The following is a 57671-nucleotide window of genomic DNA, read 5'->3' on the forward strand; positions in this document are numbered from 1 at the left end:
GGGAACGGGATCCGGGCGGGCGCGAACGCCTTCTCGGCGAGCCGCAGCATCACGATCGAATCCTTGCCGCCGGAGAACAGCAGCACCGGCCGCTCAAACTCCGCGAGCACCTCACGCATGACGAACAGGCTCTCGGCCTCAAGCGCGTCCAGATGGGAGACCCGATAGGGAGGCCGGCTCATCGGACCGCCGCCCCCGCGATGCGGTGCTCCCGCAGCCGCTCGTAGAAGGGGCGGTGGTAGGCGATGAGCGCGTCCACCCGCTCGGCGTCGGCCGGGTCGATCGGGTGCTCGTTGGCGGCGGCGGTGAAGCCGCTGCTGCGGGACACGTCACGGTGCCACGCCTCGGTCCGGGCCCACTCGGGGCGGGCGCCCTGGTCCCAGGTCAGCGCGTCGGGCAGGAACGGCAGGCCGGTCAGCTCGCAGTAGCGGGCGACGACGGCGGGCGGGTCGGCGACGAGGTCGTCACCGTCGATCACGACGGTGGGGGCGCCGGCCGCCCGGACGACGTTGAAGATCTCGTACACCCGCTCGAAGCCGATCTCGTCGCGTTCGACGGTGCGGTTCATGGCGTAGTGCGAGCCGACGACGGCGGCGGGGTCGCGGATCATGAACGTGTTGGTGAGGTCGGTGTGCAGCCGCGGGTCGGCGAGCAGGGCGCCGTAGCGGTAGTCGGCGGTCTCCTTGACGAACAGCCGCCGCTCACTCGCGCGGGCCCGGTCCAGCAGGAGCTCGAAGAGCTCCTCGATGGACGTGGCGGTGGCTTCGCCCAGGTCGAACCGGCCGGTGGCGGCGAGGTTGGAGAAGGGTTCGTGCACGACGTCGAGGTCGCCGCGCTCGATGATCATGCGGAGGAAGGCGGTGGAGCGCGAGCGTGGTACCGCCCACATGACGATGACGGGAGGGATGCTCACTGCGACCACTCCGTCGGCTCCCGGTCCCAGCGGTGCCGGCGCAGCTCGTCCAGCAGGGCCGGGTCGAGCGGCGGGGCGTCGCTGGTGGCGATGTTGGCGCGCACGTGCGGGAGCGTGCGCATCCCCGGGATGACCGTGCTGACCTGGGGGTTGGCGAGGATGAAGCGCAGCGCCAGCTCGGGCAGGCTGACCCCGTCGGGCAGGACGGCCGTGAGGGCCTCGGCCCGCGAGACGCTGGCTTCGAGGTTTGCCGGCACGAAGTAGCTGTTGCGCCAGTCACCCTCGGGCCAGGTGCTCTCGCGGGTCAGGGTCCCGGTGAGGGTGCCCTCGTCGAAGGGGACCCGGGCGATGACGGCGATGTCCAGCTCGGCGCAGACGCCGAAGAGCTTGTCCTCGGGGGCCTGGTCGAGGACGTTGTAGATGACCTGCACGGCGTCGATGAGACCGGTCTGGAGGGTGTCGAGGACGTTCCACGGCTCCCAGCGGTTGATGCTGATCCCGATCCCGTCGACGAGGCCCTGGTCGCGCAGGTCGGCCACGACCCGCTGCCATTCCGGCTCGCGGGCCCAGGTGTCCTCCCAGACGTGGAACTGCAGCAGGTCGATGCGCTCGACGCCGAGGTTATCCAGGCTGCGGTCGACGTATTCGCGGATGTGCTCCTCGGGGAAGACGTCAGCGATCGCCGAGTCGCGGGTGGAGGGCCACCGGCGGTCCTTCGGCGGGATCTTCGTGGCCAGCTTCAGCCCGCCCGCCGCCGGAGCCTCACCGACGCTGGTGCGCAGGCCGCCGAGCAGCCGCTCGCTGTGGCCGCGGCCGTAGATCCAGGCGGTGTCGAAGAAGTTGCAGCCGAGCCGGACGGCCTCCAGCAGGGCCTCCTTGCCGGTGGTGTCGTCGGCGCCGGTCCAGCCGCCTTCGCCGCCGCCGATGCCCCACATGCCGTAGCCGATTTCGCTGACCGGCCAGCCGAGCCGGCCGAAGGTGCGGTACCGCATCGATCGTCCTCCTTGTCTTCTCGGCCGCTCACACGGCGGCGGTGAGTGGTTCGCGCCACCGGTTGCCGCCGGTGCCGAACCGGGTCTGCTGCAGGGCGCCGGACGCGGTGACGTCCACGGCGGTGGGGCGGGCTGTGCCGCGGTGCAACGTGAGTGTGACGGTGGCCGAGGCCCGCTCGAGCAGCGCGTCGAGCGCGGCCCGGGCGGACACGGCGGCCGGGTCGGCATACCAGGCCTCGTAGACGGCGGCGCCAAGAGTGCCGCTGAGTTGCTCGTAGAGCGCGCGCGACGGCTGGTCGAGGCTGGTCTGCAGCACGCGCTGCCAGGCGGCGCCCAGCACCTCCAACGCCGGCGCCTCGTAGACGCCGCGGCAGACGGTGCCGATGATGCGCCGCTCGACCACGTCGCGCAGCCACACACCGTGGTGGGCGCCGAGCTCGCCGGCACGCAGCAGGATGGCGATCGGGTCCGGTCCACTGCCGTCGATGTCGGTGATGCGGCCCTCGGCGACCGTCACGGTGACGGTGCGCGGGTCGTCGGGGGCGTCGGCGGGCCAGCGACTCCAGCGGGGCCGCAGCGTGCGCGCGTCGACGGGCACCCGGAGGTCCTCGAGGGCCGCGGACTCGTGCGAGGCCCCGGCGAGCGAGGCGTCGGTCGACCAGTCGGCGCCGCTGCCCTCATCCAGCGGCAGGCCGGCCGCCTGCACCGCGTCGAGCATCGCCTCGCGGCCCGGGAATCGGCGCAGCGCGGACGGGTCGATCCATGGCGCGTACACATCCAGGCCCGGTGCGAACCGGGCGGTGTAACGGGCGAATCGGCGCTGGTCGTTGCCGCCGCCGACGCAGCCGTGGGCGAGCACGCTGTGCCCCTCGGCGACCAGCCGCGGCGCGAGTTGCTCGACGAGCACGAGCCGGGCTGCGCCGGTGGTGTTCCAGTAGCCGCCGTCGTGGCGGGCCTGGTAGCGCACGAGGTCGAGGGCGAGCGCGGCCATCGGGGCGCGCAGGTCGACGAGCGTGGCCGGCGCCCCCTGGGCCCGCCAGGCGGCGACGACGGCCTCCAACTCGGCGCGCGGCGCCTGCCCGATGTCGGCGATCAGGTGGTGCGCGTCGACGCCCCGCTCGGCCAGCCAGATGCCCAGGGCGGTGCTGGACAGTCCGCCTCCCTGCAGCACGCCGACCGAGCGTTCAGCGAGTGACCCAACATACATGATCGATATGATAAAGGCTGATCATGAAAAATTGGCAAGGCCCTTCGTGAACTGTCGGAAATCCCGTCGGAGCGACGGGTTGTGACGGAGATCCGCGACCCGACAGAAAACCGATCAGCACTTGTTCGGGCCCAACGACGCGGGGTAACGTCATTCGCCGTCCTCTCTCGCCAACGGCCCGATGTTAACACTCATCGACGTCGCAGCCCAGTCATTGTTAACGGACCGAGAAGCACCAGCTGATTGACCTCTATGAATGATCTACGGATACTTCATACCTCTCCGTTCATCATTCGGTCATAGACCCAGGTCACAAGCCACATTCTGTCCCGCCGCCGGCACGACCCTACCGGCGGCGATCCAGCGCGCCCGGAGCCGTGTCATGACGAGCAACCCCACGACCGACCACCACCATCGAGCCGGACACGACGCCGTGCCGCACGGCATCGGCGAGGCCCGGGAGTTTCCTCGCACCTGCTCGGTGCTCGACCTCTTCGAGGTCGTCGCGCGCGGCACGCCCGACCGCCCCGCCGTGAGCCACGGCCCGGCCGGCCTGACCTTCGCCGAGCTCGACGCCGCCGCCACGACGGTCGCCGCCGCCCTGCGCGAGCACGGCGTCGGCCCGGGCGACCTCGTGCCCCTCCTGATCGGCAACAGCCTGCACTTCCCCGTCGCCGTCCTCGGCGCGATGAAGGCCGGCGCCGTCTACGTGCCGGTCGACCCGGACTGGCCGGCAACCCGCATCCAGGGCGCGCTGCGTCAGCTCGCCCCCGCCGTCATCCTCGCCGTCCGTGCGACCGGGGCCGCCGTGCCCGCGTCGGACGGGCCCAAAACGGTCGTGCTGGCCGTCGACGACCTCCCGCCGGCACCGGCCGCCGCCCCCGCGGACGGCGCGCGGCCGGGGCCCGAGGACCTCATCTACGGCTACTTCACCTCCGGCTCGACCGGGACCCCGAAGTGCACCCTCAACCGCCACCGCGGCCTGGTCAACCGGCTCACCGCGATGTCGGGGCACTTCGGCGACGGCGCCGGGCAGATCGTGCTGCAGAACAGCCGCCCGACCTTCGACTCGTCGATGTGGCAGGTGCTGTGGCCGCTCACCACCGGCGGGCGTGTCGTCATCCCCGACCGTCGCGGCATCCTCGACCTCGAGGAGACCTGTCGGATCATCGGCCGGCACGGCATCACCATCACCGACTTCGTGCCATCGGTGCTCAGCGCGCTGGTCGCCCTGCTGGAGCTGCGCCCGGACCTGGTCGCCGACCTGTCCGGCCTACGTCGCATGCTGATCGGCGGCGAGGCCGCCAACCGCCACGTCCTGCAGCGGCTGCACACACTGCTGCCCGGACTGCGGGTGACCAACACCTACGGCCCCACCGAGTGCTCGATCGGCTCGGTCTTCCACGACATCGACCTCGACGCCGACCCGGTCGCGGTTTCCGGACAGGACGGCAGCATTCCGCTGGGCGGGCCCATCCCGAACACCGCGGCGCTCGTCCTCGACGACGACCTGCGCCCCCTGCCGCCGGGCAAGATCGGTGAGATCTTCATCGGCGGCGAGTGCGTCGGCGCCGGATACCTGCACGACGCCGAGCGCACCGCCCAGGCGTTCGTGGACAACCCGTTCACCGCCGTGCCCGGGCCCACGCTGTACCGCACCGGCGACCTCGGCCACGTCGGACCGGACGGCCTGCTGCGCTTCGACGGCCGCCGCGACGACCAGGTCAAGGTCGGCGGCGTGCGCATCGAGCTCGCCGAGATCGAGCGCGCGCTGCTGGAGGTGGCCGGGGTGCGCGACGCCGCCGTAGTGGCCAGCGGCGAGGGCGCGGGCCGTTCCCTGGTCGCGTTCCTCACCGCCGGGTCGCCGGGCGAGCCGGAGACCGACGCCGTCGTGGCGCACCTGCGCCGGCAGCTGCCCGCCGAGGTGGTGCCGCGCCGCCTGGTCCGTCTCGCGGAGCTGCCCCTGACACCCAACGGCAAGCTCGACCGGCGCCGGCTGGAACAGCTCGCCGCCGAGCGGATCGCCGAGGCCGCCGAGCCTACCGCCGTCGTCGCGCCGGCCTCCGGCACCGAGGAACTCGTCGCCGGGGTGTGGCGTGAGGTGCTGCAGGTGGAGACCGTCTCGGTCGACGTCGCCTTCACTGAGTACGGCGGCACCTCGCTACTGGCCCACCGCATCGGCACGCTGCTGGGCAGCCGTGCCGGCCGGCCGGTCGACGTCGGCGCGCTGCTTCGCGCCGACACCGTGCGCGAGCAGGCCGCGCTGCTGCTCGGCGGTGGCCGGCCCGCCCGCGCGGACGGTGGCATCACCCAGCTGGAGGCCGACCGGCGGGTGGCAGAGCTCGGCGCCGTGCGGGCCCGGCCCGCCCCTCAGCGCTCGCACCGGGTTCTCGTCACGGGCAGCACCGGGTTCATCGGCGCGCATCTGCTGGCTGAGTTGCTGTCCCGGCCGACGGTGCACATCATCTGCCTCGTGCGCGCCGCCGACGTACCGGCCGCACGGGAGCGCCTGCGAGCCGCGCTACGGCACTACCGGCTCGCCGAGGCACTCACCCGCCTCGACTACGCGCTGGGATACGGCCAGCTGCGCATCATCGCCGGCGACCTCGCGGCGCCGGAGCTCGGGCTGCCCCACGGCGCCTTCACCCGCCTCGCACACGAGGTCGACGCCGTGCTGCACGCCGGCGCGCGGGTGAACTTCCTGTCCGACTACGCCGGCCTGCGCGCCGACAACGTCCTCGGCACGCGGGAGCTGCTGCGCCTGGCCCTGACCGGCGACGGCTGCCGGCTGCACGTGCTGTCCAGCTTCAGCGCGTTCGGCGCCGACGAGCTCGCCGGACACGGCGGGGCACCGATCGGCGAGGACCGCCTGCCCGACCCGGCCCGGCCGCCCGCCGACGGCTACAGCCGCTCCAAGCACGTCGTCGAGCACGTGCTGGAGGACTCCCGCCGCTACGGGCTGGACTCCGTCGTCTACCGGCTCGGCGAGATCTGGCCGCACAGCCGCACCGGGGTGCCCAACGCCGCCTCCATCGCGCACGGCCTGATCGCCGCGTGCGCGCGCACCGGCATCGTCTTCCCGACCACCGCCGCCACGGATCACCTGCCCGTCGACCTCGTGGCCGGATACGTCGCCACCGCGGTCACCGGCCGGCGCCCGACCGGCGACCGGGTGCACCTGCTGCGCCCGACCTCGCTGCGCTTCGCCGAGGTCTTCGACGCTCTGGTGGACCGTGGCATCGCCGAGCCCGGCGGCTTCCCGCGGTTCTGGGCCCGGCTGCACGAGCTCGTCGAGCGCGACGGCGCCGACGAGCTGCTGGTCCGGGCGGCGATGCTGCTGCCCGCCCCGCACGACGACGGCCCGGCCGCGCCGGCTGCCCTGGAGGCGATGTTCACCGACAGTTCGCGTCACTTCGCCGTCGCCGAGTTCACCAGCCACGCACCGAGCATGGCGGCGCTGGTCACCCGCACCGCGCTGGACGACCTGACCCCGTTCCTGGACGGCCTGGCGCCCTCCGACGTCGGCGCCGGCCTGGGCGCGCGGCGATGAGCGAGGGCCTCAGGAGGACCGCCGACGCCGGCCACGCGCCGGTGCGAGGATGCGGGGATGCCGCTGAACCTCGCGCTCTTCCTCGTGTTCCTCGTCGCGATCCTGCTCATCTGCGTGACGCCGGGCCCCGACATGCTGTATCTCGTGGCGACCTCACTGAGCCAGGGCCCGCTGGCCGGGGTCGTGGCGTCGGCCGGCATGGCGATCGGGATGCTGGTGCACACCCTCGCGGTGACGCTGGGACTCGCCGCCGTGCTGGCCGCCTCGCCGGTGGCCTACGAGGTGATCAAGTACGGCGGCGCGGCATACCTGGTGTACATGGGCGTCCAGGCCTGGCGTACCCGATCGGAGCTGGGGCGGACACCGGCGGTGCAGGACCGGGTCGCCACCTGGCGCGTGCTGTGGCGGGCCATGGTCACCAACATCCTCAACCCGAAGATCATCCTGTTCTACCTGGCGTTCCTGCCGCAGTTCGTCGACGCCGGCCGCGGCCATCCGACGCTGCAGCTGCTCATCCTCGGGCTGACCTTCGTCGTCGTGGGCCTGCTGGTCGACTCGCTCATCGGGATCAGCGCCGGCCGGCTCGGCCGATGGCTGCAGCGGCGCCGGAGGGCCGACACGATCCTCAACCGCATCGCCGGCACGGTCTTCATCGCGCTCGCGGTCCGGCTGGTGGTCTGAGTGCGCGGCACCGCAATTCATCGACAACGGGAGCACAACCATGACCGAGACAGCAGAGCACCGCCCCGACGAGCCCGTCTTCACGGTGGTGGTCAACCACGAGGAGCAGCACTCGGTGTGGCCCGCCGGTCGCGAGGTGCCCGCCGGGTGGCGCGAGATCGGCGTGCACGGCACCCGGGCCGAGTGCCTCGCCCACATCGCCCAGGTGTGGACCGACCTGCGGCCGCTGAGCGTGCGCCGATGACCCGCCCCGCGGGCATGACCCTCGAGGAGAAGCGGCGGGCGCTGCTCGAGCTACGGCTGCGGCAACGCCGCGAGGAGCAGGAGCGGGTCACGCCGGTGCCGCGGGACGGGGCCCTGCCCGGGTCGTACCAGCAGGAGGGGCTGTGGTACCTGCACCAGCTCGACCCTGCCTCGGCCGTGTACCACATCCCGCTCGCGCTGCGGCTGCGTGGCCCGCTCGACATCGCGGCCCTGCGCGACGCCCTGCGCCGGCTGGTGGCCCGCCACGAGAGCCTGCGGACCCGGTTCGACGCGGACGGTCAGCAGCTCGCCGACCCGCCACCGCCCGACTGGCCGCTGCCGGTGACCCCGGTGGCCGAGAGCGGCCTCGATGACTGGATCCGCGCCGCCACGGACCGGCCGTTCGACCTGGCCAAGGCGCCGCTGCTGCGCACCGAGCTGGCCGGGGTCGGCCCCGACGACCACGTGCTGCTGCTGGTGCTGCACCACGTCATCGCCGACGGCTGGTCGCTGGGCATCCTGTGCACCGAACTGTCCGCGCTGCTGTCCGCGCCGACCGGCACGGACCCGCTGCCGCCGCTGAGCATCCAGCCGGCCGACCACGCCGCCTGGCAGCGCCGCCGGTTGTCCGGCGCCGCCCTCGACGAGCAGCTGAACTTCTGGCGCCGCACCCTGGACGGCATCGGGACGCTGGAGTTCCCGGCCGACCGGCCTCGGCCCGCCCAGCCGACCGGCGCCGGGGCTCTGCTCGCCCGGCCGCTGCCCGACGGGCTCGCCCAGCGGCTGCGGGCCCTGGCCGCCGCCGAGCGCGTGTCGTTCCTGGCCGTACTGCTGGCCGGGTTCCTCACGGTGCTGCACCGCTACACCGGCCAGGACGACCTCGCCGTCGGGTCGATCTTCTCGGGCCGCACCCGCTCGGAGATCGAGCCCCTGGTGGGTTTCTTCGTCAACACGCTCGTGCTGCGCACCAGCCTCGCCGGCGACCCGGCCTTCCGCGAGCTCGTGCGCCGCTGCCACGACACCGTCCTCGGCGCGTCCGCACACCAGGAGGTGCCATTCGGCCTCGTCGTCGACGCGCTGCGCCCCGATCGGGTGCCCGGCCGCAACCCGCTGTTCCAGATCAGCTTCACGCTGCAGGCCAAGGCGGTCACCGAGGCCGCGCTCACGCTGCCCGGCGTGCGCGTCCGCGCGCTGCCGCGAGGCGCGACCAGCGCCCGCTTCGACCTCGCCGTCGCCGCCGAGGAACGCCCGGACGACGGGCTCGACGTGACCGTGGAGTACTCCACCGAGCTGTTCGACGCCGGCCGCGTCGAGCGGCTGGTCGGGCACCTGGCGACGGTGCTCGCCCAGGTGGCCGACGACCCCGACGTGCCCATCAGCGCCGTCGAGGTGCTCACCGCGGCCGAACGCACCCAGGTCGTCCGCGCGTGGAATCCGGCACCGGTACCGCGCCCCGGCGCGACCCTGCTGCACACCGTCTTCGCCGAGCGCGCCGCCGAGGCGCCCGCCCGGACGGCCATGCGCTTCGCCGGCGCCGACCTCACCTACGGCGAACTCGACCAGCGGGCCAACCGGCTCGCGCACCAGCTCATCACCGCCGGGGTGAAGCCCCGCAGCCACGTCGGCGTGCTGCTGGAGCGCGGCTTCGATCTCCCGGTCGCGCAGCTCGCGGTGCTCAAGAGCGGCGGCGCCTGGGTGCCACTGGACCCGCAGTACCCGCGTGACCGCCTCGCGTACCAGCTCGCCGACGCCGGGGTCGCACTGGTGCTCACCACCGCCGACCTCGCCGACCGGCTCCAGGACGGCATCGCCACCGTCCTGCTGGACGCCCGCGACGGCGACGAGCAGCCCGCCACCGCGCCCTACGTGGACGTCGACCCCGAGGACACCGCCTACGTCATCTACACCTCGGGGTCGACCGGGCGGCCCAAGGGCGTGCTGGTGCCGCACCGGGCCGCCGTGCACTTCTGCCGCAACCTCGTCGAGCTGTTCGACCTCGGGCCCGGCGACCGCGTGCTGCAGCTGGCCAACCCGACCTTCGACGTGAGCGTGTCGGACTTCTTCGCCACCTTCAGCGCCGGCGCCACCGTCGTCGGCGCGCCCCGCACCACCCTGTTCGACCCCGACGCGCTGCAGGCCCTGATGCGCGACGAGCGGATCACCTACGGCGACATCCCGCCTGCGGTGCTGCGGCTGCTCGACCCCGAACCGCTCAGCGACCTGCGTGTGCTGTTCATCGGCATGGAACCGTTCGGCGCCGAGCTGGTCAACCGCTGGGCCCGGCCCGGCCGGCAGTTCCACAACGGCTACGGCCCGACCGAGGTCACCATCACCTGCACCGACTACCGCTGCCCGGACGAGCCGCTCACCGCCGCCCCGCCGATCGGCCGGGCGATGGCCAACCACCGCGCCTACGTGCTCGACCCGGGGCTGCGCCCGGTGCCGGTCGGCGTGCCCGGCGAGCTGTTCATGGCCGGTGCCGGCCTCGCGCACGGCTACCTCGGCCGGCCCGATCTGACCGCGGACAAGTTCCTCCCCGACCCGTTCGCCACCGAGTTCGGTCTCGGCCCGGGCGAGCGCATGTACGCCACCGGCGACCTGGTCCGCTGGCGTGCCGACGGCCAGCTCGAGTTCCTCGGCCGGACCGACCGGCAGGTCAAGCTCCGCGGGCTGCGCGTCGAACTCGGCGAGGTCGAGCACACCGTGAACAGCTTCCCCGGCGTCCGGCAGAGCGCGGTGACGCTGCGGCAGGGCGGCACCGCCCAGGCCCACCTCGCCGCCTACGTCGTGCCGGAGCCGGACCGGGTCGTCGACCTGGCCGCGTTGCGTGAGCATCTCACCGAGCGGCTGCCGCTGCACATGGTCCCCGCCGCCCTGCACCACCTCGACGCGCTCCCGCTGACCCCGTCGGGCAAGGTCGACGAGGCCCGGCTGCCCGCACCCGCGGAGCCGGACGAGCAGCAGCCGCACCAGGCGCCGCGGACCGCCACTGAGCGCCACCTCGCCGGGCTGTGGGCCGGGCTGCTCGGCGCCGGCGAGGACCAGATCGGTGCCGACGACACGTTCTTCGGCCTCGGCGGCAACTCGATGCAGTCGATCCAGCTCATCGCCCGCATCCGCGACGCGTTCGGGGTCGGCCTCGAGCCGCGCCAGATCTTCAGCGCCGCACGCCTCGACCAGCTCGCCGCCCTCGTCGACACCCTGGCCGCACCCGGCCCTTCGGCCGAGACCGTGCAGGCGGACGAGGACGAGGAGATCGCCGCGCTGGAGGCCCTGCTCGCCCGCAAGCGGGCCGCGCGCGACGCCCAGCGAGCCAGCCCCGGCGCGGACCGCATCCCCGCCGCCCCGCGCGGCGCCCCGCTGCCCTGCTCGCACCAGCAGGAGGGGCTGTGGCTGCTGCACCAGCTCGACCCGGCCGCCACGACCTACCACCTGCCGCTCGCCCTGCGCATCCGCGGCGCGCTCGACCCGCAGGCGCTCGGCCGCGCGTTCGCCGCCCTGGTCGCCCGCCACGAGAGCCTGCGCACCCGGTTCGAGGAGCACAACGGCGTCCCGGTGCAGGTCATCGACCCGCCGCCGGCCACGTGGCCGCTACCGGTGCAGGACGTCACCGACGCCGCCCGGTGGCTGCACGACGGCACCCACGCCCCGTTCGACCTGCGCACCGGGCCGCTGTTGCGCACCAGCCTCGCCCGCGTCGGCCCGGACGAGCACCGGCTGCTCATCGTCGTGCACCACATCATCGCCGACGGCTGGTCCATCGCCCTGCTCACCGACGAGCTGTCCCGGCTGTACGCCGGGCAGACGCTCGCCCCACTGGACCTGCAGCCCGCCGACCACGCCGCCTGGCAGCGCGGCGGCGGCCCCGGCGCGGACCGCGACGAGCGGCTCGCGGAGCACCTGGCCTACTGGCGGCGCGCCCTCGACGGCCTGCCCGAGCTGGAGTTCCCGGCCGATCGGCCCCGCCCGGCCCGCCCGGCCGGCGCCGGAGCCCAGCTGAGCCGGCGGCTGCCGCACGGCCTCGGCGACGCCGTGCGCGGTGTCGCCCGGCGCGAGCAGGCGACCTTCCTGGCCGTCGCGCTGGCCGGCTTCGGCGTGGTGCTGCGGCGCTACACCGGCCAGGACGACCTCGCCATCGGCTCGGTCTTCTCCGGGCGCACCCGCTTCGAGCTGGAGCCGCTCGTCGGGTACTTCGCCAACGTCGTGGTGCTGCGGACGGACACCGCCGGCCGCCCCACCTTCGCCGAACTGGTCCGCCGTTGCCACGACACCGTGCTCGACGCGACCGCCCACCAGGACGTGCCGTTCGGCCTCGTCGTCGACCTGCTGCGGCCGGACCGGGTGCCCGGCCGCAACCCGCTGTTCCAGGTCAGCTTCAGCCTGCAGACCGCCGAGGTCGCCGCCGCCGAGATCCGCCTCGGCGATGCCGTGGTCGAGCCGGTCGCCGCCGGCACCGACGGGGCCCGCTTCGACCTGACCATCGCGCTGACCGACGGCCCCGCGGGCGAGCTCGACCTGGCGATCGAGTACTCCACCGAGCTCTTCGACGCCGACCGGATCGAGCGGCTCACCGAGCACCTCACCACCGTGCTGCGCGCGGCGACCGCAGCGCCGGACACCCCGATCGACGCGCTGCCGCTGCTCGGCCCCGACGAGCTGCGCACCGTCGTGCGGGACTGGAACCCGGCCCCGGTCGCCCGGCCCGGCGGTCTGCTGCACGACCTGGCCGCCGGGCACGCGACCGCCCGGCCCGGGCAGGTCGCCATGCGCCACGGCGGCGACGAACTGACCTACGGCCGGCTGGAGGAGCGTGCGAACCGGCTCGCCCAGGTCTTGGCGCAGGACCACGGCATCGGCACCGGCCACCGCGTCGGCGTGCTGCTCGACCGCGGCCTCGACCAGCCGGTGGCCCAGGCGGCGGTGCTCAAGACCGGAGCGGCGTGGCTGCCGATCGACCCGCGCAACCCGGCGCAGCGCATCGCCTTCCAGCTCGCCGACGGCGCCGCGCCGGTCGTGCTCACCACCACCGGCCTGGCCGGGCTGCTGCCGCCGCAGATGCCGCGGCTGTGCCTGGACGACCCGGCCACGGCGGCGCGGCTGGCGGCGGCTGCGGTCACCGCGCCGGCCGCCGACGTGCGCCCGGACGACCTGGCCTACATCATGTACACCTCCGGCTCCACCGGGACGCCGAAGGGCGTGATGATCCCGCACCGGGCGGCCGTGCAGTTCGCCCAGAGCACGGCCGTGCGCTACGCGATCACCGACCGGGACCGCCTCGCGCAGGTCGCCAACACGGCGTTCGACGTGTCGATCTTCGACTTCTACGCGGCGTTCGCCGCCGGAGCCACCGTGGTCGGCGTTCCCCGTGACAGCCTGACCGACCCGGACGCCCTCGGCGCCGTGCTGCGCGACGAACGGGTCACCGTGACCTACGTGCCGCCCGCGCTGCTGGGCCTCATGGACCCGCGGGTGCCGCGGGACCTTCGGCTGGTCATGGTCGCCGGCGAGACCTGCCCGGCGGAGCTGCCCGAGCGCTGGGCGGCACCGCACCGCGAGTTCCGCAACGGCTACGGCCCGACCGAGACCACCGTCATCAGCACCGACCACCCCTGCCCGCCCGGGCGGTACGAGCTGCGGCCGCCGATCGGCCGGCCGATGGACAACCAGCTGGTGTACGTGCTCGACGCCGGCCTGCGCCCGGTCCCCATCGGCGTGGCCGGCCAGCTGTACATCGGCGGCGCCGGCCTGGCCCTCGGCTACGCCGGCCGGCCCGACCTCACCGCGGACAGGTTCGTGCCCGACCCGTTCGTCGCCGAGCCGGGCGCCCGCATGTACGCCACCGGCGACCTCGTCCGCTGGCGCGCCGACGGCAACCTCGACTTCCTCGGCCGAGCCGACCGGCAGGTACAGATCCGCGGCATGCGGATCGAGCCGGGCGAGATCGAGCACGCCCTCGCCGACCGGCCCGACATCCGGCAGGCGGTCGTGGTGGTCAAGGACGCGGACACCGCTCACGCGCGGCTGGTCGCCTACGCCGTGCCGGAGTCCGGGGAGGCGCCCGACCCGGCGGCGTTGCGCGACGCGCTCGCCGAGCAGCTGCCGCCGCACATGGTCCCGCGGCAGCTGGTGCTCCTGCCGGAGCTGCCGCGCGACGGCAACGGCAAGATCGACCTGCGGCGGCTGCCCGACCCGGGCGACGCCACCGGCGCCGGGCACGTCCCGGCCAGCGGGGCCACCCAGCTGCGCCTCGCCGAGATCTGGGCCGCGCTGCTCGCCGTGCCCGCCGAGCGGATCGGCGCGAACGACACGTTCTTCGACCTCGGCGGCAACTCGCTGCAGACCGCGCAGCTGATCAGCCGCATCCGGCAGGCGACCGGAGCGGCACTGCACCCACGGGAGCTGTTCGCCAACCACACCCTGCAGCGGCTCGCGGTCCTCGTCGACGGCGGCCCCACCGGCGACGCGAGGCACGACCCCGGCTCGCCGCTCGTGCCGCTGCGGCCCGGCGGCGAACGACCGCCGCTGTTCCTCGTGCACGCCGTCGGCGGCACCGTCGGGCCGTACCTGCCCCTCGCCGGGCTGTTGGCCGCCGACCGGCCCTGCTACGGGCTGCAGGGCAGCGCGGGCGACGCGGGGGTGCCCGGCCTCGCCGCGGCCTACGCCGAGGCGATCCGCACCGTGCAGCCGCATGGGCCGTACCACCTCGCCGGCTGGTCCTTCGGCGGGACCGTCGCCGTGGAGATCGGCCGGCAGCTGCTCGCGGCCGGCGAGCCCGTGGCGTTCGTCGCGCTGCTCGACACCGGCCTGCCCACCGGCGCCCCCGCGGCCGAACCGCCCGGCGAGGCGGAGCTGCGCGGCTGGTTCGCCGAGGACGTGGCCGGCGCCGGCCTGGGCACCGCGATGCCGCCCGACGAGCTGGAGGCCCGCTTCGCGGCGTTCGCGGCCAACACCCGGGCGTTCCTGGCGCACCGGCCGGAGCCCTACGACGGACGCCTGGTCCACGTCAGCGCCGCCGAACGCGACGACGACGCCGAACGCTGGCGCGCCGTGGCCCCCGCGGCGTTCGAGCATCACACGGTCGGCGGCGACCACTACACGGTGCTGCGCCCGCCGCAGGCGAGCGCCGTGGCCCGCATCCTCGACACCCTGCTCACCGAGCGCTAAGGAGTCAGCATGGCCGAGCCCGCGCCGGTCCCCGCGGCCGGATCGCTCTGGCGCGACGCGGACTTCGTGAAGTTCTGGTCCGCGGAGACGCTGTCGCTGCTGGGCGCGCAGATATCGCTCGTCGCGATCCCGCTGCTGGCGGTCACCACCCTGTCCGCCACGCCGTTCGAGATGGGCGTCGTCACCGCCGCCCAGACGGCCCCGTTCCTGCTGTTCACACTGCTGGCCGGGGTCTGGGTCGACCGGGTCCGGCGGCTGCCGCTGCTGCGCGCCGCGAACTTCGGCCGGGCAGTGGTCTACGGCGTCATCCCGCTGGCGATCGTGCTCGACCTCATGAACATCGGGCTGCTCGGCGTGCTGGTCTTCGTGGGCGCGACGCTGACCGTCGTGTTCGACCTCGCGTACCAGTCCTACCTCCCCTCGCTCGTCGGCAACCACCACCTCATCGACGCCAACGGCCGGCTCGAGGGCAGCCGCTCCTTCGCCCAGGCGGCCGGGCCCGGGCTCGGCGGCCTGCTGGTCGGGGTGCTCACCGCGCCGATCGCGATCGTCGTCGACGCGGCCACGTACCTGATCTCGGCCACGACGCTGCTGACCGTACGGCGCAAGGAGCCCACGCCCGAGCCGGAGCCCGGCCCGCAGACGTCGCTGCTCACCCAGATCGGCCGCGGGGTGCGGCTGGCGGTGTCGAACACCTACCTGCGGGCGCTGGGCGCCGAGGCCGCCACCTACAACCTGTTCAACCAGATGCTGTGGGCGGTGCTCATCCTGTTCCTGTCCCGCAGCCTGCACCTGTCCGCCCTCACCATCGGCATCGCGCTCAGCGCCGAGGGGGTCGGCGCGCTGCTGGGCAGCACCGTCGCGGCCCGGCTCAGCCGCCGCCACGGCCTGGGCCGCACGCTGATCGCCTCCATCGTCGTGGCCAACCTCGCGCCGCTGCTGATCCCGGCCGCGGGCGGCAGCCCCGTGACGGCGGCCGTCATCGTGGGCCTGGCCCTGTTCGTCAACGGGGCCGGGCTGTCCATCTACGCCATCCAGGCGATCAGCGTCCGGCAGGCCGCCGTCACCTCCGACGTGCTGGGCCGCACCAACGCCGGATACCGCTTCGCGGTCACCGGCGCCGCGGCGATCGGCGCCCTCGCGGGCGGCGCGCTGGGCGGCTGGATCGGCCTGCGCCCGACGATGCTCATCGGCGGGCTCGGCACGCTCGCCGCGATCTGGTTCGTCGTGCGCTCCCCCATCCCGCAGTTGCGCGACCTCACCGAGCTGGAACCCGAGTCCGCGACCGCCGAAGCGCGGGCGGCCACAGCAGCAGGAGATCAGCGTTGACCGACACCGTGGACCTCAACGACATCAGGCGCGCGTTGCTCGACATCAAGACCCGGCGGAGCCTGGCGGAGCAGACCGAACGGGAACGCATCGCCCCGGTGCCCCGGGACCAGCGGCTGGCCGTCTCCGCGCAGCAGCGGTTCCTGTGGTTCCTGCATCAGCTCGCGCCCGGCACGCCGATGTACAACGAGCCGTCCGCCTGGCGGCTGCGCGGCGAACTCGACATCCCCGCGCTGCGTGAGGCGTTGCGCGCCGCGGTGGCCCGCCACGAGAGCCAGCGCAGCCGCTTCGGCGACGAGCACGGCGTTCCGTACCAGGTGATCGATCCCCCGCCCGACGCGTGGCCGCTGCCGGTGCAGGAGGGCTCCGAGTCGTCCGTCGGCGACTGGATCGACGCGGGCGTGCGGGCCCCGTTCGATCTGCGGCACGGGCCGTTGTTCCGCTCCTCGCTGCTGCGCATCGCCCCGGACGAGCATGTGCTGCTCCTCGTGTGGCACCACATCGTCGCCGACGGCTGGTCGGTGAAGGTGCTCATCGACGAGATCACAGCCCGCTACACGGCGATCCGGACCGGAGCCGACGTGGCGTTGCCGGAGCTCGCCGTGCAGCCGGCCGACCACGCGGCGTGGCAGCGCCGATGGCTGGCCGGTGGCGAGGCGGACCGGCAGTTCGGCTATTGGCGCGACACGCTCGCCGGGCTGGAGCCGCTGGACGTTCCGACGGACCGGCCGCACCCGGTCCAGCCGACCGGGGCCGGCGCGGTCTTCCAGGCCCGGCTGCCGCGTGAGCTCGGCGACGGCCTTCGCGAGCTGGCCCGGGCCGAGGGCGTCTCCCTCCTCGCCGTGCTGACGGCCGGGTACCAGGTGACGCTGGGCCGATACACCGGGCAGCGGGACATCGCGCTGGGCGCGGTGATGTCGGGGCGGACCCGGCCTGAGGTCGAGCCGATGGTCGGCATGTTCGCCAACACCGTGGTGGTGCGCGGAAACCTCACCGACGACCCCACGTTCCGCCGGCTGGCCCGCCGATGCCACGAGACCCTGCTCGACGCCATCGCCAATCAGGACTTGCCCTTCGGCACCCTGGTCGAGCAGCTCAAGCCCGAGCGCCTGCCGGGTCGTAATCCGCTCTTCCAGCACGTGTTCACGCTGCTGCCCACGCCGATGGTGGCGCAGCCACGGTTCGCGGGGCTGCTGGCGGAGCCGATGACCCGCTGGCCCGGCACGAGCCGGTTCGAGCTTTCGGTACAGATCACCGACTCGCCGCAGGGTCACCTGGACGTGTGGATCGAGTACTCGACCGAGGTCTTCGACGCCGACCGGATCGAGCGGCTGGTGGAGCACTTCACCACCCTGCTCACCGGGGCCCTGGCCGCGCCGGACAGCCCCGTCGACGCGCTGGACGTGCTGTCCGGCGCGGAGCGCGCACGCGTCCTGACCGGCTGGAACCCACCGCCCGCAAGCGCTGACGCCCGCCTGCTGCACGACCTCGTCACGGCGCGCGTCGCCGAAGCGCCCGACCGGGTCGCGATGCGCTTCGACGGCCGCGACCTGAGCTATGACGAGCTGAACCGGCGCTCGAACCGGCTGGCGCACCTGCTCACCGACGACTTCAAGGTCCGCGGCCGCGTGGTGGCGGTGCTGCTGGAGCGCGGATTCGGCCTGCCGGTCGCGGAGCTCGGCGTGCTGAAGGCCGGCGGAGCCTGGCTGGCGCTGGACCCGCAGTATCCCGCCGAGCGGCTGGCGTACCAGCTCAGCGACGCGGCTGCCGCCGTGGTGGTGACCACCTCGGACCTGGCCGATCGGCTGCCCGCCGGCACACCCCGGGTGCTGCTGGACGCCGATGCCCTGGACGGCAGGCCGGACACACCTCCGGCGGTCGACGTCGAGCCGGAGGACACCGCCTATGTGATCTACACATCCGGCTCCACCGGCCGGCCCAAGGGCGTGATGGTGCCGCACCGCGCCATCGTCAACTTCTGCACCGCCTTCGGCGAGCTGTTCGCGGTCACGCCGGCCGACCGTATCCTGCAGTTCTCCAACCCGGCCTTCGACGTGAGCGTCTCGGACATCTTCTCGACGCTGAGCGCCGGGGCGACCATCGTCGGCGCCCCCCGCACCGAACTGCTCGACCCGGACGCGTTGCAGCGCCTGCTCGCCGCGGAGCGGGTGAGCATCGTGGACATTCCGCCGCCGGTACTGGGCATGCTCGATCCGGAGCCGCTGAGCGCCCTGCGCGTGCTGTTCATCGGCATGGAACCGTTCGGCGCGGAGCTGGTGAACCGCTGGGCCCGGCCCGGACGGGAGTTCCACAACGGCTACGGCCCCACCGAGGTCACGGTGACCTGCGTGGACTACCGCTGCCCTCCCGAGCCGCTGGACGGCCCGCCGCCGATCGGCCGGGCGCTTTCCAACCAGCGCGCCTACGTGCTGGACAAGCGGCTCCGGCCGGTGCCGATCGGGGTGGCCGGCGAGCTGCACATGGCGGGCGCCGGGCTGGCCCACGGCTACCTCGGCCGGCCCGACCTGACCGCGGACAAGTTCCTGCCCGACCCGTACGCACCCGGGCCCGGCGAGCGGATGTACGCCACGGGCGACCTCGCACGCTGGCGCGCCGACGGCCAGCTCGAGTTCCTCGGCCGCGTCGACCGGCAGGTCAAGCTGCGCGGGCTGCGCGTCGAGCTGGGCGAGATCGAGCACGTGCTGGCCGGGCACCCGGACGTACGCCAGACCACGGTCGTGGTCAAGGAGCCCGGCACACCGCAGGCGCGGCTGATCGGATACCTGGTGCCGGAACCGGGCCACGAGATCGACCTCGCCGCCGTGCGCGGCCACGCCGCCGAACGGCTTCCGCTGCACATGATTCCGGCCGCGCTGGTCATGCTCGGCGCGCTGCCGCTCACCCCGACCGGCAAGCTCGACCACGCCCGCCTGCCCGACCCCGAGCCGCAGCCGGGCACCGAGTACGTCGCGCCGGACACCGACAAGCAACGACGCCTCGCCGAGATCTGGCAGTCCCTGCTCGGCCTGGACGCCGCACGAGTCGGCACGCAGGACAGCTTCTTCGCCCTGGGCGGCAACTCGCTGCAGGTCACCCAGCTCATCTCCCGCATCCGCGACACGTTCCAGGTGACCCTCGAGCCGCGCCAGCTCTTCACCCACCCGCTGCTCGGCCAGCTCGCCGGCCAGATCGAGCTCGCCCAGCGCCAGCTGCTCGGCGACGACGAGGTCGCACAGCTCGAGGCGGAGATCGCCGGCCTGTCCGAGGAGGAGCTGGACCGGCTGCTGGACGGGGCGAACTGATGGACACGGCCATCGAGCTCACCGGCGAGCAGGAGAAGTTCCGCGCCGAGGTCTGCGAGCTGCTCTGCGAGGATTCGGTACGCGTCGCCGTCGCCCGGTCGCGGCGGATGCCGTACGGGCAGGAGACCGGCCTGCTCGACGTCCACCGGCGACTCGGTGAGCGTGGCTGGCTGGCGGTGAACTGGCCGCCCGAGTACGGCGGCCTCGGTGCCACCCTCGTCGAGAAGGCCATCCTCACCGAGGAGCTGATCCTGCACGGGGTGCCGGACACGGTGCACACCCTCGGCATCGACATCGTCGGCCTGGCGCTGCACCTGTTCGGCACCGAGGAGCAGCGGCGCCGCCTCCTGCCCGGGCTCGCCCGCGGCGAGACCACCGCGAGTGTGCTGTTCAGCGAGCCGGCGATCGGTTCGGATCTCGCCTCCCTCACCACCCGGGCCGAACCCGACGGCGACGGATGGCGGCTCTACGGCCGCAAGCGCTACAGCATGAAGACGCACCAGTCGGACTTCGCCCTGTGCGCCGCCCGCACGTCGAGCGGGCCCGTCGCCTTCCACGGGATCACCCTCTTCATCGTGCCGCTGCGCAGCGTCGGCGTGAGCATCGATCCACTGTGGAACCTCTCCGACGAACGATTCGACGACGTCACCCTCAGCGGCATCCGGGTGAACCGGGCCGACGTGCTCGGCGAGGTCGACGACGGCTGGCAGGTGATCAACCGGATCCTGCCGCTGGAGCGGACCGGGATCGACTCCGCGGCGAAGGCGGCCCGCCTGCTCGACGCGCTGCTGCGGCACGCGGCCACGACCGGCCGGCTGGCGGAGCCGGCGTACGCGCAGCGGCTGCTCGATCTGGACGCGCGGGTGCGCGCGGCCCGCCTGCTCGCCTGGCGCTGCGTGCTGAACCTCCGCGACGGCCGGCCGGACGAGGTCCACTCCGCCACCGCGAAGTGGTACAGCTCCGAGGTCGCCAAGGAGCTGTCCGGCCTGGCGCTGGAGGTCACCGGGTTGGACGGCGTGCTCGACGCGCGCGACGCCGCGGCGGTGGCCGACGGTGTCTTCGACGCGGCGTACCGGGAGGCACCCGGGCTGACGCTCGCCGCGGGAACCTCGGAGATCATGCTGTACTTCGTCGGCACGTCGGGACTGGGGCTGCCCTCGTGACCGCGTTCACGAAATTCCTCGACACGGAGCTCGCACCGCTCGTACGCCGGATGGCGGACCGGCCACGGCACCCGGACGGCGCCGACGACGAGACCGGCAACCGGCAGATCCGCGCCATGGTGTGGCAGGGGCTGGCCGAGATCGGGCTGCCCACCCGGCAGCAGGATCTGGTCGAGCTGGCCGAGCTGCTGGGCTCGGTCCTGTACCAGGGCCCGTTGCTCGACACCGTCAGCGCCGGCGACCTGCTGGCGCGGGCCGGGCTGGACGGGCTGATCCGCAAGGGGGAAGCCGTCGCGCTGGCGATCCGCGCGCACGGCGCCGCGAGCCCGGCTGAGCTCGCCCCGGTCGTCACGGAGCACGGCCTGCTCAGCACCCGGCGCTACTTCGTGGGATTCGCCGCCGAGGTCGAGCACCTCGTCGTGGTCGGCGACCGGCTCGCGCTCGTGCCCCGCGACCACCCGACGGTCACCCTGCGCCGCTACGAGGAGACGGGCCGCGGCGAGCTCTTCGACGTCCGGTTCACCGGCACCCCCGTCACCGCCTGGATCGGTGACGGCGAACAGTGGCGCCCGGCGCTGGCCACCGCCCGGATCCGGCAGGCCGCATACCTGGTCGGCCTCAGCCAGGGCGCGCTGGACCTCGCCGTCCGCTACGCGACCGCTCGCCGCCAGTTCGGCCAGCCGATCGGGCGGTTCCAGGCCCTGGCGTTCCGGCTGGCCGAGCTGGGCATCCGCATCGACGCCGCCCGGCTGCTGACCCGGGACGCGGCGCGGGAGGCCGAGCGGGGGCTCGACGCCCGCCTGGTCGCCGCGCAAAGTCTCGCGACCGCCGCCGAGCTGGCCCGCACCGTCACCACCGCGGCGATGCAGATCCACGGTGCGGCGGGCATGACGTCCGGCAACGACGCCCAGGTGTTCTACCGCCGGGCGGCGATCGAGGCGCTGTGGCTGGGCTCGCCGACCCAGCTGCGTGCCGAGGCCGCCCCACTGCTGCTCGAGCGCGTCTCAGACCGATAGCGTCACGAGGGTCGTCACGGCGAGGACGACGGCGGCGATGACGAGGCTGATCCGCATGCCGGCGGAGAAGCCGGCCTGGCTGGCCACCAACGCGCCGAAGACCGCCACCGCGATCGCGCCGCCGACCTGCCGGATGGTGTTGAGCACCCCGGCCGCGGTGCCGGCCCGCTCCGCCTCGACGGTGCCGAGCAACAGCCCGGTCAGCGCGGGGACGGCCAGCGCGCCGGCGAAGCCGACGGGCACGGCCACCAGCGCCACCAGCGCGGGCGGGGTGTCGGCGTCGACGAACAGCAGCAGGATCAGGCCGGTGACGGTGCCCGCCTGGCCGATCACCATCGGCAGCCGCGGGCCGAAGCGCTGGATCACCTTGGCCGCGACGAACAGGTTGGAGATCGCCACCAGCGCGGTCGCCGGGACGAACATCAGCCCGGCGGCGAACGCGCTCTGGTGCAGCACCTTCTGGAAGTACAGGCTGAGCAGGAAGATCGTGCCGTACCAGGCCACGTTGACGGCGAAGCCGGCGGCGATCGACATCGACACCGGGCGCAGCCGGAACAGCCCGAGCGGCATCGTCGGATGCTCCTGCCGGGACTCCACGATGAGGAAGGCGATCACCGCGACCGCGGCGAGCACGAACGCGCCGATCACCTCGGGCTCGCCGTAGCCGCGGGCGCCGCCCTCGATCACGCCGATGGTGAGCCCGGCCAGGCCGAGGATGGCGAGCAGCTGCCCGAGCAGGTCCAGCGGCGCCGCCCGGCGCGGCGACCGCGGCGCCCGGCGCAGCAGGAGCAGGCCGATGACGCCGATGGGCACGTTGATGAAGAAGATCACGCGCCAGCTCCACGCGCTGGTGAGCAGGCCGCCGACGGCCGGGCCGACGGTGGTGGCGATGGCGCCGCCCGCGGTCCAGGTGGCGATCGCCCGGGTGCGCTGGTGCGCGTCCGTGAACGCCTGGCGCACCATCGCGAGCGAGGCCGGCATGGTCAGCGCCGCGGCCACGCCCTGCACCAGCCGGGCCGCGACCAGCATCCACATCTCGGTGGCCATGCCGCACGCGACGGAGGCGAGCGTGAACAAGGCCAGGCCGCCGGCGAACGCGCGGCTCGCCCCGACCCGGTCGCAGAACGCACCCGCGGAGAGCATGAGCGCCGCGAACGTCAGGGTGTAGCCGTCGACGATCCACTGCAGGCCGGCGATGCCGCCCTTGAGATCGTTGCCGATCGCCGGCAGCGCCACGTTGACGACCAGGGCATCGAGCGAGATCACGACGAACCCGAGCAGGGCCGCCGCGAGCACCGCGTTCGGGGCGACCGACCGGTGTTGGACCGGGGCGAGCGGGGTCTGGGCCGGTGGCGTGGCAGTTGCCATGTCAGATCCCTTGAAGTCGCTCGGACAGGGGTGAGTTCGTGGCTTGTCGGCAGCAGATCTGACCCGCCGACCGTAACTCGCGCGCAACCGGCGTTCCTGGGTGTGGTACACCCCCTCTTCCCCTTGCGACGCGACGTGACGCCGACAGACTGGAGTCGTGACGACGAGCCGCGGCGACGAACTGGGACGATTTCTGCGCGCGCACCGCGCGGCGGTGCTGCCGCAGGACGTCGGCCTGCCCGGGGGCACCGGCGTGCGGCGCACTCCGGGGCTGCGCCGTGAGGAGGTGGCCACGCTGGCCGGCGTGAGCGTGGACTACTACACCCGGCTGGAGCGCGGCAAGGAGACCCGGCCCAGCGCGTCCGTGATCGACGCGCTCGCCGGCGCCCTCCGGCTGACCCGCGACGAGCACGACCACCTGCACGAGCTGGCGAGCCGGCGCCCCGCGCAGCCCTCGCGGGCCGAGCTGTCACGATATGTGCGCCCGGGCGCCCGGCACCTGCTGGAGGCGCTGCGCCCCAACCCCGCCTACGTGGTCAGCCCGATCAACGACCTGCTGGCCGCCAACCCGGCCGGCCTGCGCCTGCTCGCCGGCATCGACTCGTGGCCGGTGCGGCAGCGCAACATCATCCGCTACGTCTTCCTGCACCCGGCCGCCCGCCGCCTCTACGAGGACTGGGACGAGATGGCCCCGGGCGTGGTCGCCCACCTGCGCGCGATGGCGGGGGAACACGCGCACACCCCGCAGTTCGTCGAGCTGGTCGGCGAGCTGACGGTCAAGAGCGACGAGTTCGCCGGCCTGTGGCAGCGCTACGAGCTCGACGCGCACACCAACGGCCGCAAGCGCTTCCGTCACCCCACGGTCGGTCGCCTCACCCTGGGCTATGAGGCGATGAGCCTCAACGGCACCGACGGGCAGCGGCTGATCGCGTACTACGCTGCGCCGAACACCACCGACTACGACGCCGTGGTGCTGCTCGACATGGGCGACCCGACGCTGGACGCGCCGCCGGCGGCCCGCGACGACTGGCCGCCGAGCCAACACCGGACCGAGACCGACCACCGGTAACCAGGAGAAATTCCGAGCTACCGCGATGTCCGTCGTGGTCCGGACCGCCACTCCCGTGGCCTCACCGCCCGCGTGTAGTCACGGTCCAAAACGGAGTCTGCCATTCCTCGAGATCCGCTCGGAGACCGGCGATCCACCTCCGCCAAAGGCGGCCAAGGTCGTTGCGCCGCCCGCTTACCAACCGGCGAACGGTCAGCTACACTCATCGCCACATACGAATAAGGAAAGTTTCTTAACAGATGCAAGCCCACGGGCACCCAACCAAAGGGGTCGATGCCATGCGACGACCGAAACTCCTCACCGGCGTGGCGACGGCGGCGGTTCTCGCCGGGGCCACTGTCACCGCCACCGCTCTGACCGCCGGTACCGCGTCCGCCGCCACGGGTTACGCGGTAGCACCCTACGTCGACCTGTCCTCCGGCAGCGCCGGCATGCTGGACACGGCGACCGCCTCCGGCGGGCTGACCGCCTTCACGGCAGCCTTCATCCTCGGCAGCGGCTGTACCCCGATCTGGGGTGACACGCTGCCCATCACCAGCTCCACCGCCAACCCGTACATCCAGCGGGCCCAGTCGCGCGGGGTCAAGGTGATCATCTCGTTCGGCGGTGCTGGCGGGGTCGAGCTGGGCCAGTCCTGCACGAACGTCAGCTCGCTCACCGCGGCGTACCAGAGCGTGATCAACTACTACCACGTCGACCACCTCGACTTCGACGTCGAAGGCGCCGCCATCGCCGACACGACGTCGATCAACCGCCGCTTCCAGGCGATCAAGAACCTGCAGAACGCCAACCCCGGCCTGAGCATCTCCCTCACCATCCCGGTGCTGGAGAACGGCCCGGACGGCAACGGCGCGAACTTCCTGCGGGCCGCCGTCACCAACGGCGTGGCCGTCGACGTCATCAACGCGATGACGATGGACTACGGCCACCCGGTCGCCGACATGGCCGCCGCGGCGAAGACGGCGGCGACGGGCACGCTGAACGCGGCGCGCGCCGCGGGGTTCACCAACGCCACCTACGCCAACATCGGGATCACCCCGATGATCGGCAACAACGACAGTGCCGGCGAGGTCGTCAGCCAGGCCAACGCGCAGAGCATCGTGTCCTGGGCGAAGTCCAACGGCGTCGGGCGGCTCGCCTTCTGGTCGATCGGCCGGGACCAGCCGTGCCCGGGCGGCGGGGTCTCCCCGAACTGCTCCGGCCTCGGTGGCTCGTCGCTCGACTTCACGAAGATCTTCTTCGGTGGCGGTACCGGTAACCCGCCGCCCACCACCACCGCGCCGCCGACCACCCCGGGCGGCGGAGGCGGCGGAGCCTGCAACGCGGCCGCGTGGAACGCGTCGACCGCCTACTCCGGCGGCGCCGTCGTGTCCTACAACGGCCGCAAGTACACGGCGAAGTGGTGGACTCAGGGCGACCAGCCGAACCTCAACGTCGGCGACGGCAAGCCGTGGACCGACAACGGTGCGTGCACCGGCGGTGGCGGCGGCACGACCACCACCCCGCCGGGCGGCGGAGGCACGACCACCACGCCGGGCGGCGGCGGCACCAGCACGGCCGCGCCGTGGGTGAGCGGCCACGCGTACAAGGTCGGTGACGTCGTGTCCTACAACGGGCGCAGCTACCGGTGCCTGCAGGCACACACGTCGCAGCCGGACTGGAACCCGCCGGCCGCGCCGAGCCTCTGGCAAGCGATCTAGCTAGTACCGCCGCAGAGCAACGAATCAGCCCGCGGGTGGAGCTCCTTCCACCCGCGGGCTGCGGCCTTTCCAGCGCGGCGGTCAGCGCGCGGAGTCTGCGGGCACCGATGAGCCGGTGACGCGGCGACGGCGGGCGCGCTGACGGCAGGTGGCACCGCAGTAGCGGGCCGGCCGGCCGGTGGTCCGGACCCGCAGTCGGGCCCCGCATTCCACGCAGTGCTCCACGATGTCGCCGGCGGTTTCGTGACGCCGGCGCGGGAACGTGTCACGCAACGTGCCGCCTTCCGTGACGGCCGGGGCGCGCAGCCCGTCGAGCATCAGCCGCACCAGCCGCACGCTGCGCGACCGGCTGCGGTGTGCCGCCCGCAGCGCGGCTCCGCCGACGGCCAGGGCGACCAGATCCTCGGCCTGCACGTCGGCGCGTATCGCACCGGCCCGTATCGCGTTGCGCAGCAGGACGTCCAGCGCCTGGCCGAACCGCTGCGACGCAGCGGCGAGGGTGGCGCGCGGCCAGGTCCGGTCGGCGGTGAGCGCGTCGCAGACGCGCTGGCCGCCGGCTGACTTCTCGATCACCTCGAACAGGAACCCAAGCAGCGCATCACCGGGCGCGGCGCGACCGGCCCACCGGCCGGCGGCTGCTGCCAGACTCTCGGTGTGCTCGGCGAGCACCGCCTCTACCAGGATCTCCTTGCTCGGGAAGTGGCGGTAGACGGTGCCGGCGCCGACACCGGCGCGCTGGGCGATCCGGCCCAGCGGCACCTCGAGTCCCTCCTCGGCGAACACCCGCATCGCGGTGTGCAGCACGAGCTGCCGGTTGCGGCGGGCATCGGCACGCTCGGGTGGGGTTGCGGTCATGTCACGTAATCCTTGTCCGCGGCAGGAAACGGATGGATCGTTCCGGATCATGTCAGTATTCAGCAACTCCCCCATTCTCGTCACCGGCGCCACCGGCAAGCAGGGCGGTGCCACCGCGCGGCGACTGCTGGCGCAGGGCCGGCCGGTGCGGGCCCTTGTGCGCGACCGGACCGCACCGGCAGCCGTCGCGCTGGCCGCCGCCGGTGCCCAGCTCACGCACGGCGACTTCGACGATCCGGCGAGCCTCGCGCCCGCACTCGACGGCGCCGCCGCCGTGTTCGCCGTACCGCCGGTGGCCTTCGGGCCGTCCGGAGCCGACACGGATCTCGAAGTGGTGCGCGGCCGGGCGCTGATCGATGCGGCGGCCGCGGCAGGGATCGAGCAGGTGGTGTTCAGCACCGTCGCCTCGGCCTCGACCACGTCGCAGACCTCGGCCGGGAAGGCGCTGATCGAGCGGTACCTGCACGACCACATCGCACTGCCCACCGTGCTGCGCCCGGTCCGGTTCATGACCAACTATCTCGGCGTGGGGGTGGCCGGCATCGACGGCATCTCCGGCGGCGTGCACCGGCACCTGTTCACGCCGAACAAGCCCATGCAGATCATCGCGCTGGAGGACATCGCCGAGTTCGCCGCGCTCGCGTTCGCCGATCCGGCCCGCTTCGCCGGACGGACGCTGGAGCTGGCCGGCGACCAGCCGACCCCGGTCGAGGCGGTCGCCGCGATCACCGAGGCGACCGGCATCCCGATCCGCTACGAGCAGCTCACCGACGCGCAGGCCGCGGCGATCGGCCCCGAGGTCGCCGAGGTCAGCCGACGCTGGCAGGCCGGACACCGCTGGCATGCCGACATCGAGGCGCTACGCGTCATCCACCCTGGAATGCGCACCCTCACCGACTGGCTCACCGAATCCGGCGCCGCCGCCATACGCGGCCGCCTGCTGTCATGACTGCCGGTCACGGGCTGACCGCGCCGTTGATGGGATGGTGTACCGCAGCCGGGACGGCGATGTAGTGGTGGCCCGTGCGGCGCTCGTAGGTCAGGCCGCGCCAGCCGAGGACGGCGGCCAGCAGGAGGGCCAGGCCGGCGACGCCGAAGCCCGCCCGAGGTCCGGCGGCGCCGGCGACCCATCCGATGAACGGGCTGGTGGCGGGCTCGCAGCCGGGCAGCGCCATGTTCCAGGCGGCGTTGACCCGGCCTCGCATGCCAGGGTCGGACTCCAGCTGGACGAGGGTGTTGGCCGACGAGATGAACCAGATCGACACGCACCCGGTGACGGCCATGCCGACGAAGGCGAGCGCGACGTTCGGGGCGTACGCCGTGGCCAGGATCGACGCGCCGGTGGCCGCGGCGAGCACGGCGACGGTACGGCCGCCGGGCCTGGTCGGGCCGGAGGCGGCGAGCAGGGCGCCGGGGATGGAGCCGATGCCGAAGGTGGCCATGAGCAGACCGAAGCCGGCCCCGCCGAGCTGGAGCACGCCGGTCGCCAGCAGCGGGACCGGGACGTTGAGGTTGAACAGCATGCCGGCCGCCGCGGCCAGCACCAGGCAGGCCCGGATCGTCGGGTTGTTCCAGGCGTACCGCAGCCCGCCGCCCTTCGACTCGGTGCGCTGCGGCGCGGGGGCGCCGCGCTCGGGACGGTGGCGCAGGACGACCCGCAACGGCGGCAGGAACGACAACGCGTTGAGGACACAGCACGCGGCGACGCCGAGGGTGCCGAGGACCAGGCCGCCGAGGGCCGGGCCGAGGACTCTCGACGCGTTGAGGACGACCTCGTTCAGGGCGATGGCGCTCGTCACCCGCTCGGCGCCGACCAGCTCGATGACGTACACCTGCCGCGCCGTGCTGTCGGGGGCGCTGATGACGCCGGTCGCCGCCGCAATGACGAACAGCATCCACATCCGGGTCGCTCCGGTCGCGGCGAGGACGGCGACCAGGACGGACAGGACCGTGAACAGGATCTGCGTCGCGATCAGCACCCGGCGGGGCCCGATCCGGTCGACCAGCCGACCGGCGAACGGGCCCATGACGAACAGCGGCAGGAACATGCAGGACGTCATGAGGCCCAGCTCGACGCCGCTGCCGGTCAGCTGCAGCACGAGCCAGGACAGGGCGACGCCCTGGGTCATCGAGCCGGAGGAGGACAGGATCTGGCTGAGGAACCACTGCCGGAACACCGGCTCCCGCAGCGAGCTGAGCGCCGGGCGCAGGTCGGGCTTGGACCGGGCAACACTGGTCACGAGCCCCCGGAACGAGAAACCGCCCAAGTCCACCCACCGTCCTTGATCCGTGACAAATCGCGACCAGCAGATCGCAGCGTATCAATCAAGTTCTTGAACCGGCTTGCTTTGCGATCGCTTCGCGTATGGCCGGGACGATCTCACCGGCCCAGCGGCGGAGGGAGATGACGTCCGGTGTGCCGCCATCGGGCGAGAAGAGCATGAAGCCGGACGCGTCGTGCTCCAGCACCGCCCAGGCGGCCGACCCTGGGTTCAACTGCCGGGGCAACCTGACCCCCGCACGCACCGTGCGCCCGACCGTGCAGGCACTGCTCGACCGTCTCGAACCCACCCCGGCCGTGCTGCTCAACCGGCTCAGCGACATCCTCGCCCATACCGCGGGCTATGAGCGGCTGGCCAGATCATTCGGGCTGCTGGACGCGACACCGCCCAACCTCGCCCGGTTCGTGTTCACCGACGGCCGGGCACGCAGCGTGTACCCCGACTGGGACCAGATCGCCGACGAGCAGGTCGCCGCGCTCAAGCAAGGCCCGTTCCGGGCAGACCCGCACACGGCTGCCCTGACAGACGAGCTGACCGTCACCGCCGGCGACGCCTTCACGCGGCGAGTCGACACCGTTCCGGGGCTGGCGAAGTCCAACGGCATCCACCGTCTTGCCCACCCCGAGACGGGCATGCTCCGGCTCGCGTACGAGACGCTCGAACTCGCCGCCGACGACGACCAGCGTCTGGTCGTTCACCTGCCCGCCGACGCGGCGACATCCGTCGCGCTCGACCGCCTCAACAGCCACCGATCACAGCCGCTACGCCTCGTGGTCGGATGACATCGACCCGGCGACGCATGGCAACCGCCTGTGGAACCGCCAGACCAGGATCGGCTGGCGGCGTCCACGACGGTGCGGCCGCTGACTCAGCCGTGCGGTGGCGTCACGCCGGCTCTTGGACCGCGGCCACGTATGGGCGGCCCTCCCGCCATGCGGCGACCTGCTCGGGCCGGCCGAACACCTGCAGGTACTCCTCAACCGACCCCAGCGCGGCGCTGCCGACGTGGTACGCGTCGAACTCCGGCTCGCCATCGCCGACGAACACGTCCAGCGGCTCCACGACGGTGTCGAGGCTCGGGTGGATGAAGACCGCCGTGGAGCGGCGGGTGACGGTGCCGCCGGCGACGACACGGTGCCGGCCCGGCTTGAGCAGCCCGTTGGTCCAGTTGGTCAGCAGCGAGCCGGTGAAGACCTGCAGGGCGCCGGGCACGATCGGCACCGAGGCCCAGGTCCCGTCGGGAAGCTGGCCCTGCAGGCCCGCGTAGTCGCCCTCCTGATGCAGCACGGTAAGCACGGTGCTGTCGGCGTGCTCGAGCAGCAGGAGCTTCTCCTCGTCGGTGCCGGGGTCCGGGTAGGTCCACGTCGGATAGTCGTTGACGACGAGCGTCGTGTACTCCAGCGCGGGTCCGGGGAAGGTCTCGACCGGCAGTCCGAGCGCCCGGGAGTACAGGGCCAGCACGCGGCGGGCCACGCCGACGTTGGCGTCGTGGTAGGCACGGGCCACCTCGCGCAGCCCTGGCTCCTGCGGCGGCCAGACGTTGGCGTGGGCGAAGACGTCGAGGTATTCGTCCGGCACGCTGGCGGCTGCCGCGCTTGCGGAGTCGTCGTACTGGCCGAAGCTGAAGCGCTCCAGCTCCAGCCGTCCGTAGTCGTCCGGCCACTGCCGCCAGCCGCGATACGGGTGGGCCGTCGGGCTGGCGAGCTGCTCCTTGTCCGCCTGCGGCAGGGCGAGGATGCGGCCGATGCCGCCGTGGAAGTCGTCGATGAGCTGCTGCGGCACGCCATGGTTGACGACCTGGAGGATGCCCAGCTGCTCGCCCGCGGCACGCAGCCGGGTCAGTTCTTCGCTGCCGGGCTCCGCTACCGACGCGGCCTCGAGGTCGATGACGGGAACACTGACGATCTCGGTGGTCATGGTCGACTCCTCTCAGTGCAGGGCGGTGTTGATGATGTCGGCGAGCGTGGCCGGTCCCGTGTCCCGGACCGTGGTGACCGACGCCTGCGGGGCGGCCTCGGTGAAGCGCTGGACCTCGGCGTCGGTGAGAGCGCCGTCCCCGCTGCGCACGAGCAGCGGCGGGTGGCGCAGCGCCGGCAGGCGCTCCCACAGCGGCTCGTCCTGCGGGCCCGGGCCGGGCAGGGAGTCGACGAGCAGCAGGCGGCCGATCGCGGCCGGGTTTCGGGTCGCGGCGTGCAGCGCGACGCGGGCGCCGAGCCCCTGGGCGAGCAGCAGCCGGTGCCGCGGCGCGAAGGAGCCGATCGCCTCGACGATGGGCCGGGCGAGCCGGCCGGCGGACGGGGCCTCCTGCACCGTGCCACTGGAGCGGCCGTGGCCGGGCAGGTCCAGCGCGGCGGCCGGACGATCCACAGTGGACAATAGCGTGTCGAAGCTGCGGGCGTCGGCGCCGGCGTCGTGCAACAGGGCGATGTCGGGGGCGCCGTTGCCCCAGACGACGGCGCTGACGTGGCCGCCGGAGGTGACGTTCACCCAGCGGCGGATGACGACCGGCGGGTGGTCGGATCGGGCGAGCAGGTCGGCGAACTCGTTCTCAACCGCTCTGGTGTGGACGGTCATGCGCGGACTCCTCCGATCGAGGTCGTGGGTTCGGTCCGGGGCAGCGCCGCCGGGTCGAGGTGGCACCGCACGAAGTGCCCCGGCTCCGCTTCGGCGAGGGGCGGTGCGGTGACATCGCACAGCCCGGCGATGCGCCGGGCGCAGGCGTGAAAGAACAGGCAGCCGGCGCCGTTGACGAGCGCCGGCTGGGATGGCTCGGACGGGGCCGCGCCGACGAGCGTTGCCGTGTAGGGATGATGCGGTCCGGCGAGGACCGGACCGGCCGGGCCCTGCTCGACCAGGACGCCGCGGTAGAGCACGGCGACGCGATCCGCCAGGTAGCCCACGACGGCCAGGTCGTGGGAGATGAACAGGTAGGCGGTGCCGGTGCGTTCGCGCTGCTCCGCGAGCAATTCGAGCATGGCGGCCTGCACGCTCACGTCCAGCGCGGAGACGGGCTCGTCGCAGATGACCAGCTCGGGCGCCCCGGCGAAGCTGCGGGCGATGGCGACGCGCTGCTTCTGCCCGCCGGAGAGCTGCCCGGGCCGGCGCCGCAGCAGTTCCTCGTCGAGCCGGGTGCGCGCGGCGAGGGCGGCGACGCCAGGTTTGCCGCGCAGCGTTCGCAGGGCGCGCTTCAGGATGCGCCACACGGGCTGGCTCGGGTTGAGGGTCGTGTCGGGGTCCTGGAAGACCATCTGGATCCGCCTCCGGAGCGCCGGGGAGCGGCGGCGCAGCCCGGCCGGCAGGGCGGCACCGGCGAAGCGGAGCTGTCCGGTCCCCTCGGCGTGCAGCCCGGCGATGGCCCGGGCGAGGGTGGTCTTGCCGCTGCCCGACTCCCCCACGAGCCCCACGACCTCGCCGGCACCGATGGTCAGGTCGACGTGGTCCAGCACGGCGGTGTCGCCGTAGCCGCGGACGAGGCCGCGGACCTCCAACAGCGGTGGTTGACCGGGCTCAGGACGTACCGTTGCCGCGGTTTGGCTTGTCACCTCGGCCGTGATGCGGGGCGCGGTGCCCGGGCGCAGGCAGCGCACCACTCGTCCGGGGACGGCCCGCTCATCGAGGGCGGGCTCGGCCGTCGTGCAGGCCGCTTCAGCGACCGGGCACCGGGCGGCGAACACGCAGCCGGGGCTCGTCGCGCCGAGCACCGGCAGCCGGCCGGCGATCGGGGCGAGCCGGCGGACGCGGCGCGGCATGCCGAGGCGCGGGGCGCTGTCGAGCAGGCCTGCGGTGTACGGGTGCGCCGGGTCGCCCAGGATGCCGGCCGCGGGCCCGGACTCGACCAGGCGGCCCGCGTACAGGACGCCGACCCGGTCGCAGTGCCGCCCGACCAGGTCGAGGTCGTGGCTGATGAGCACCACGGCGGCGGCCAGTTCGGCGCGCAGCCGGGCGAGCAGGTCGAGCACGTCGGCCCGCACGGCGGCGTCCAGCCCGGTCGTGGGCTCGTCGAGCACGATCAGCCGGGGCCGGGCGGCGAGCACGCCGGCGATCATGACCCGCTGCCGCTGGCCACCGGAGAGCTGGTGCGGGTAGCGGCGGGCGGCCTCGCCGGGCAGCCGGACGCGTCGCAGGAGCTCGGTGGCCTCCGCAGCGGCGGCACCGCGGCCCAGTCCGCGCAGCCGCAGCACCTCGGCGAGCTGTGTGCCGACCCGCATCGTCGGGTCGAGGGCGCCGGCCGCGTCCTGGTGGACGAAGGCGACGCCGGTGCGACGCCACCGCCGCAGCCCGGCCGGGTCGAGCGCGAGGATGTCGGTGCCGTCCACCGTCACCCGGCCGCCGGTGTGCCGCCCGCCGGGCTGCAGGTGCCCGCCGAGCAGGTAGCCGAGGGTCGTCTTGCCGCAGCCGGACTCGCCGACGACCCCGAACGTCTCACCCGGTGTGACGGCGAAGGAGACCTCGTGCAGTACCGTCGCCGGACCGTAAGCGGCGGACAGCGCCTCCACCCGCAGCCCGGCGGTCACCGCGCCTCCAGCCGGTGCCGCAGCGCGTCGCTGAGCAGCGCGACCGCCACCACGAGCGAGCCGATGGCCAGCGCCGGCGCGAGGACGGTCCACGGCGCCACCTGGAGCCAGACGCGGTTGTCGGACACCGCGGCGCCCCACTCGGGCGAGCCCGGCGGCTGGCCGAGGCCCAGGAACGACAGGGTCGCGGCGGCGAAGACGGCGTCACCGAGCCGGGTGGTCGCCTCGACCAGCACCGTGGCCCGGATGTTGGGCAGGATCTCGCGGACCATCAGCGACGGCAACGGCTCGCCGCGCAACCGGGCGGCGTCGACATACGGCTTCTCCCGCTCGACCAGGGTGGCGGCGCGCACCGACCGGGCGACGATCGGCACGAACGCCGCCCCGACAACGAGGACGACCACCAGCGGCGAGCGGCCGAGCAGGGCGATGAACAGCACCGCGGCGATCACCGTCGGGAACACCATGACGGCGTCGAGGACCCGCATGACGATGTCGTCGAACCAGCCCCGCACGGTGCCGCTGATGAGCCCCACGGCCGTCCCGGCCAGCACGCCGAGCGCGGTGGCCGGCGGCGCCACGACGAGGACCGGCCGGGCGCCGGCGAGGACCCGCGACAGCACGTCCCGGCCGAACTGGTCGGTGCCCAGCCAGTGCCCGGGGCCGGGCGGCCGGAAGCGCACCGTGGGGTCCTGCAGGGCAGGGTCGTGCGGTACCAGGTGCGGCCACAGGGCGGCGACCACGGCCCACAGCAGGATCACCGCGACCGGCACGAGACCGGCCCGGCTCCGCGCCGCGGTGCGCGGCCGGGCGCTCGGCCCGGGGCTACTCATGGCTACTCACCGGGCCACCGCCAAGCGCACCCGCGGGTCGAGCAGGCGGTAGGCGATGTCGGCCAGCAGCGTCACCGTCAGGTAGGCCAGGCCGAGCACCATCGCGGCGGCCTGCAGTGTGGGCACGTCCCGGTCGACGGCCGACTGCAGCAGCAGCGCACCGAGCCCGGGGTAGTTGAACAGCAACTCGACCACGACGAGCCCGCCGAGGAGGAACTGCAGCTGGACGCCGAGCGCGCTGGTCGCCGGGACGGTCGCGTTGCGCAGCACATGGCGGTAGAGGATGCGGGCCGGGGGCGTCCCACGCAGCCGGGCGGCCCGGACATAGCCGCCGTCGACGACGGCGATGGTGCTCGCCCGCACGTGCCGGGCCACGTATCCGGTGCACAGCAGCACCAGCGACAGCGCGGGCAGGAAGAGGTGGCCGAGCACCGCGAGCGGGCCGTCGCCGGGGCCGGCCTGGGCCGAGACCGGGAACCAGCGCAGCTGCACGGAGAAGACGACCAGGAGCACCACGCCGGTGACGAACTCGGGGGTGGCGCCCAACGCGAGACCGGTGGCGCTGATGGTGCGGTCGAGCCAGGTGTCGTGGCGCGCCCCGGCCACGAGGCCCGCGCCCAGCGCGACCGGGACGAGCAGCACGAAGGCGAACAGGGCGAGCGTGAGCGAAGCCACGAGCCGGCCGCCCACGAGCGCGGCGACGGGCTCCCGCAACGTGTAGGAGGTGCCCCAGTCGCCGGTGAGGAAGTGCCCCAGCCACCGGCCGTAGCGCAGCCACAGCGGGTCGTCGAGGCCGAGCTGCCGGTTGTACAGCGCGACGGCCTCCGCGCTCGCCTCCCGGCCGAGCACGGTGCGGCCCACGTCGCCGGGCAGCACGTCAGTGGCGAGGAAGACGAGGATCGAGACGCCGGCCAGGGTCAGCGGCACGGCGGCGAGGCGGCGCAGCAGGAAGGTCCGCATCGGCTCACACCTTCGACACCGAGCCGAAGTCGACGTACTGCGCGGGATGCGCCTGCACGCCCCGGAACTTCTTGCCCTGGAAGGCCCGGACCGCACCGGACCAGTAGGCGATGATCAACGGCACGTCCTCGTGCAGGATCTTCGCCACGGTCGCGGCGGCCGCCTTGCGCGCGGCGTCGGTGGTCGCGGTGTCGTAGGCGTCCGCGGCGGCGTCGAGGGCCGGGTTGGCGTACTTGGAGCCGTTCCATGTGCCGCCGGACTTCACCATCGGGATGATGAGCTGGCTCGGCACCGCCCGGCCGGCCCAGCCGACGAGGTTGGCCTGGGTGAACAGCCACGGCGTGTCCTTGGCCTGGTCGCCGCCGTAGAAGTCCTTGGAGGAGCGCTGGTCCAGCTCGACGGTGATGCCGGCCTGCTTGAGCTGGTTCTGGATGGTGACCGCGTAGTCCTTGTCGGGCGCCTCGAAGGTGAGTGTGAACCGCAGGTCGGTCACGCCCGCGCGCTTGAGCAGCTCGGCGACCTTGGCCTTGTCCAGCGCACGCTGCGGCAGGTCGGTGGGTGCGGCCGGGAACAGTGGCGCCAGCAGGTGGTCGTTGCCGAGGTCGCCGACGTTGCTGCCGATCGACTGCAGGATGGCGGGGCGGCCCAGCGCGTATGCGACCGCCTGGCGCACCTCCTTGCGGTCGAAGGGAGCCAGGTCGGTGCGCAGTGTCAACACGGTGACGCCGGTGCCCTTGACCGTGTCGACGTCGATGGCGCCGGTGGCGGCGAGCGGCTGGGCGAGCGCGGGGCGGCTCAGGAGTTGTACGTCGATGTCACCGCCCTGCAGCGCGAGCAGGTCGGCTTGGTCGTCGGCGTAGAACTTGATCTCAACGCCGTCGAGGTAGGGCCGGCCCGGATCCCAGTAGCGCTCGTTGCGGACCAGGGTGGCGCCTGTCGAGGCGTTGTATGACTTGAGCACGAACGGCCCCGTGCCGATCCCGGCCTTGGTGAAGTCGCCGGCGTAGTCGCGCTTGAGGATGACGGCGTTGTAGTTGCCGGCCGAGACGAGATACGGGAAGTCGGAGAAGGGCCGCTCGAGGGCGAACTCGACGACGCCCGGGGCCGGGGCGGCGACGCCGCCGGCCTTGAGCACGGTGGCGAACGCCGAGAGGGCCGCGGACTTACTCCCCGGGTCCAGGAGCCGGTCGAAGGAGGCCTTCACCGTCTCGGCGTCGACCGGGGTGCCGTCGGAGAACGTCACGCCGGGCCGCAGCTTGAACGTCCAGCGCTTCCCGCCGTCGGCGGACTCCCACGACTCCGCGAGCCGTGGGACGAGCTTGAAGTCCTTGTCGAGCCAGATGAGGTACTCGGCGATCAGCTGGACGATCGCGATCGCGGTGCCGTCGTACATCGTCACCGGGTCGACCGCGGTGGGTGGTGGCGGCGAACCGGCGCGCAGCGTCCCACCCCGCTTCGGTGGCCCGCCCGGCGGCGACCCCTCCGTCCCGCCCGCCGCTCCTTCGCCCACCCCGCACGCACTGAGCAGCGCGGCCAGGCCGCTCGCCCCGATGCCGGCCAAGAGTTGACGACGCTCCACAGCCACCCCCAAAAGACTGTTTTATCTATCTACATAATAGGAATAAGAGCGTCTATGCGATCACGTCGTCCCACATCGCGGAACAGCAGCGGCACCAGGGCCTGGTTGCCCGCCGATGCGCACCGCATAAGATCGTGTGGTGCGCATCGGTGTCCTCCTGCTCCCCGCCGACCCCTGGCCGCAAAGCGTCGCGCGGGCGCGACACCTGGAGGCGCTCGGATACGCGCACCTGTGGACGTACGACCATCTCTCCTGGCGGCGGTACCGCGACCTGCCGTGGCATGCCAGCATCCCGTGGCTGACCGGGATCGCGGCGGCGACCTCCCGAGTCCGGCTCGGCACAATGGTCACCTCCCCCAACTACCGCCATCCGGTCACCCTCGCCAAGGACGCGATGACCCTCGACCACATCTGCGAGGGACGCCTCACCCTCGGCGTCGGGGCCGGCGGCACCGGCTTCGACGCCACCGTCCTCGGCGGCCCGGCCCCGACGCCACGGGAGCGCTCCGAGCGATTCACCGAGTTCGTCGAGGTTCTCGACGGCCTGCTGCGCGAACCGGCCTACAACCACAGCGGCACGTACTACACCGCAGACGAGGCTCGGATGATCCCCGGTTGCGTCCAGCAGCCGCGCCTGCCACTGGCCATCGCCGCCGCCGGCCCCAAGGCCCTGGCCCTGGCGGCCCGCGTCGGCGACGCGTGGATCACCTACGGAGACCCGAACGCCACCGACCAGTCGGCCGCCGCGACGGAGGTGGCTGTCCGCGCCCAGGCCGCGATCCTCGACGAACAGTGCGCCATCCTCGGCCGCGACCCCGCGTCGCTTGACCGCTACTTCCTCGTCGGCAGCACCGAGGAGCGGCCCCTCGCGAGCGTCGACGCGTTCGAGGACTTCGTCGGGCGGTACGAACAGCTCGGCTTCACCGACGTCGTCTTCCACGACCCGCGCCCGGGCGACCCGGTCCTCACCGAAGACCCGAAGATCGTGGATGCCATCGCGGAGCGACTGCTGTAACGTCGACCCAACCCTATGGGATTGGTAGACATTCAACGCAGGGGCCTCTATCGTTGCCCATCGGCGGGCGAGCGCGTGGCCCGGCCGCTTCCCGACCGGGGCCGGTCCGACCAGCGGCTTCGGTGCCGCACGAATCCTGGGCTGAGGCGATGACAGGCACTGCAGGTATCGCGGACACCGTCGACGTGGTGGTCGTGGGCGGTGGGGCGATGGGTTCGGCGGCCGCGTGGCGGCTGGCCCGCCGAGGCGTCGACGTGGTGCTGCTCGAGCAGTTCGCCGCCGGGCACACCAACGGTGCCTCGCACGGCGCATCCCGGATCTTCCGGCTGTCGTATCCCGATCCCGTGTACATCGGCCTCGCCCAGGAGGCCCAGCGGCTGTGGCGGGACCTCGAGGACGACACCGGCACTCGGCTGCTCACCATCACCGGCGGCGTCGACCACGGCGATCATCCCTACCTGCACGAACTGGCCGACGGGCTCGCCGCCGCAGGCGTGCCCCACCAGTGGCTCGCCCCGCAGGAGGCGGCCGAACGCTGGCCGGGCCTCCGGTTCACGACACCGGCGCTGTTCTACCCGGACAGCGGACGCCTGCACGCCGACCGGTCGGTCGCCGCGCTGCAGGCCGCCGCGGAGGCCTCGGGCGCGACCGTGCGGCACTCAACGCCGGTGACCGCGATCGAGGTGCTCGGTGACGACGCGGTCCTCGTCCACACCGACAGCGGCAGCTATCGCGCGCGCCGGGTCGTGGCGGCGGTCAACGCCTGGGCGAGCAAGCTGCTGGGCGGGCTCGCCCCGCTGCCACCGCTGCGGGTCACCCAGGAACAACCCGCCCATTTCGCCGCCCGCGAGGCCGAGGAGGGCTGGCCGAGCTTCGGTCACCGGTTCGCCGACGGATCCGCGGATGCCCGCACGTTCTTCGGCGGCATCTACGGCCTGGCCACCCCCGGCGAGGGCATCAAGGTCGGCTTCCACGGCGTCGGCCCCGAGGTCGACCCGGACCACCGCGACTTCACGCCCGAGCCCACCCAGCTGGCCGCACTGCGCGAGTACACACGCCGATGGCTGCCCGGCGTCGACCCCGACGACTTCACCCCGATCAGCTGCACGTACACCACCACGCCCGACGAGAACTTCGTCCTAGACCGGCACGGACCCGTGGTCGTGGCCACGGGCTTCTCCGGCCACGGCTTCAAGTTCGTGCCCGCCATCGGACGGGTCCTCGCCGACCTCGCCCTCGACGGCGCCCACCCGGACCGGCGATTCGCCTTCGCCCGCTGAGAGCACTCACACCAGCACCGCCGACGAGCGCCGGCCGACCCTGAGCAGCGGAGCGTCAGGGCTGGCGCACCTGGATCGGGGCGCTGGTGCGATGTCCACCAACGTTGACCGGGGTCACCGTTGTCGATCTTGCAGTTCTGGTGCCGAGACACTCCGCGAATGCCGGGTTTGTCGGGCACCACAAGTGCAAGATCGATGCGCAGCAAACCCGGCGAACGTTGGTGGACACCGCACTAGCGGCGCCGACGGACGGGACGGCCGACGCGACGTACGAGTCGGCGATGCGGGTCACGCCACCGCACCAGCGGCTTCTCATGGCGCTCAATGTGCGCGAGTGTATGGCGTCACGGCGCTCCCCCATGGCGAAGATCGTGTCGCGATCGCGGTTGCCCGGGCATCTGTCGGGTGACTGAGCGGCCGGCCGCCCACGAACCGCCGAGTCGCTGGGACAGTCGACTGTCGGTGGCGTGCACCGTCGACTGACGGAAGATCCCGCCGCCGCACCGGCACGACGATGGTCGCTGTCACCTCGTCCGCTGTGGAAAGGAAGCACCGATGCCCGCACACCGCCGTCAGCCCGCGCGCTGGCAACGCCTGGCTATGACGATGGCCGCCGTCGTGACCGTGGCGACCGTCGTGTTCTTCGGGATCACCGCCGCCACCGCCTCGACCGGTGGGAGCCTGGGCGGGACCAGGCCGACCATCGTGTTGGTGCATGGCGCGTTCGCCGACTCCAGCGGCTGGAATGCGGAGGTCAAGGCCCTGCGGCGGCTCGGCTACCCGGTGGTTGCCGCACCGAACCCGCTGCGGGGGTTGACCAGCGACTCGGACTACGTCTGGGCGTTGCTGCAGTCGATCAGCGGCCCGATCGTGCTGGTCGGGCACTCCTACGGCGGTGCCGTCATCACCAACGCCGCGCGTGACCTGCCGAACGTGCGGGCCCTGGTCTACGTCGGCGCCTTCGTGCCCGACCAAGGCGAGAGCATCGCCACGGTACCCGACCCGGCAACGTACCCGTCGCAGCTCGGCACCGGCACCACCTCGACGCGTCACGTGCCCAACCCGGCCGCGTCAGGCGGCATCGACCTGGACATCACGATCAAGCAGGAGAATTTCCGGTCGGTGTTCGCCGGTGACGTGCCCGCCGCGACGGCTGAGCTGATGGCGGTGACCCAGCGGCCGCTGTCGCTGACCGCGTTCACCGAGGCGTCCGGTGCGCCCGCCTGGCGGACGCTGCCGACCTGGGACCTGATCACGCTGGACGACCACGCCATCAACCCGGCCGGTCAGCGGATGATGGCTGAGCGGGCGCACGCCCGGATCCGGACCGTTCGCTCCTCGCACGCGGTGATCGTGTCCCACCCCGATGCCGTGGTCCAGATCGTTCTGGACGCGGCCGCGCACACCGTCTGACGGTGCCGACCGCAGACACCGACTCAGTCGACCGACGCAAGCCCAGACCCCGGTGGCGAAGCCACCATAACGGAACAACGCACCATCGCTCGAGAGACGAGGTTCCCCTCATGCCCGAGTCACCCATCCCGGTCGTCTTCATTCACGGCTTGTGGCTGCACGCGTCCTCCTGGGGGCCGTGGCTCGACCTGTTCCGCGACGCCGGCTACGCCCCTGTGGCGCCCGGCTGGCCCGGCGACGCGGACACCGTGGAACTGTCCCGCGCCAATCCGGACGCCATCGCCAACCGGGGCATCGACGAGGTCACCGACCACTACGCCGGCATCATCGGCGCACTCGCGCGCCCCCCGATCCTGATCGGCCACTCCTTCGGCGGCATGATCGCGGAGAAGCTGCTCGGCCAGAACCACGGGGCCGCGGCCATCGCCATCGACGCCGCCCAGATCAAGGGCGTCCTGCCCCTGCCGCTGTCCTCGCTGCGGGCAACCCTCCCGGTGTTCAAGAACCCGGCCAACATCCACCACGCCGTGTCCCTGACCGCCGACGAGTTCCGGTACAGCTTCGGCAACGCCGTCAGCGCTGAGGAGTCCGACGAGCTGCACCGGCGGTGGACCATCCCGGCCCCCGGCCGGCCGCTGTTCGAGGCGGCCGTGGCGAACTTCTCGCCACACTCGCCGGCCAAGGTGGACACCGACAACGCCGACCGCGGCCCGCTGCTGCTCGTCATGGGCGGCCGGGATCACACGGTGCCGGAGGTCATCACCAAGGCGACCCTCAAGCAGTACCGCAACTCCGACGCCGTCACCGACCTCATCGAGTTTCCGGACCGCGGCCACTCGCTGACCATCGACAGCGGCTGGCGCGACGTCGCCGAGTCCTGCCTCGGCTGGCTCGAGAAGCAGGGGTTGTGACATCACAACATCGGTCGATCGGCCGGCGTCGCGCCGGCCGGTCGTCATACGATCAGGAAAGGGAGGGCTCATTTGTGGACACGATGACGGCACTACGGGCGCACACCCGGGGCGGCCCCGACAGGCTCGTCTACGAGACCGCACCACGGCCGCGCCCGCGCGAGGGTGAGGTGCTTGTCGCTGTGCACGCCGCCGCGATCACCTTCGCCGAACTGGGCTGGGACCTGTCGTGGACCACCCGCGACGGCCATGACCGCACCCCGGTCATCCCGTCCCACGAGGTGTCCGGCACGGTCGTCGCCCCGGGAGCCGGGGTCACCGAGCTGGACTCCGGCGACGAGGTCTACGGCCTGATCGACTTCGACCGGGACGGCGCGGCCGCCGAATTCGTCGCGGTGCCGTCCGAGGCACTGGCCATCAAACCCGGGACGTTGTCGCACGCCGAGTCCGCCGCCCTGCCGCTGTCCGCGCTCACCGCCTGGCAGGCGCTGGTCGACCACGCCGGGCTCACCGCCGGGGAAACGGTCCTCATCCACGGCGGCGCGGGCGGGGTCGGTGTCTACGCCACCCAACTCGCCGCCGACCTCGGCGCCACGGTCGTGGCCACCGATCTGCCCGAGCACGCGGACACCGTGCGGGCGCTGGGCGCCGACCGGTTCATCGACGTCACCCGGGATGACTTCGATCGTGAACTGGCCGGGGTGGACGTGGTGCTGGACACCGTCGGCGGTTCCACGCTGGCGCGCTCCTACCCGGTGCTGCGGCCCGGCGGCCGGCTGGTAACGCTCGGCGCCCCGCCCGATCATGAGCTTGCCGCCGCGCACCGGGTGCACGCGATGTTCTTCGTCGTGCGCCCCGACCGCACGCAGCTGCAGCGGCTGGCCGCGCTGGTAGACGCAGGACGGCTGCGCTCGGTCGTCAGCGCCACCTTCCCGCTCGCCGACGGCGGAGCCGCGTATGCCAGCGGAACGCAGCCGCGCAAGCCGGGCAAGACCGTCCTGATCGTGCGGCCCGAGCCGGGCCCGCTGCAGTCGAGTAACTGAGACGGCCGGCTGGGTAGCAGACCCCGAGCCCTTCATCGCCGTGGGCTTACGCGAATCGAGATCGGCCGCCTCCGCACCGAGGCGGCCGATCTCGCTGCTACGCACCCAGGGCTTCGTTGGCGTCATCACGCTCGTCTCGGGGTCAGGCTGTCGCGTCGAGTGCCTCGCTCGCGCGTCGTGCCCAGGGTGCGGCGCCGATCTCGTGTAGCGTGTCGGCGGATGCGCGCAGCTCGTCGCGGGCCCCGTCGGGACGGTCGTGCCGTAGCAGCCATTCGCCGTAGGCCAGTTGCAGCCGGGCACGGACGAACGGCCAGCGGGTGAGATTCATGGCGAGTGCGGTGTGGTACAGAGCTTCCGCGTCGGCGTCGTCGGCGAGCACCGCGCGCGCGTAGCCGAGATGGGTGTGCAGCAGGGGTGCCGGCGTGACGCGGGCGGTCTCCTCCAGCTCGGCGAGGATGCGTCGGGCCTCGGTGATCCGGCCGGCGCCGACCGCGGACTCGGCCATCGTGCCGATTCCCGCGAAGGATTCCCGCCAGTGGTAGGCGGGGTCGTTCGGGTCGAAGATGCGGGCGTACTCGTCGAAGGCCTCTTGGTAGCGTCCGGCGGCCAGGTGGGCGGCGCCGGAGGCGAGGACGGCCACGCAGAGTTGGTCGTTGAGCCGGCCGGCGAGCCTTGTCGCCTGCTCGGCCATGTGCATGGCACGGTCCGGGTCGCCTTGGAAGGCGATCAGACGGCCACCGGTGGACAAGGTCCCAGCGGTCCACACCGGCTGGCGGGTCTGTTCCGCGAGGCGGGTGGCCTCGGCCACCACGACGCTGGCTTTGGCGAACTGGCCCAGTTCGACCAGTAGGTGATTGTAGATGCCCTGTACGTGCAGCAGCAGCCCGAGACGGCCGGTGTCGCGCAGGGCGGTCTGTGCCCGGTCCAGGAGGTCGGCGGCGCGCTCGGTGTCGCCGATGGCGTGCGCGGCGATGCCGAGTAGCCGGAGCCGGTCACCGTCAGTCTCGCCCACCCACCGGGGTTCGCTGAGCACCTCAGTGACGGTGACCGCTTCGAGCACCGGTTCGGCACAGGCCAGCGCGGCGACCCAACGCGGGTCGTGGACGGCGTCGGGCAGCTGCCTGATCGCGGTGGCGCAGTGGGCTCGCGCCGCGGGTCCGGTGTCCGCCCACCAGCAGCGTAGTCCGGCGCCCAACAACAGGTTCAGGGCGAGGTCGATGTCGCCGGCGGCGTGCGCTTTGTGGGCGACCAGGCACAATTCCTGAACCCGTACGGGGTCGCCGGGTGTGCCGTCGTGGAAGATCTCGCGTAGCCATTCCACGCGGGCCCAGCCCAGCTCGTCAAGCTGGTTGCGGGTCGCCTCGTCGACCAAGCGCGAGACGGTTGCGGCCTGGCCCAGGGCGAACGCGTGCTGCGCGGCGAGCAGGAGCCGGTGACTTCGCCGGGCTGGATCGGTGGTCAGCTGGGCGGCGCGTTCCAGTTCGGCCACGGCGCGGCTGGTGGCGCCGCGCGCCAACGAGACCTCGACGTTGGCGGCGAGTGCGTCGGCCGCCTCGTCGTCGGGGCCGACGATGGACATCGCACAGTGCCAGGCACGCCGGTACGGGTCGTCGTGGAGCACGGCGGCCAGGCTCGCGTGCGCGGCCTGCCGGCGGGTCAGGCTCTCGGCCTGCGCGACGCCGGAGCGGACCAGCGGGTGGTGGAAGCGGATGCTGCCCTCGACCGCCGGGTCGGGGCCGACCAACCGGGCCGCGGTCGCCTCCTGAAGCACGTCGTCGCCGACCGGCGCGCCGGTCAGTCGAGCCGTGGCGGCGAGCAGCTCGGCGGTGTCGCCGCGGTGCGCCACAGACATCACCAGCAGCAGGTCGCGGGCCGGCGGGCGCAGCTGCGCGACGCGGCCGGCGAACGCGCGCTCCAGCCGGGCCGTCAGTGGCAGCTCCAGGGTGGTTCCGCCGCGTGCCTGCCAGGCAGCGGGCAGCTCGACGAGGGCGAGCGGGTTGCCCAGCGACTGCTCCAGGATCTCTGTACGGGCGGCGGGGTCCAAGTCGCCGGCGTGTGCGTCCAGCAGCCGCGCGGCCGGTTCGTCGGCGAGGCCGGTCACGCTGAGCGCAGGCAGGCCGGCGTCTGTCAGCGGCCCGGGGTATCCGTGGCGCGCCGCGGCGATGAACGCGATCCGCTGCTCGTCCAGGCGTCGCGCCACGAACGCGAGCGCGTCGTGGGTCGGGTCGTCGAGCCAGTGCACGTCGTCGAGCACGATCACGATCGGCGTCTCGGTGGCCGCGGTAGTCAACAAGTTGAACGCGGCCAGGGCGATGAGGAACGGTTCGGGGGCCGGTCCGTCGGCGGTTCCGAAGGCGGCGCGCAGCGCGTCCCGTTGCACCGGCGGCAGCTGTGGCATGGACCGTCGGATGGGTCGCAGCAGTTGATGCAGCCCGGCGAAGGGCAGCTCGGCTTCGGCCTCCACGCCGGTGATGCCGAGCACCCGGTGGCCGGCCTCCTGGCCGTGGCGCATCGCGGCCCGCAGGAGGCTGGACTTGCCGATGCCGGGCCCGCCGAGCAGCAGCAGGCTCGTGGAGCGGCGCGCCGCGGCGTCGATCACCTCGGCCAGCCGCGCCAGCTCGTCGTTCCGGCCGAGAAGCTCCACAGTGGATGGCGTGGTCATGACAGGTCCAAGCGGGTGGCGAGCTGGGCGCGGGAGGTGATGTTGAGTTTGGGGAAGATGCGGTACAAGTGGGATCCTACGGTGCGGGGGGACAGGTAGAGCTGCTCGCCGATCTCCCGGTTGGACAGGCCCTGCGCGGCCAGCCGTGCGATCTGCAGCTCTTGCGGGGACAGTAGGTCGTGGGCGTTGGTGGCTGCCTGCGTCATCCGTTCACCCGCGGCGCGTAGCTCGGTGCGGGCCTGTTCGGCCCAGCTGTGCGCGCCGATGAGTTCGAGGCTGACCAGAGCGGCGCGCAAGTGGATTCGGGAGTCGGTGACGCGGCGCTGGCGGCGCAGCCAGGTGCCGTAGGCCAGTTCGTAGCGGGCGCGGAACCAGGGCCAGCGGGTGAGGCTCTCGGCCAGCGCGGCCTGGTACAGGGGTTCGGCGTCGGCGTCGTCGGCGAGCACGGCGCGGGCGTAGCGCAGGTTGAGCCGCAGGTCCGGCACGGGCGTGATGCGGGCCATCTCCTCGAAGGTGGCCAGGACGGCGCGGGCCTCGTCGCGCCGGTCGGTGTGTACCGCGGCGTCCACGAAGAACATCAGGCCGGGATAGCTTTCCCGCGGGTGGTAGGCCGGGTCGGCCGGGTCGAACAGCCGGCGCAGTTCGCGATACGCCTCCTCGTAGCGGCGCGCCGTCACCCACGCGTATCCGCGGGTGAGCTGGACACAGCAGAGCAGGTCGTTGAGCTGCCTGCCGCCCGCGTCGTGTTCGGTGATCGCGGCCATCCGCAGCGCCTCTTCCAGCTCGCCACGCAGCGCGGCGGAGCGAGACTCGCCGACGAGGTTTCCCCAGATGGTCTGGCCGGTGTCCCGGCCCAGGCGGCCGCCCTCCTCGGCGGCGGCGAAGGCCCGGTCCCAGACGCCGAGGGTGAGCCGGATGCCCACCTGCATCACCAGCACGTGGGTGAGCAGTCCGAGCCGGCCCTGGTTACGCAGCTTGGCCTCGGCGCGGTCGAGGAAGTCGTAGGCGAGGGCGGAGTTGCCGATGGCGTGGGCCGCCATGCCGTACAGCCGCAGCGCGTCGGGGTCGGCGACCTCCTCGATGGCGATGGTGGCGAGGGTCTCCTGGACGGTCGCGGCTTCCAGGATCGGTTCGGCCACCCCCAGGATGGCGAGGTACCGGGCGTCGCCGCGCATGCCGGGCAGGCGGCGGGCCGCCCGCGCCACGGCGGCGCGGGCCTGCGGGCCGGTGTCGGCCCACCAGCAGCGCAGCGCCGCCCCGAGCAACAGGTTGAGCGCCAGGTCCTGGTCGTCGGCGCGGACCGCGTCGTCGGCGATGCGGCACAGCTCGATGACCCGGCCGGCGTCGCCCGGTATCCCGTCAGAGAAGATCTCGCTCAGCCATTGGATCCGGGCGTTGTCCAGTGTGGACAGCGGGTAGGCCGAGGCGGCGTGGAGCAGACGGTTGACCAGGTCGGCGTGGCCGAGGCCGAAGGCGTGTTCGGCGGCCAGCAGCAGCCGGTGGCCGCGTCGGCCGGGGTCGGTGGTCAACTGGGCGGCGCGTTCGAGGCAGCGGATCGCGGTGATCACCGCACCACGGGCGACGGAGAAGGTCGCGCTGGCCTCCAGGTCGTCGGCGACCGCGTCGTCCAGTCCGGTGGTCGACTCGGCGCGGTGCCAGGCTCGCCGGTACGGCTCGCCGGTGAGCACCTCGGCGAGGGCGGCGTTGGCGGCCAGTCGGCGGTGCGCCGCCTCGGCCTGTGTGACGGCGGAGCGGACCAGCGGGTGACGGAACCGTACCCGGGCCTGTTCCAGGCGCAACAGCCCTGCCCGCACGACCGGGTCCAGCGCCTCCACCGTCACCGGATGCCCGGCCAGCACGCCGGCCGCGGCCAGGATCTCGGGCAGTTCGTCGCCGTGGTCGACGGCGGCGATCAGCAGCGCGTCGCGGGCGTCCTGCGGCAACGCGGCCATCCGGCCGGCGAAGGAGCGTTCCAGCCGGGAGGTGACCGGCAGCAGGTCCCTCGGCAGGTCATCCGATTCGGACGTGCCACGCCACGCTTTGGGCAGTTCGATCAGCGCGAGCGGGTTGCCGTCCGCCTCCCGCAGAACGCGTTGCCGGCGCCGGTCGCTCATCATCGCATCCTGCGCGGTGAGCAGTAGCTCGGCGGCCTGATCGGCGAGGCGCCCGACCTCGATCTCCGGCAGGCCCGCGGCGACGAGGGGCCCCGGATACCCGGCGCGGACCGCGCCGACGATGACGACCGGGTCCATGGCCACCCGGCGGGCAAGGAACGCCAGCGTGTCGTGGGTCTGCGGGTCCAGCCACTGCACGTCGTCGGCAAGGATGGCGACCGGCCGGTCCACCGCCGCCTCGACGATCAGGTTGAGCGCGGCCAGGGAGACCAGGAACGGCTCAGGGCTGACGTCGCCGTCGATGCCGAAGCCGGTGCGCAGCGCGTCGACCTGACGCTGCGGCAAGCGGTCGGCGTAGGTCATCAGCGGCCGCAGCAACTGGTGCAGGCCGGAGTAGGGCAACTGCGCCTCGGCCTCCACGCCGACCGTGGCCAGAGCCCGGAACCCGGCCGCCCGGCCCAGCTCACGGGCCGATTCCAGCAGTGCCGACTTGCCGATACCGGGATCGCCGGACAAGATCACGGCGGCCCCGGTCGGCTCGTCAGCGGCCGCGCCCGCGAACAGGGCCCGAAGGTGCGCCAACTCGACCTCCCGGCCGAGCAGCCCGGTGTCAGGCGACGTGGTCTGACGTATGGAGTTCTCCACCACGGCTACTGACACTATCCACCACCGATCGACAGGGGCTGTGGTAGGAAACACGTGTTCGCGAGTCAACCTCTTGATTGACCCGGCCCGATTCAGTCTGGGCCGATGATGTACCCGGCGTATGGGTCGGCGCTTGAGTCAGGTGACTGAACCGGCGACGTCAGCCGGCGGCCACCACGGCGTGCGGGACCATGCACACCACGACCGAGCCGCCGTGACAGGTGACCGCCCGAGGCAAACGCAGTCAAGCGACTCAAGGCACGACGCGTACCCCAGACGTAGGTTCATCAAGCATTCAGCGAACCTGCCGTAAGGACGCAGCATGTCATCTCCGCACCGACACCTGGCACGCCGCAGCGCCCGGCCCAGGCTCGCCGTACACACAGTCGCGACCACCACGGGCGATCGACGTCGGTCACGACCGGCGTGGCACCGGCAGGCACTGGCACAGCAACGGGCGCTCACGCACAACTTGCAGCACCTGATCCAACCGGCCGGCACGGACGGCTGCGAGGTGGGCGGATTGCGGATCACGGCGCGGTGCCAGAGCGTCGATCCCGCGGCGCGCATCGGCGGCGACTGGTACCTTACCGCGGTGCTGCCCTGCGGGGACGTCGTGCTGGTCGTCGGCGACGTCGTCGGTCACGGCCTGGCCGCGGTCGCCACCATGATGACGTTGCGCTTCGCCACCGCCGCCTACATCGCCGAAGACGTCTCGCCGGGGGTCGTGCTCAGTCGGCTCAACACCCTGCTGTACGGCCAAGGTACCGACCTGACCGCGAGCGCGGTGGTCGCCCGGTACCGTCCGGCCACCGGTGAACTGCGCTGGGCGCGCGCCGGACACCTCCCCCTGCTGCTCGCCACCGGCACGCGCGTGCTCGTGCTGCCGAACCCGGACGGGCCGCTGCTCGGCGTCGCCGAAGATGCCACCTTCGAGCACGACAGCATTTGGCTGCGCCACGGGGAGCGGATCATCGGGTACACCGACGGCATGGTCGGTCGCGGCTCGATCGACGAAGGCATCCACCAGCTCGCCGAGCGGATCCAGGCATCGCTCTCGGTCGGTGACGAGATCGTCAACCGGCTCGACTACCGCACGGCAGCCGACGACGCCTGCGTACTCATCGCACAGCGAACGGGGTAGCGGCGCGGTGCGCCTCTCGCGTTCAATCCACTGTGTTCAATCACCCGTGCTCACCGCGCCCGCGCGAGCAGCCCGCGAGCCTGCCGGATCACCGCCTCGTCCACCATCCGGCCGTCGTCGTCGAGCAGAACAGCGTCGCCCGCGGCCGCCGCCTGCTCGAATCGCGCCACCAGCGCACGGGCCCGGTCGATCTCATCCGGTGCCGGCGTGAACACGTCGTTGGCCACGGCGACCTGGGCGGGATGGATACATGCCCGGCCGACGAAACCGAGCCGCGCCAGCGCCCGCGTCGACGTGCGGAAACCGGCCAGGTCCCGGAAATCGGTCGACACCGGCCCGATGGGCGGCACCAACCGGCACGCGGCGCTGACCAGCACGACGTGGCTGCGCACGTGCAGCAGCTCCGGCTCCCCGTCGCCGGCCGGCAGCCCGATGTCGGCCCGAAGATCGGCCTCGCCGACCTGCAGCCGCTGCACCCGCGGTGCTCGGGCCACACCCGACGCATCCAGGACCGCCGCGGCTGATTCCAGGATCGGGATCACGGCCACCTGGCCGGTCGCCAGTCCCGCGCCGGCCTCGGCATCGCGCAGCGCGGCGTCCAGCGCGACGAGCTCGGCGGCCGACTGCGTCTTGGCCGGCATGACTCCGGCCAAACCGGGCCAGACGACAGCCGCGGCATCGTCGAGACCAGCCGGGCCGGAATTGAGCCGTACCCACACCTCGACATCCGGGCGTGGGGCGAGCGATCGAAGCCACTCGGCGACGGCCGCGCGAGCCGGAACCTTCGCGGCCGGGGCGACCGCATCCTCCAGATCGACGATGACCGCGTCCGCGCCCCGGTCCAGCGCCCTGGCCAGCATCCGCGGCTGGTCGCCCGGCACATAGAGGTACGAGCGCGGTACGGCGGTCCCGCCCGGCTTGCTCGTCATGCGGCGGCGCCGGACGACGTGCGCGCGGCGCGGGCGATCACGTCCAGCAGCGCGGTCAGGTCGGGCAGGCCGGCCAGTGCGTGCACGGTCGCGGCCATTTGCCTCGCGGCCGGTGAGTCACCCGTCAGACTCAGCAACTTAGCCAGCATGGCCTGATCGTCCAGCGGTGCGTGGGGCCCGCCACGGCTGCTGGCCACCTCGCCGGTGAGCTCGCGCCCGTCGCGCAGGCGCACCACGACGCGGCCGGCCGCATCCGCGGCCACCGCGCGGGACGGTGCGAGCACCGTGCGGACCCGGGCGGCGAGCTCGGCGACCGCCGGCCGGCGGACCGAGGCGACGTCGTAGGTCCCGGTCGAAACGGAGCCGTCGACCAGCAGCGCCGCGACACTCCACGGCAGGCTGAACTTGGCTGCGTACGGAGATTGCGGGTGTACCTTCTCGGCAGCGGGTTCACAGACGATCGCGGCGCTGTCAGGGTGGACGAACGCGACGACCTCCACGATCTCGGCGGTCCCGCCGGCGGCGCGCAGTTCGTCGAGCACGGTGGCGGCCGCGTCGAGCGTCGCGTGCGAGAGCTGACATGCCGGATACGGCTTGATGGTGACTCGTGTGACTTCCCAGGTCTGGCCGAGCTCGCGCAGCACACGGCCGGGGTCGGCGGGTCGGTCCGACAGCGTCGCCCACAGTCCCGCGGCGCCGTCGAGTACCGAATCCGGCCCGGTGGCGCCCGCGGCGGCCAGCCGGGCGGCGATAATGCCGGCGTGCGACGCGAGGCCGGGGTGCAGTTGCTTGGTGGAGGATCCGGTGTGCAGAAACTCCATCAGGCCGCCCGCGCTGCTGCCGGCGATGCCCATGGCATGCAGCGTCGTCGCGGCATCCAACCCCATGAGCCGGGCGGCCACGGTCGTGGCACCGACCACGCCGGCCGCCTGCGTGGCATGGATGCCCCGCTGGTGGAAGCCGTAGGGCGTGGCGGCCGCTACCCGGCAGGTGACCTCGTAGCCCACCAATGCCGCGGTCAGCACCTGCGCGCCGGTCGCGCCGACCTGTTCGCCGACCGCCAGCGCCGCCGGCAGCGTGACGGCGGTGGCGTGAACCAGCCCTTCGGCGTGGGTGTCGTCGAAGTCGAGGGCGTGCACCAGGGCGCCGGTGGCGAAGGCGGCGGCCGGGGCGCCCAGCCGCCGATCGGTGCCCAGGAGGGTGGCTTCGGCCGGACCGCCGAGTCCGCCGGCCACCGTGAGGGCAGGCACCGCCGCGCCCGTGCCGAGCGCGCCGAGCGCCACGGCCAGGCCGTCGAGGAGATGCCGGCAGGCCGCGTCCTGAGCGCTGGGAGGTACGTCCTGGAGCGTCAGGCTGACCGCCCAGTCGGCCAGATGTGCCGCAACGGTCGGTGTGGTGGAGTTCATCGGGCGGCGGCCTCCGGCTCGGTGTCGTCCGAGCGTGGCGTGCCACCGAACGCGGCGGCTCGGTCAAGCGCTCGTATCCGGTCCTCGTCGTAGCCGAGCAGGTCGCGCAGCAGCGCCTCGCCGTGCTCGGCGCGCAGCGGCGCTCGCTGGTAGCCCACGGGCTGTTCCCCTACCCGTACCGGCGAGGCAACACTGCGTACCCGACCCAGAACGGGGTGTTCGGTCTCGACGACGAGACCGCGTGCCACGGTGTGCGGGTCGGTCAGCGCCTCTGCGACGTTCTGGATCGGCGCGCACGGCACCGTGGCCGCTTGCAGCAGCTCAACCCACTGCGCGACGGTCCGGGTGGCGAACACCTCGTCGAGGAGGGCAACGAGTTGGTCACGGTGCTGCCCGCGCGTGGCGAAAGTGTTGAAGTGGGGGTCGGCGGCCAGTTCGGGCCGGCCGATGACGACGGTGAGTCGCTGCCAGAACTTCTCCTTCGCGCATCCGACGACGAGCCAGCCGTCGGATGCCCGGAAGGCCTGGAACGGCACCAGCGAAGGGTGCGCGGAATGCCTCGTGCGGGTCGGCGTGTAGCCGGCGGTGAGGTGCCATGTCGCGGGGTAGGTGAGCAGCCCGATGGCGGTGTCGTAGAGGCTGACGTCACAGTCCATGCCGAGCCCGTCGCGGCGCGCGGCGTGCAGTCCGGCGAGCAGTGACATCGCGGCCACGAAGCCTCCGGAGTAGTCCACTAGGGACAGTCCCGACTTCGTCGGTGGCCCGTCGGGTTCGCCGGTGAGGTCCATCCAGCCGGTGAGGCCTTGAAGGACGTAGTCGTAGCCCGGTTGGGCGGAGCGCGGCCCGGTCATCCCGAAGCCGGTGAGCGAGCAACACACGATCCGCGGGTTGAGATGCTTCAGATCGTCGTACCGGATCCGCATCTTGGCCGGCACATCGCCGCGCAGATTGGAGTAGACGGCGTCGCTGACCCGCACGAGATCCTCGAAGACCTCGCGCCCCTCCGCCGTACCAAGATCCAGTGAGATGCTCTTCTTCCCACGGTTGAAGGTCTCGAAGAACAGCGAGTGCTCGTCCTCGGCATACGGCGGCACGTACCGCCCGACGTCGCCGCCGACTCGAGGATCCTCGATCTTGATCACTTCGGCGCCGAGATCGGCCAGGTGCAGGCTGCCGAACGGGCCCGCGCCGTACTGCTCCAAAGACACGATCCGAACGTCCTCGAGTGGCTTCACCGCGCACCCCCGTTGTCTGCGACTGTTTCCGCGCCACGCTGATATGAGGCGGCCCACCCCTCGTCCGTTTGCGGCCGGACTCGGTCCAGCGGCGCGGCGCCACGCCGGTAGACATAGAACGTGCGCTCGAACGCGCACACCTGCACGCCGTCCTGGTTGACGGTCCGCGTGGCGACCGACACGACTCCCGCGTGCGGCCGGGTCGACGACGTCCGCTTCGACAGGACGACGGACTCCGACCAGAGTGTGTCACCCGCGAAGACGGGTGCGGTCAAGCGGATGTCGTCCCAGCCGAGATTCGCGAAGGCGTTCTGCGTGAGATCGGTGACGCTTTGTCCGACCGCGACGGCGAGGGTGAGCGTGGACACCACGAGAGGGCGGCCGAACTCCGACCGGGCGGCGTAGGCGTCGTTGAAGTGCATCTGGTTCGTGTTCATGGTCAGCAACGTGAACCACGTGTTGTCGGCCTCGCTGATGGTGCGGCCCAACGGGTGTTGGTAAACGTCGCCGATCTCGAAGTCCTCGAAGAACCGCCCCTGCCACCCGGGTTTGATCGCCACCTCGTACCTCCTGCATCGATGCTGCCGATCGTAAAAGGTCGGACTTTAATGGTCAAGCCATGATCACGGCTCGGCTACATCGGTCTGAGGTGTTCGGCCAAGCGAACCGCACAGTCGGCCACCATGCCCTATTTCACCAGGCAGGCGCCCATGATGCCGACCCGTGAGCCAGAGGTCATCCGCGCACCGCCGCGCACGAACCGGCTACATCCGGGCCTGGTGAGAGGCTTGTAGCAAAGCCTCTGATGTTTTACTCTCAGGCTCAAGGACGGCCGCAACACGAAAGCGGGAGGTGGCAGCACGCCTCCGGCGGAGGAGGCCGGACCGCGCGCGTCCGGCAGCGGGATTCAGCTGCGGCCCTGGGCGCCGGTCCGATCGGCGCCTCTCGGAGCCGGATTCCGTCCTCGACGATGCGACCCGGTGACGGCCGCCGGCCTTTCGGATCCGCAAGGCATCTGCCGTGACCGAGAAGATGGACCACTCTTGATCAAGCTGCAAGCAACTGATGCGAAACGGCCGCCACTCATAGCGGTCTCCATCTCCGATGTTTGTGACGGACCCGTAATCAGCATTCCATCCGGTCCCGGTCACCGGGCCGTTATCGGCGGAAATCCCGAGGGCAATGATGTTTGAGCTGAACGATGAGCAGCAGCAGTTCCGTGAGAATGTGCGACGCTTCGTGGAACGCGACATTCGTCCGGTGGCCCGGGACATGGAACAGGCGGGCAGCTACCCGGAGAAGATCGTCGAAACGATGAAGGACATGGGACTGTTCGGCATGACGGTCCCCACCCAGTACGGCGGGCTTGGCCTCGACTCCGTCTCGCTGGCCGTGGTGTTCGAGGAGATCGCACGGGGTTGGATGGGAATCGCCGGCATCCTCGGCAGCCACTCGGTAGGATGCCGCTTGGTGTCGATGTTCGGGACAGACGATCAGAAGAGTCGATACCTGCCCGCGCTTGCCACAGGGCAACGCCGAACCGGAATCGGACTCACCGAACCTGACGCCGGGTCCGACCTGCAAGGGATCAGCACGCGAGCCCGCAAGGACGGCGATCACTACATCGTCACGGGACGTAAGTCGTGGATCACGAATGCGCGGCACGCCGATCCGCTACCCGTACTCGTCAAGACCGACCCCGAGGCGAACCCGCGGCATCGGGGGATGAGTGTGCTGCTGATCGACAGGGACACGCCCGGATTTGAGGTCGTGCGGGACCTCGGGAAGCTCGGCTACAAGGGGCCCGAGACCTGTGAACTGGTGCTTGACGAGGCCCGGGTCCCAGCGGACCGCCTCCTGGGCGGGGAGGAAGGGCACGGGCTGCAGCAGGTCTTGTCCGCGCTCGAGATCGGCCGCATCAACGTGGCCGCGCGCAGCGTCGGGGTTGCGCAGGCGGCACTGGACGCCGCCCGCGCGTACGCCAGGCAGAGACATGCCTTCGGTAAGCCGATCGGCTCATTCCAGGCCATCCAGCTCAAGCTCGCGGACCTGGCGACGGAGGCGCAGGCCGCCCGGCTGCTGACCTGGTGGGCCGCGGACCGGCTGGACCGCGGCGAACGAGCTGACACCGAGACCGGGATGGCGAAGATGTTCGCGTCGGAGGTGGCTCTGCGGTCCTCCCTCGAATCCATGCGAATTCACGGGGCATACGGCTACTCCACGGAGTACGAAGTCGAGCGGCTTTACCGGGACGCTCCCTTGATGGCGATCGGCGAGGGCACGAACGACATTCTGCGAATGGTGATCGCCCGCGGTTTGGAATCACGCGAGCAGTGAATCTCTGACGAGCTGAAAGGAACACTGTTGATGCAAGGTCTCCGGCGAGTGGTTACGGGCGTCAACGAAGCAGGAGCTTCGATCGTCGTCGAGGACGGTATTCCGCCGAACGTTGTCGCACCGGGCGGAGGCACGGGCTACGCCTGGACGGACGTCTGGATCACAGACAGCGTCAGCTCCCCCGCCGAGGGCGGTGACCACGGCCCCAACTCGATGTCCCTGGAGCCCCCTCGGGGCGGCATTACGTGGAAAGTCATCGTGCTGCCCCCCGCGAGCGCGTTGAAAGACATTGACTGGCCGGCGTTCCAGGCCGAAATGCGCGAGCGCGCCCCGCTCATGTCCGGCACCGGGCAGCACGACCGCAGCCGACCCGGGTTTCACCGCACCGACACGATCGACTTCGTCGTCATCATCAGCGGGGAGCTGGTCCTTGAACTTGAGGAGGGTGAGGTCCGGGTCGGACCTGGCGATTGCGTCGTCCAACGCGGCACCTGGCACGCATGGCACAACCGGGGCTCGGAGCCTTGTGTCATGTCCGCCGTGCTGCTGAGCACTGCGGAATAGAACGACCCGCGTTCTCGTCCCGTGGGATTCTGGCCAGTGACAACGAGGCCCATCGAGGCTCTCCGCTGCACTGGCCAGCCCACGCGAACGCATCTCGGCCAGGCGCGACGAGGTCGCCGGCCTGATCGCCGAACCACCGGACCACGGACGCACCCCAGGCCCACAGGGGAGACCGACGAGCAGCGGCCCCGGCCGCATCTCGCCCCATCGATCGATGCGTGACCTTGCCCGCATCGTGACCCGGCGCGACGAACGTCCACCCTGGACATTGCCGAACCAACCGGGTGATCTCCATGCACGGACGCCATCTGCTGGCCGCGGTGCGTTCTTCACAGCGTGGCTGACCAGCGCGACGAAGCCGCCGAACCCCGACCCGCTCCCGCCCGGCGTCGCCGCGCCGCCCGCTCATCTCCTCGACGCGGTCGGGCGGGCGCATGCCCGGCGCCGACCTGATGTGGTATAAAAATACCGGCATAAAAATACCGCATCTGGAAAAGAGAGCCTGTCGTGATCGAGCTCAAGTCCGCCGAGGAGATCGGCCGGATGGCGGTGACCGGCCAGTTCGTCGGCGAACTGCTCGCCGAGCTCAGCGGTGTCGCCGCAGTCGGCGTCAACCTGCTGGACCTCGAGCACCACGCCCGCCGCCGGATCAAGGAACGCGGCGCCGAGTCCTGCTACTGGGACTACGCCCCTTCGTTCGGCCGCGGCCCGTTCCGCAACGTGCTGTGCCTGTCGGTCAACGACGCGGTGCTGCACGGCCTGCCGCACGACTATGTTCTGCGGGACGGTGACCTGCTCAGCATCGACATGGCGGTCGGCATCGACGGCTGGGTCGCCGACTCCGCGCTCTCCGTCACAGTCGGCACCCCCGACCCGGCCGACCTGAAACTGATCGAGGCCACCGAGGTCGCGCTAGAGGCCGGCATCGCCGCCGCCCAGCCAGGCGGCCGCCTCGGCGACATCTCCGCCGCGATCGGCGAGGTCGCCCACTCCTACGGTTACGTCGTCAACGCCGAGTTCGGCGGCCACGGCATCGGCCGCACCATGCACGAGGCCCCGCACGTCGCCAACAACGGCCGCGCCCGCCGCGGCATGAAACTCGACCCCGGCCTCACCATCGCCATCGAGCCCTGGTTCTGCCGCTCCACCGACAAAATCACGTTCGACACCGACGGCTGGACGATCCGCTCCGCCGACGGCTCCCGCACCGCCCACTCCGAACACACCCTCGCCATCACGGCTTCCGGCCCCCAGGTCCTGACCCGCCGCCCCACTGAGCCCGCCCCTCTCACGGCTTCGACAGCCGCCGTGTCCTGCCGGGTCAGCGACCGAGCCTCATCCTGATCCCGCACCGTTTTCGGCGCCGGCCGATGTGTCCGGCACCGGCACGTTCGGATAGTGGCACGCGACGAAATGCCGGTCAGCGACCTTTCGGAAGACGGGCTCCTCTTCCGCGCACCGCGCCTGAGCCTGCGGACACCTCGTCCGGAACCGGCAACCGCTCGGCGGCGCGATCGGCGACGGCGCCTCGGCGGGCGCGGTCTGGCTGCGCCGCGCGACGACATCCGGATCGGCGACCGGCACGGCATCCAGAAGAGTCTTGGTGTACGGATGCGCAGCTTGCGTGGTGATCGCGTCCGCTGGGGCGATCTCGCACAGCTTGCCGAGATACATCACGGCGACCCGATCGCTGATGCTCTTGACGACGGCCACATCGTGCGCGATGAACATCATGCTCAGCTGGTGCTTCTGCTTCATGTCCTCGAGCAGATTGAGGATCTGCGCCTGCACCGACACGTCGAGAGCGGAGACCGGCTCGTCGCACACCAGCAGGCTCGGCTCCATGATCAACGCCCGCGCGATCCCGATACGCTGACACTGCCCGCCGGAGAACTCATGCGGCCGCCGGCCGCCGACCACCGCCGGATCGAGGCCGACCTGCTCGAGGAGCTCGTCGACCCGCTCGTCCGCATTCCGGTCGCCGGGCCTCCAGATGGACAGCGGCTCGCGCACGATGTCCCGCACCCGACGGCGCGGATTGAGCGCCGACAGCGGGTCCTGGAAAATCATCTGGATGTGCGTTCGCGCCTGACGCATCTGTTGCTTCGGCAGCGTCGTGAGGTCGACACCGTTCATGACCACCGATCCGGACGTCGGCGCCGGAAGTTGCAGCACCGCACGGCCGGTCGTCGACTTGCCGCAACCAGACTCGCCGACGAAACCCAGGGTTTCGCCACGGGCGATGTCGAAGGA

Annotated in this window: 40 protein-coding genes and 1 pseudogene (1 of these 41 running past the window's edge); 21 read left to right on the top strand and 20 right to left on the bottom strand. The window is 72.3% G+C overall.

Translation table 11 applies throughout. The features are described 5' to 3' along the window. From AB0367_RS29265 to AB0367_RS29280, 4 genes and pseudogenes are all read right to left on the bottom strand, one after another. Positions 1 to 182: pseudogene (locus AB0367_RS29265) on the bottom strand (sulfate adenylyltransferase small subunit); the annotation flags it as partial. Continuing rightward, on the bottom strand, positions 179 to 913 hold the full coding sequence (locus AB0367_RS29270) for a hypothetical protein (protein ID WP_366229674.1): 735 nt from the start codon (positions 911 to 913) through the stop codon (positions 179 to 181). The gene AB0367_RS29270 and the pseudogene AB0367_RS29265, both read right to left, overlap by 4 nt. Beyond that, complete coding sequence (locus AB0367_RS29275; protein WP_366229675.1) at positions 910 to 1905, bottom strand: aldo/keto reductase; 996 nt, start codon at positions 1903 to 1905, stop codon at positions 910 to 912. Before AB0367_RS29275 ends, AB0367_RS29270 begins: the two co-directional genes overlap by 4 nt. Before the next feature lie 28 nt (positions 1906 to 1933). Beyond that, positions 1934 to 3112, bottom strand: a complete 1179-nt coding sequence (locus tag AB0367_RS29280) for an argininosuccinate synthase domain-containing protein (protein WP_366229676.1) — start codon at positions 3110 to 3112, stop codon at positions 1934 to 1936. Between the two features lie 382 nt (positions 3113 to 3494). Between AB0367_RS29280 and AB0367_RS29285 the strand changes: the two genes are divergently transcribed. The 8 genes from AB0367_RS29285 to AB0367_RS29320 are packed head-to-tail and all read left to right on the top strand — an operon-like array spanning position 3495 to position 21560. Beyond that, positions 3495 to 6662, top strand: coding sequence for an amino acid adenylation domain-containing protein (locus AB0367_RS29285; protein WP_366229677.1), 3168 nt, complete (start codon positions 3495 to 3497; stop codon positions 6660 to 6662). Positions 6663 to 6719: 57 nt separating this feature from the next. Next, entirely contained in the window at positions 6720 to 7343 is a 624-nt protein-coding gene (locus tag AB0367_RS29290; protein WP_366229678.1) for a LysE family translocator, read from the top strand. A gap of 40 nt (positions 7344 to 7383) precedes the next feature. Next, positions 7384 to 7587 carry an MbtH family NRPS accessory protein gene (locus AB0367_RS29295; protein ID WP_366229679.1) on the top strand — a complete coding sequence of 68 codons (204 nt, stop codon included), beginning with the start codon at positions 7384 to 7386 and terminating at the stop codon, positions 7585 to 7587. After that, the gene (locus AB0367_RS29300) at positions 7584 to 14750 is read left to right on the top strand and encodes an amino acid adenylation domain-containing protein (RefSeq protein ID WP_366229680.1); all 7167 of its coding nucleotides are present in this window, start codon (positions 7584 to 7586) and stop codon (positions 14748 to 14750) included. The genes AB0367_RS29295 and AB0367_RS29300 overlap by 4 nt, the downstream gene beginning before the upstream one ends. A gap of 9 nt (positions 14751 to 14759) precedes the next feature. Continuing rightward, positions 14760 to 16079, top strand: coding sequence for an MFS transporter (locus tag AB0367_RS29305; protein ID WP_366229681.1), 1320 nt, complete (start codon positions 14760 to 14762; stop codon positions 16077 to 16079). Next, a complete protein-coding gene (locus tag AB0367_RS29310) occupies positions 16076 to 19381 on the top strand; it encodes an amino acid adenylation domain-containing protein (RefSeq protein ID WP_366229682.1) in 3306 nt (1101 codons plus the stop codon). The genes AB0367_RS29305 and AB0367_RS29310 overlap by 4 nt, the downstream gene beginning before the upstream one ends. Continuing rightward, entirely contained in the window at positions 19381 to 20544 is a 1164-nt protein-coding gene (locus AB0367_RS29315) for an acyl-CoA dehydrogenase family protein (protein WP_366229683.1), read from the top strand. The genes AB0367_RS29310 and AB0367_RS29315 overlap by 1 nt, the downstream gene beginning before the upstream one ends. Beyond that, positions 20541 to 21560, top strand: a complete 1020-nt coding sequence (locus tag AB0367_RS29320) for an acyl-CoA dehydrogenase family protein (RefSeq protein WP_366229684.1) — start codon at positions 20541 to 20543, stop codon at positions 21558 to 21560. The genes AB0367_RS29315 and AB0367_RS29320 overlap by 4 nt, the downstream gene beginning before the upstream one ends. Here AB0367_RS29320 and AB0367_RS29325 read toward each other — a convergent pair. Then, positions 21549 to 22928, bottom strand: coding sequence for an MFS transporter (locus AB0367_RS29325; RefSeq protein ID WP_366229685.1), 1380 nt, complete (start codon positions 22926 to 22928; stop codon positions 21549 to 21551). The two genes, AB0367_RS29320 and AB0367_RS29325, sit on opposite strands and share 12 nt — an antisense overlap. A gap of 157 nt (positions 22929 to 23085) precedes the next feature. On the opposite strand from AB0367_RS29325, the gene AB0367_RS29330 reads away from it, so the two are divergent. Beyond that, the gene (locus AB0367_RS29330) at positions 23086 to 23997 is read left to right on the top strand and encodes a helix-turn-helix transcriptional regulator (RefSeq protein WP_366229687.1); all 912 of its coding nucleotides are present in this window, start codon (positions 23086 to 23088) and stop codon (positions 23995 to 23997) included. A gap of 278 nt (positions 23998 to 24275) precedes the next feature. Beyond that, a complete protein-coding gene (locus tag AB0367_RS29335) occupies positions 24276 to 25697 on the top strand; it encodes a carbohydrate-binding protein (RefSeq protein WP_366229688.1) in 1422 nt (473 codons plus the stop codon). An 81-nt stretch (positions 25698 to 25778) separates the two neighbouring features. On the opposite strand, the gene AB0367_RS29340 is transcribed toward AB0367_RS29335, so the two are convergent. Then, entirely contained in the window at positions 25779 to 26552 is a 774-nt protein-coding gene (locus AB0367_RS29340; RefSeq protein ID WP_366229689.1) for a helix-turn-helix domain-containing protein, read from the bottom strand. A gap of 49 nt (positions 26553 to 26601) precedes the next feature. On the opposite strand from AB0367_RS29340, the gene AB0367_RS29345 reads away from it, so the two are divergent. Further along, on the top strand, positions 26602 to 27501 hold the full coding sequence (locus tag AB0367_RS29345; RefSeq protein WP_366229690.1) for an NmrA family NAD(P)-binding protein: 900 nt from the start codon (positions 26602 to 26604) through the stop codon (positions 27499 to 27501). A gap of 7 nt (positions 27502 to 27508) precedes the next feature. Here the strand turns inward: AB0367_RS29345 and AB0367_RS29350 are convergent, their stop codons facing one another. Further along, positions 27509 to 28825, bottom strand: a complete 1317-nt coding sequence (locus AB0367_RS29350; protein ID WP_366229691.1) for an MFS transporter — start codon at positions 28823 to 28825, stop codon at positions 27509 to 27511. Between the two features lie 131 nt (positions 28826 to 28956). Between AB0367_RS29350 and AB0367_RS29355 the strand changes: the two genes are divergently transcribed. Further along, the gene (locus tag AB0367_RS29355; RefSeq protein ID WP_366229692.1) at positions 28957 to 29616 is read left to right on the top strand and encodes a hypothetical protein; all 660 of its coding nucleotides are present in this window, start codon (positions 28957 to 28959) and stop codon (positions 29614 to 29616) included. Between the two features lie 103 nt (positions 29617 to 29719). Here the strand turns inward: AB0367_RS29355 and AB0367_RS29360 are convergent, their stop codons facing one another. From AB0367_RS29360 to AB0367_RS29385, 6 genes are read right to left on the bottom strand one after another with little or no spacing between them, the layout of a single operon-like run. Then, positions 29720 to 30751 carry a 2-oxoglutarate and iron-dependent oxygenase domain-containing protein gene (locus AB0367_RS29360; RefSeq protein ID WP_366229693.1) on the bottom strand — a complete coding sequence of 344 codons (1032 nt, stop codon included), beginning with the start codon at positions 30749 to 30751 and terminating at the stop codon, positions 29720 to 29722. A gap of 12 nt (positions 30752 to 30763) precedes the next feature. Then, positions 30764 to 31408, bottom strand: a complete 645-nt coding sequence (locus AB0367_RS29365; protein ID WP_366229694.1) for an alpha/beta fold hydrolase — start codon at positions 31406 to 31408, stop codon at positions 30764 to 30766. Continuing rightward, positions 31405 to 33348: an ABC transporter ATP-binding protein gene (locus AB0367_RS29370; protein WP_366229695.1), complete on the bottom strand. Its 1944-nt coding sequence runs from the start codon at positions 33346 to 33348 to the stop codon at positions 31405 to 31407. The genes AB0367_RS29365 and AB0367_RS29370 overlap by 4 nt, the downstream gene beginning before the upstream one ends. Beyond that, a complete protein-coding gene (locus AB0367_RS29375) occupies positions 33345 to 34181 on the bottom strand; it encodes an ABC transporter permease (RefSeq protein ID WP_366229696.1) in 837 nt (278 codons plus the stop codon). Before AB0367_RS29375 ends, AB0367_RS29370 begins: the two co-directional genes overlap by 4 nt. Positions 34182 to 34187: 6 nt before the next feature. After that, complete coding sequence (locus tag AB0367_RS29380) at positions 34188 to 35141, bottom strand: ABC transporter permease (RefSeq protein WP_366229697.1); 954 nt, start codon at positions 35139 to 35141, stop codon at positions 34188 to 34190. Positions 35142 to 35145: 4 nt separating this feature from the next. Beyond that, positions 35146 to 36726, bottom strand: coding sequence for an ABC transporter substrate-binding protein (locus AB0367_RS29385; protein ID WP_366229698.1), 1581 nt, complete (start codon positions 36724 to 36726; stop codon positions 35146 to 35148). 133 nt (positions 36727 to 36859) lie between these two features. Between AB0367_RS29385 and AB0367_RS29390 the strand changes: the two genes are divergently transcribed. The 5 genes from AB0367_RS29390 (at position 36860) to AB0367_RS29410 (ending at position 42382) form a co-directional block, all read left to right on the top strand. Beyond that, positions 36860 to 37735, top strand: coding sequence for an LLM class flavin-dependent oxidoreductase (locus tag AB0367_RS29390; RefSeq protein ID WP_366229699.1), 876 nt, complete (start codon positions 36860 to 36862; stop codon positions 37733 to 37735). Positions 37736 to 37884: 149 nt separating this feature from the next. Next, positions 37885 to 39015, top strand: coding sequence for an N-methyl-L-tryptophan oxidase (gene solA, locus AB0367_RS29395; RefSeq protein WP_366229700.1), 1131 nt, complete (start codon positions 37885 to 37887; stop codon positions 39013 to 39015). 555 nt (positions 39016 to 39570) lie between these two features. Beyond that, positions 39571 to 40428 (top strand): alpha/beta hydrolase, encoded by an 858-nt coding sequence (locus AB0367_RS29400; protein WP_366229701.1) that lies wholly within the window; start codon positions 39571 to 39573, stop codon positions 40426 to 40428. A gap of 110 nt (positions 40429 to 40538) precedes the next feature. Then, positions 40539 to 41339 carry an alpha/beta hydrolase gene (locus tag AB0367_RS29405; protein ID WP_366229702.1) on the top strand — a complete coding sequence of 267 codons (801 nt, stop codon included), beginning with the start codon at positions 40539 to 40541 and terminating at the stop codon, positions 41337 to 41339. 83 nt (positions 41340 to 41422) lie between these two features. Then, positions 41423 to 42382 carry an NADP-dependent oxidoreductase gene (locus AB0367_RS29410; protein ID WP_366229769.1) on the top strand — a complete coding sequence of 320 codons (960 nt, stop codon included), beginning with the start codon at positions 41423 to 41425 and terminating at the stop codon, positions 42380 to 42382. Positions 42383 to 42524: 142 nt separating this feature from the next. Here the strand turns inward: AB0367_RS29410 and AB0367_RS29415 are convergent, their stop codons facing one another. Both AB0367_RS29415 and AB0367_RS29420 read right to left on the bottom strand, forming a co-directional pair. Beyond that, positions 42525 to 45044, bottom strand: coding sequence for an AAA family ATPase (locus AB0367_RS29415; RefSeq protein WP_366229703.1), 2520 nt, complete (start codon positions 45042 to 45044; stop codon positions 42525 to 42527). Next, positions 45041 to 47806, bottom strand: coding sequence for an AAA family ATPase (locus AB0367_RS29420; RefSeq protein ID WP_366229704.1), 2766 nt, complete (start codon positions 47804 to 47806; stop codon positions 45041 to 45043). Before AB0367_RS29420 ends, AB0367_RS29415 begins: the two co-directional genes overlap by 4 nt. A 520-nt stretch (positions 47807 to 48326) precedes the next feature. Here AB0367_RS29420 and AB0367_RS29425 point away from each other — a divergent pair. Further along, positions 48327 to 48947 (top strand): PP2C family protein-serine/threonine phosphatase, encoded by a 621-nt coding sequence (locus AB0367_RS29425; RefSeq protein WP_366229705.1) that lies wholly within the window; start codon positions 48327 to 48329, stop codon positions 48945 to 48947. Between the two features lie 50 nt (positions 48948 to 48997). Here AB0367_RS29425 and AB0367_RS29430 read toward each other — a convergent pair whose 3' ends face one another. The 4 genes from AB0367_RS29430 to AB0367_RS29445 are packed head-to-tail and all read right to left on the bottom strand — an operon-like array spanning position 48998 to position 53077. Continuing rightward, positions 48998 to 49876 (bottom strand): CoA ester lyase, encoded by an 879-nt coding sequence (locus AB0367_RS29430; protein ID WP_366229706.1) that lies wholly within the window; start codon positions 49874 to 49876, stop codon positions 48998 to 49000. Next, the gene (locus AB0367_RS29435) at positions 49873 to 51282 is read right to left on the bottom strand and encodes an MmgE/PrpD family protein (RefSeq protein WP_366229707.1); all 1410 of its coding nucleotides are present in this window, start codon (positions 51280 to 51282) and stop codon (positions 49873 to 49875) included. The genes AB0367_RS29430 and AB0367_RS29435 overlap by 4 nt, the downstream gene beginning before the upstream one ends. Further along, positions 51279 to 52574: a CoA transferase gene (locus tag AB0367_RS29440; protein ID WP_366229708.1), complete on the bottom strand. Its 1296-nt coding sequence runs from the start codon at positions 52572 to 52574 to the stop codon at positions 51279 to 51281. The genes AB0367_RS29435 and AB0367_RS29440 overlap by 4 nt, the downstream gene beginning before the upstream one ends. Beyond that, a complete protein-coding gene (locus tag AB0367_RS29445) occupies positions 52514 to 53077 on the bottom strand; it encodes a MaoC family dehydratase (RefSeq protein ID WP_366229709.1) in 564 nt (187 codons plus the stop codon). Before AB0367_RS29445 ends, AB0367_RS29440 begins: the two co-directional genes overlap by 61 nt. A 622-nt stretch (positions 53078 to 53699) precedes the next feature. Between AB0367_RS29445 and AB0367_RS29450 the strand changes: the two genes are divergently transcribed. The 3 genes from AB0367_RS29450 to map all read left to right on the top strand — a co-directional run bounded on the left by AB0367_RS29450 (position 53700) and on the right by map (position 56762). Then, positions 53700 to 54854, top strand: coding sequence for an acyl-CoA dehydrogenase family protein (locus AB0367_RS29450; RefSeq protein WP_366229710.1), 1155 nt, complete (start codon positions 53700 to 53702; stop codon positions 54852 to 54854). Between the two features lie 48 nt (positions 54855 to 54902). After that, entirely contained in the window at positions 54903 to 55418 is a 516-nt protein-coding gene (locus AB0367_RS29455) for a cupin domain-containing protein (protein ID WP_366229711.1), read from the top strand. 507 nt (positions 55419 to 55925) lie between these two features. Continuing rightward, positions 55926 to 56762: a type I methionyl aminopeptidase gene (gene map, locus AB0367_RS29460; RefSeq protein WP_366229712.1), complete on the top strand. Its 837-nt coding sequence runs from the start codon at positions 55926 to 55928 to the stop codon at positions 56760 to 56762. On the opposite strand, the gene AB0367_RS29465 is transcribed toward map, so the two are convergent. Further along, positions 56754 to 57671: the 3' portion of an oligopeptide/dipeptide ABC transporter ATP-binding protein gene (locus AB0367_RS29465; RefSeq protein ID WP_366229713.1), read on the bottom strand. The gene runs 120 nt beyond the window's last position; the window shows 918 of its 1038 coding nt (coding positions 121-1038); its start codon lies beyond the right edge, outside the window — the gene reads right to left on this strand; its stop codon occupies positions 56754 to 56756. The genes map and AB0367_RS29465 overlap by 9 nt on opposite strands.

The organism is Dactylosporangium sp. NPDC051484, from assembly GCF_040689395.1.
GTDB lineage: Bacteria > Actinomycetota > Actinomycetes > Mycobacteriales > Micromonosporaceae > Dactylosporangium.

Coding starts and splice junctions, on each gene's coding strand:
- AB0367_RS29275 (WP_366229675.1), bottom strand. CDS start 1,905: ATGCGGTACCGCACCTTCGGCCGGCTCGGCTGGCCGGTCAGCGAAATC.
- AB0367_RS29280 (WP_366229676.1), bottom strand. CDS start 3,112: ATGTATGTTGGGTCACTCGCTGAACGCTCGGTCGGCGTGCTGCAGGGA.
- AB0367_RS29285 (WP_366229677.1), top strand. CDS start 3,495: ATGACGAGCAACCCCACGACCGACCACCACCATCGAGCCGGACACGAC.
- AB0367_RS29290 (WP_366229678.1), top strand. CDS start 6,720: ATGCCGCTGAACCTCGCGCTCTTCCTCGTGTTCCTCGTCGCGATCCTG.
- AB0367_RS29295 (WP_366229679.1), top strand. CDS start 7,384: ATGACCGAGACAGCAGAGCACCGCCCCGACGAGCCCGTCTTCACGGTG.
- AB0367_RS29300 (WP_366229680.1), top strand. CDS start 7,584: ATGACCCGCCCCGCGGGCATGACCCTCGAGGAGAAGCGGCGGGCGCTG.
- AB0367_RS29305 (WP_366229681.1), top strand. CDS start 14,760: ATGGCCGAGCCCGCGCCGGTCCCCGCGGCCGGATCGCTCTGGCGCGAC.
- AB0367_RS29315 (WP_366229683.1), top strand. CDS start 19,381: ATGGACACGGCCATCGAGCTCACCGGCGAGCAGGAGAAGTTCCGCGCC.
- AB0367_RS29325 (WP_366229685.1), bottom strand. CDS start 22,928: ATGGCAACTGCCACGCCACCGGCCCAGACCCCGCTCGCCCCGGTCCAA.
- AB0367_RS29335 (WP_366229688.1), top strand. CDS start 24,276: ATGCGACGACCGAAACTCCTCACCGGCGTGGCGACGGCGGCGGTTCTC.
- AB0367_RS29340 (WP_366229689.1), bottom strand. CDS start 26,552: ATGACCGCAACCCCACCCGAGCGTGCCGATGCCCGCCGCAACCGGCAG.
- AB0367_RS29345 (WP_366229690.1), top strand. CDS start 26,602: ATGTCAGTATTCAGCAACTCCCCCATTCTCGTCACCGGCGCCACCGGC.
- AB0367_RS29355 (WP_366229692.1), top strand. CDS start 28,957: ATGACGTCCGGTGTGCCGCCATCGGGCGAGAAGAGCATGAAGCCGGAC.
- AB0367_RS29360 (WP_366229693.1), bottom strand. CDS start 30,751: ATGACCACCGAGATCGTCAGTGTTCCCGTCATCGACCTCGAGGCCGCG.
- AB0367_RS29365 (WP_366229694.1), bottom strand. CDS start 31,408: ATGACCGTCCACACCAGAGCGGTTGAGAACGAGTTCGCCGACCTGCTC.
- AB0367_RS29375 (WP_366229696.1), bottom strand. CDS start 34,181: ATGAGTAGCCCCGGGCCGAGCGCCCGGCCGCGCACCGCGGCGCGGAGC.
- AB0367_RS29380 (WP_366229697.1), bottom strand. CDS start 35,141: ATGCGGACCTTCCTGCTGCGCCGCCTCGCCGCCGTGCCGCTGACCCTG.
- solA (WP_366229700.1), top strand. CDS start 37,885: ATGACAGGCACTGCAGGTATCGCGGACACCGTCGACGTGGTGGTCGTG.
- AB0367_RS29400 (WP_366229701.1), top strand. CDS start 39,571: ATGCCCGCACACCGCCGTCAGCCCGCGCGCTGGCAACGCCTGGCTATG.
- AB0367_RS29405 (WP_366229702.1), top strand. CDS start 40,539: ATGCCCGAGTCACCCATCCCGGTCGTCTTCATTCACGGCTTGTGGCTG.
- AB0367_RS29410 (WP_366229769.1), top strand. CDS start 41,423: ATGACGGCACTACGGGCGCACACCCGGGGCGGCCCCGACAGGCTCGTC.
- AB0367_RS29415 (WP_366229703.1), bottom strand. CDS start 45,044: ATGACCACGCCATCCACTGTGGAGCTTCTCGGCCGGAACGACGAGCTG.
- AB0367_RS29430 (WP_366229706.1), bottom strand. CDS start 49,876: ATGACGAGCAAGCCGGGCGGGACCGCCGTACCGCGCTCGTACCTCTAT.
- AB0367_RS29435 (WP_366229707.1), bottom strand. CDS start 51,282: ATGAACTCCACCACACCGACCGTTGCGGCACATCTGGCCGACTGGGCG.
- AB0367_RS29450 (WP_366229710.1), top strand. CDS start 53,700: ATGATGTTTGAGCTGAACGATGAGCAGCAGCAGTTCCGTGAGAATGTG.